48 protein-coding genes, 1 tRNA gene and 1 pseudogene (1 of these 50 running past the window's edge) are annotated in these 57,671 nt (G+C 65.1%); 30 read left to right on the forward strand and 20 right to left on the reverse strand.

Annotation, left to right across the window (positions count from 1 at the left end; all coding sequences use genetic code 11):
- From H2052_RS08020 to H2052_RS08035, 4 genes and pseudogenes are all read left to right on the forward strand, one after another.
- Positions 1-135 (forward strand): annotated as a pseudogene (locus H2052_RS08020) (ABC transporter ATP-binding protein); the annotation flags it as partial.
- Positions 136-137: 2 nt separating this feature from the next.
- Complete coding sequence (locus tag H2052_RS08025) at positions 138-1,091, forward strand: MlaD family protein (protein ID WP_293779944.1); 954 nt, start codon at positions 138-140, stop codon at positions 1,089-1,091.
- A complete protein-coding gene (locus H2052_RS08030; protein ID WP_293779946.1) occupies positions 1,088-1,675 on the forward strand; it encodes an ABC-type transport auxiliary lipoprotein family protein in 588 nt (195 codons plus the stop codon). Before H2052_RS08025 ends, H2052_RS08030 begins: the two co-directional genes overlap by 4 nt.
- Before the next feature lie 71 nt (positions 1,676-1,746).
- Positions 1,747-3,225 (forward strand): M48 family metalloprotease, encoded by a 1,479-nt coding sequence (locus tag H2052_RS08035; protein ID WP_293779948.1) that lies wholly within the window; start codon positions 1,747-1,749, stop codon positions 3,223-3,225.
- A gap of 63 nt (positions 3,226-3,288) precedes the next feature.
- On the opposite strand, the gene H2052_RS08040 is transcribed toward H2052_RS08035, so the two are convergent.
- Together H2052_RS08040 and H2052_RS08045 are read right to left on the reverse strand one after the other, a co-directional pair.
- Positions 3,289-3,456 carry a Flp family type IVb pilin gene (locus H2052_RS08040; protein ID WP_293779950.1) on the reverse strand — a complete coding sequence of 56 codons (168 nt, stop codon included), beginning with the start codon at positions 3,454-3,456 and terminating at the stop codon, positions 3,289-3,291.
- A 201-nt stretch (positions 3,457-3,657) separates the two neighbouring features.
- On the reverse strand, positions 3,658-3,831 hold the full coding sequence (locus tag H2052_RS08045; protein ID WP_121047157.1) for a Flp family type IVb pilin: 174 nt from the start codon (positions 3,829-3,831) through the stop codon (positions 3,658-3,660).
- 128 nt (positions 3,832-3,959) lie between these two features.
- On the opposite strand from H2052_RS08045, the gene mutT reads away from it, so the two are divergent.
- On the forward strand, positions 3,960-4,367 hold the full coding sequence (gene mutT / locus H2052_RS08050; protein WP_293779953.1) for an 8-oxo-dGTP diphosphatase MutT: 408 nt from the start codon (positions 3,960-3,962) through the stop codon (positions 4,365-4,367).
- Here the strand turns inward: mutT and H2052_RS08055 are convergent.
- Positions 4,360-5,151 (reverse strand): class I SAM-dependent methyltransferase, encoded by a 792-nt coding sequence (locus tag H2052_RS08055; RefSeq protein ID WP_293779955.1) that lies wholly within the window; start codon positions 5,149-5,151, stop codon positions 4,360-4,362. The genes mutT and H2052_RS08055 overlap by 8 nt on opposite strands.
- A gap of 36 nt (positions 5,152-5,187) precedes the next feature.
- Here H2052_RS08055 and H2052_RS08060 point away from each other — a divergent pair, with 36 nt between their 5' ends.
- From H2052_RS08060 to H2052_RS08100, 9 genes are all read left to right on the forward strand, one after another.
- Positions 5,188-5,967: a ComF family protein gene (locus H2052_RS08060; RefSeq protein WP_293779957.1), complete on the forward strand. Its 780-nt coding sequence runs from the start codon at positions 5,188-5,190 to the stop codon at positions 5,965-5,967.
- 21 nt (positions 5,968-5,988) lie between these two features.
- Entirely contained in the window at positions 5,989-6,252 is a 264-nt protein-coding gene (grxC, locus tag H2052_RS08065; protein ID WP_293779959.1) for a glutaredoxin 3, read from the forward strand.
- Positions 6,253-6,271: 19 nt separating this feature from the next.
- Positions 6,272-7,096, forward strand: a complete 825-nt coding sequence (locus H2052_RS08070; RefSeq protein ID WP_293779961.1) for a carbon-nitrogen hydrolase family protein — start codon at positions 6,272-6,274, stop codon at positions 7,094-7,096.
- On the forward strand, positions 7,093-7,545 hold the full coding sequence (locus tag H2052_RS08075; RefSeq protein WP_293779963.1) for a DUF1178 family protein: 453 nt from the start codon (positions 7,093-7,095) through the stop codon (positions 7,543-7,545). Before H2052_RS08070 ends, H2052_RS08075 begins: the two co-directional genes overlap by 4 nt.
- 38 nt (positions 7,546-7,583) lie before the next feature.
- Positions 7,584-7,660: transfer RNA gene (locus H2052_RS08080), tRNA-Arg, on the forward strand.
- A 229-nt stretch (positions 7,661-7,889) separates the two neighbouring features.
- Complete coding sequence (locus H2052_RS08085; RefSeq protein ID WP_293779965.1) at positions 7,890-9,035, forward strand: hypothetical protein; 1,146 nt, start codon at positions 7,890-7,892, stop codon at positions 9,033-9,035.
- Between the two features lie 66 nt (positions 9,036-9,101).
- Positions 9,102-9,431, forward strand: a complete 330-nt coding sequence (locus tag H2052_RS08090; protein ID WP_293779967.1) for an SMR family transporter — start codon at positions 9,102-9,104, stop codon at positions 9,429-9,431.
- Between the two features lie 172 nt (positions 9,432-9,603).
- Positions 9,604-10,419, forward strand: coding sequence for a THxN family PEP-CTERM protein (locus H2052_RS08095; protein ID WP_293779969.1), 816 nt, complete (start codon positions 9,604-9,606; stop codon positions 10,417-10,419).
- Positions 10,420-10,663: 244 nt separating this feature from the next.
- Positions 10,664-12,631, forward strand: a complete 1,968-nt coding sequence (locus H2052_RS08100) for a serine hydrolase domain-containing protein (protein ID WP_293779971.1) — start codon at positions 10,664-10,666, stop codon at positions 12,629-12,631.
- Positions 12,632-12,677: 46 nt separating this feature from the next.
- Here the strand turns inward: H2052_RS08100 and H2052_RS08105 are convergent, their stop codons facing one another.
- Together H2052_RS08105 and bla are read right to left on the reverse strand one after the other, a co-directional pair.
- The gene (locus tag H2052_RS08105) at positions 12,678-14,156 is read right to left on the reverse strand and encodes an amidohydrolase family protein (RefSeq protein WP_293779973.1); all 1,479 of its coding nucleotides are present in this window, start codon (positions 14,154-14,156) and stop codon (positions 12,678-12,680) included.
- A gap of 10 nt (positions 14,157-14,166) precedes the next feature.
- A complete protein-coding gene (gene bla / locus H2052_RS08110; RefSeq protein ID WP_293779975.1) occupies positions 14,167-15,162 on the reverse strand; it encodes a class A beta-lactamase in 996 nt (331 codons plus the stop codon).
- A gap of 243 nt (positions 15,163-15,405) precedes the next feature.
- Between bla and H2052_RS08115 the strand changes: the two genes are divergently transcribed.
- Positions 15,406-16,887 (forward strand): serine hydrolase domain-containing protein, encoded by a 1,482-nt coding sequence (locus H2052_RS08115; RefSeq protein ID WP_293779977.1) that lies wholly within the window; start codon positions 15,406-15,408, stop codon positions 16,885-16,887.
- Positions 16,888-17,033: 146 nt separating this feature from the next.
- A complete protein-coding gene (locus H2052_RS08120) occupies positions 17,034-19,778 on the forward strand; it encodes a TonB-dependent receptor (protein ID WP_293779979.1) in 2,745 nt (914 codons plus the stop codon).
- A gap of 71 nt (positions 19,779-19,849) precedes the next feature.
- Here the strand turns inward: H2052_RS08120 and H2052_RS08125 are convergent, their stop codons facing one another.
- The 5 genes from H2052_RS08125 to H2052_RS08145 all read right to left on the reverse strand — a co-directional run bounded on the left by H2052_RS08125 (position 19,850) and on the right by H2052_RS08145 (position 25,280).
- Positions 19,850-20,605, reverse strand: a complete 756-nt coding sequence (locus tag H2052_RS08125) for a GDSL-type esterase/lipase family protein (protein ID WP_293779981.1) — start codon at positions 20,603-20,605, stop codon at positions 19,850-19,852.
- Positions 20,595-21,710 (reverse strand): PepSY-associated TM helix domain-containing protein, encoded by a 1,116-nt coding sequence (locus H2052_RS08130; protein WP_293779983.1) that lies wholly within the window; start codon positions 21,708-21,710, stop codon positions 20,595-20,597. Before H2052_RS08130 ends, H2052_RS08125 begins: the two co-directional genes overlap by 11 nt.
- A 1-nt stretch (position 21,711) precedes the next feature.
- Complete coding sequence (locus tag H2052_RS08135) at positions 21,712-23,136, reverse strand: M20/M25/M40 family metallo-hydrolase (RefSeq protein ID WP_293779985.1); 1,425 nt, start codon at positions 23,134-23,136, stop codon at positions 21,712-21,714.
- Positions 23,137-23,206: 70 nt separating this feature from the next.
- Positions 23,207-24,553 (reverse strand): sensor histidine kinase, encoded by a 1,347-nt coding sequence (locus H2052_RS08140; RefSeq protein WP_293779987.1) that lies wholly within the window; start codon positions 24,551-24,553, stop codon positions 23,207-23,209.
- A gap of 43 nt (positions 24,554-24,596) precedes the next feature.
- Positions 24,597-25,280 carry a response regulator transcription factor gene (locus H2052_RS08145; protein ID WP_293779989.1) on the reverse strand — a complete coding sequence of 228 codons (684 nt, stop codon included), beginning with the start codon at positions 25,278-25,280 and terminating at the stop codon, positions 24,597-24,599.
- Between the two features lie 18 nt (positions 25,281-25,298).
- Here H2052_RS08145 and H2052_RS08150 point away from each other — a divergent pair, with 18 nt between their 5' ends.
- Positions 25,299-26,438: an ABC transporter substrate-binding protein gene (locus H2052_RS08150; RefSeq protein WP_293779991.1), complete on the forward strand. Its 1,140-nt coding sequence runs from the start codon at positions 25,299-25,301 to the stop codon at positions 26,436-26,438.
- A gap of 14 nt (positions 26,439-26,452) precedes the next feature.
- On the opposite strand, the gene H2052_RS08155 is transcribed toward H2052_RS08150, so the two are convergent.
- From H2052_RS08155 to H2052_RS08180, 6 genes are all read right to left on the reverse strand, one after another.
- Complete coding sequence (locus tag H2052_RS08155; protein WP_293779993.1) at positions 26,453-27,766, reverse strand: CitMHS family transporter; 1,314 nt, start codon at positions 27,764-27,766, stop codon at positions 26,453-26,455.
- Positions 27,767-27,843: 77 nt separating this feature from the next.
- Positions 27,844-30,351 carry an aconitate hydratase AcnA gene (acnA, locus tag H2052_RS08160; protein ID WP_293779995.1) on the reverse strand — a complete coding sequence of 836 codons (2,508 nt, stop codon included), beginning with the start codon at positions 30,349-30,351 and terminating at the stop codon, positions 27,844-27,846.
- Between the two features lie 2 nt (positions 30,352-30,353).
- Positions 30,354-31,145: a methyltransferase domain-containing protein gene (locus tag H2052_RS08165; RefSeq protein ID WP_293779997.1), complete on the reverse strand. Its 792-nt coding sequence runs from the start codon at positions 31,143-31,145 to the stop codon at positions 30,354-30,356.
- Positions 31,142-31,540, reverse strand: coding sequence for a cupin domain-containing protein (locus tag H2052_RS08170; protein ID WP_293779999.1), 399 nt, complete (start codon positions 31,538-31,540; stop codon positions 31,142-31,144). The genes H2052_RS08165 and H2052_RS08170 overlap by 4 nt, the downstream gene beginning before the upstream one ends.
- A complete protein-coding gene (locus H2052_RS08175; protein WP_293780001.1) occupies positions 31,537-32,586 on the reverse strand; it encodes an isocitrate/isopropylmalate dehydrogenase family protein in 1,050 nt (349 codons plus the stop codon). Before H2052_RS08175 ends, H2052_RS08170 begins: the two co-directional genes overlap by 4 nt.
- A gap of 73 nt (positions 32,587-32,659) precedes the next feature.
- Positions 32,660-34,849: a TonB-dependent siderophore receptor gene (locus H2052_RS08180; RefSeq protein WP_293780003.1), complete on the reverse strand. Its 2,190-nt coding sequence runs from the start codon at positions 34,847-34,849 to the stop codon at positions 32,660-32,662.
- A gap of 245 nt (positions 34,850-35,094) precedes the next feature.
- On the opposite strand from H2052_RS08180, the gene H2052_RS08185 reads away from it, so the two are divergent.
- From H2052_RS08185 to H2052_RS08205, 5 genes are all read left to right on the forward strand, one after another.
- Complete coding sequence (locus H2052_RS08185) at positions 35,095-36,648, forward strand: serine hydrolase domain-containing protein (protein WP_293780005.1); 1,554 nt, start codon at positions 35,095-35,097, stop codon at positions 36,646-36,648.
- Between the two features lie 11 nt (positions 36,649-36,659).
- Positions 36,660-38,258, forward strand: coding sequence for a hypothetical protein (locus tag H2052_RS08190; RefSeq protein ID WP_293780007.1), 1,599 nt, complete (start codon positions 36,660-36,662; stop codon positions 38,256-38,258).
- 58 nt (positions 38,259-38,316) lie between these two features.
- Positions 38,317-38,772: a (2Fe-2S)-binding protein gene (locus tag H2052_RS08195; RefSeq protein WP_293780009.1), complete on the forward strand. Its 456-nt coding sequence runs from the start codon at positions 38,317-38,319 to the stop codon at positions 38,770-38,772.
- Complete coding sequence (locus tag H2052_RS08200; RefSeq protein ID WP_293780011.1) at positions 38,769-41,042, forward strand: xanthine dehydrogenase family protein molybdopterin-binding subunit; 2,274 nt, start codon at positions 38,769-38,771, stop codon at positions 41,040-41,042. The genes H2052_RS08195 and H2052_RS08200 overlap by 4 nt, the downstream gene beginning before the upstream one ends.
- Positions 41,043-41,304: 262 nt before the next feature.
- Positions 41,305-42,498: a carbohydrate porin gene (locus tag H2052_RS08205; RefSeq protein WP_293780013.1), complete on the forward strand. Its 1,194-nt coding sequence runs from the start codon at positions 41,305-41,307 to the stop codon at positions 42,496-42,498.
- A gap of 45 nt (positions 42,499-42,543) precedes the next feature.
- On the opposite strand, the gene H2052_RS08210 is transcribed toward H2052_RS08205, so the two are convergent.
- Together H2052_RS08210 and H2052_RS08215 are read right to left on the reverse strand one after the other, a co-directional pair.
- Positions 42,544-45,297, reverse strand: a complete 2,754-nt coding sequence (locus H2052_RS08210; protein ID WP_293780015.1) for a TonB-dependent receptor — start codon at positions 45,295-45,297, stop codon at positions 42,544-42,546.
- Between the two features lie 215 nt (positions 45,298-45,512).
- Positions 45,513-46,193, reverse strand: a complete 681-nt coding sequence (locus H2052_RS08215) for a GntR family transcriptional regulator (protein ID WP_293780017.1) — start codon at positions 46,191-46,193, stop codon at positions 45,513-45,515.
- A gap of 183 nt (positions 46,194-46,376) precedes the next feature.
- Here H2052_RS08215 and H2052_RS08220 point away from each other — a divergent pair, with 183 nt between their 5' ends.
- Together H2052_RS08220 and H2052_RS08225 are read left to right on the forward strand one after the other, a co-directional pair.
- On the forward strand, positions 46,377-48,155 hold the full coding sequence (locus H2052_RS08220) for a DEAD/DEAH box helicase (RefSeq protein WP_293780019.1): 1,779 nt from the start codon (positions 46,377-46,379) through the stop codon (positions 48,153-48,155).
- A complete protein-coding gene (locus H2052_RS08225; RefSeq protein WP_293780021.1) occupies positions 48,152-48,604 on the forward strand; it encodes a YaiI/YqxD family protein in 453 nt (150 codons plus the stop codon). The genes H2052_RS08220 and H2052_RS08225 overlap by 4 nt, the downstream gene beginning before the upstream one ends.
- 19 nt (positions 48,605-48,623) lie before the next feature.
- Here the strand turns inward: H2052_RS08225 and H2052_RS08230 are convergent, their stop codons facing one another.
- Complete coding sequence (locus H2052_RS08230; RefSeq protein ID WP_293780023.1) at positions 48,624-49,298, reverse strand: M24 family metallopeptidase; 675 nt, start codon at positions 49,296-49,298, stop codon at positions 48,624-48,626.
- 265 nt (positions 49,299-49,563) lie between these two features.
- Between H2052_RS08230 and H2052_RS08235 the strand changes: the two genes are divergently transcribed.
- From H2052_RS08235 to gabT, 6 genes are all read left to right on the forward strand, one after another.
- Positions 49,564-50,712, forward strand: a complete 1,149-nt coding sequence (locus H2052_RS08235) for a serine hydrolase (RefSeq protein WP_293780025.1) — start codon at positions 49,564-49,566, stop codon at positions 50,710-50,712.
- Positions 50,713-50,740: 28 nt separating this feature from the next.
- Positions 50,741-52,111, forward strand: coding sequence for a peptide MFS transporter (locus H2052_RS08240; protein ID WP_293780027.1), 1,371 nt, complete (start codon positions 50,741-50,743; stop codon positions 52,109-52,111).
- 19 nt (positions 52,112-52,130) lie between these two features.
- Positions 52,131-53,078, forward strand: a complete 948-nt coding sequence (locus H2052_RS08245; protein WP_293780029.1) for a hypothetical protein — start codon at positions 52,131-52,133, stop codon at positions 53,076-53,078.
- Between the two features lie 138 nt (positions 53,079-53,216).
- Positions 53,217-54,590, forward strand: a complete 1,374-nt coding sequence (locus tag H2052_RS08250) for an aspartate aminotransferase family protein (protein WP_293780031.1) — start codon at positions 53,217-53,219, stop codon at positions 54,588-54,590.
- A complete protein-coding gene (locus H2052_RS08255) occupies positions 54,590-56,053 on the forward strand; it encodes an NAD-dependent succinate-semialdehyde dehydrogenase (RefSeq protein ID WP_293780033.1) in 1,464 nt (487 codons plus the stop codon). Before H2052_RS08250 ends, H2052_RS08255 begins: the two co-directional genes overlap by 1 nt.
- Before the next feature lie 13 nt (positions 56,054-56,066).
- Complete coding sequence (gabT, locus tag H2052_RS08260) at positions 56,067-57,380, forward strand: 4-aminobutyrate--2-oxoglutarate transaminase (protein WP_293780035.1); 1,314 nt, start codon at positions 56,067-56,069, stop codon at positions 57,378-57,380.
- A gap of 15 nt (positions 57,381-57,395) precedes the next feature.
- On the opposite strand, the gene H2052_RS08265 is transcribed toward gabT, so the two are convergent.
- Positions 57,396-57,671, reverse strand: partial view of a LysR substrate-binding domain-containing protein gene (locus H2052_RS08265; RefSeq protein ID WP_293780037.1) — the 3' portion only. It continues 693 nt past the right edge of the window; 276 of the gene's 969 nt are visible here — the last part of the coding sequence; its start codon lies off the right edge, out of view; it ends in the stop codon at positions 57,396-57,398.

The raw sequence follows: 57,671 nt of genomic DNA on the forward strand, positions 1-57,671 counted from the left end.
GTGCTGGCGGACAAGCGCGTGCTGAAGGTGGGAACTATCGACGAACTTCTGGCTTTCGATCATCCGTGGGTTCAGGAGTATTTCCGCGGTCCGCGCGGGCGCGCCGCGCTTGCCAGCGCCGCAGCAGGGGGTTGAATTTGGAAACGAGAAGCAACCACGTTCTCGTCGGCGCCGTCGCGATCGCGCTGTTCATCGCCGCATTCCTGTTCATCCTGTGGATCGCGCGCGTCGACACATCGGACCGGCAGAAGTACGACATCTTCTTTGGCTCGGTTTCCGGCCTCGCGCGCGGCAGCGCGGTCAACTATTCGGGCGTTCCCGTCGGCACAGTTCAGGAAATCCGGCTGATGCCGGAAACGCCAAACTTCGTGCGCGTCCGCATCGAAATCGACGAGGGCGTACCGATCCTGCAGGGCACGGTCGCCACGATTTCGAGCGTCGGCTTCACAGGGGTTTCGATCGTCGAGCTGGAAGGCGCCATCAAGGGCGCGCCGGCGATCGACGAACCGGGGCCCTATGGCGCGCCTGTGATCCCGACGAAACCCGGCGCGCTCGGCCAGCTCCTCGATTCCGCGCCGCAGCTTCTTGAGCGGATCAGCACGCTCACCGCGCGGCTGAATGAGGTGCTGAGCCCGCAGAACCAAGATTCGATCGCGGGCATCCTCAAGAACGCGAATACGATCACCGCCGCCATCGCAAGCCGCGACGGCGACATCGCCGATACCGTGACGGAAATCCGCGCGACGATCGCGGAAACCCGGAAAACGGCGGCTGCGCTTGCCGTGCTTGCAGACAGCACCAGCAAGCTCGTCGATGCCGAAGGCAGGCCGCTCGTCGCCGATCTCCGCAAGACACTGCAACGCGCGGATTCGGCGCTCGGCGAGCTGGAGGCGACCTCGCGCGCAGCCCGCGCCGGCGCTGAGACCTTCAATGCGCAGACCCTGCCTGAAGTGAACCTTCTCGTCGGCGACCTGCGCGAAATGTCGCGTTCGCTCGGCGCCATCGCCGCCAAGCTCGACGAAGACCCGGCAGGCGCCCTCGTCGGCGGCCGCACGCTGCCGGAATACAAGCCCGACGGAGATGACCGATGAAACCGATCGCCCTATTCGCGGCGCTGATGATCGCCGGCTGCGGGCCGCTGGTTCAGATCGGCGGCACCGGAGACCCGCCGGACTCGCTGCTGACCATCCGCGCCGAAACCGGCGAACCCGCCGCCCTCACCGGCAAGCCGCTGCTGGTAACGGTGCCGAGCGCGCCCGGCGCACTGCGCACGCTGCGCATCCCGGTGACGACAGAGGCAACCGAGATCGCCTATCTTCAGAAGGCGAACTGGGTGGAGCAGCCCGTGGTGCTGTTCCAGCGCCTGCTCGGCGAGGTGGTGCAGGCGCGCACGGGCCGCCCGGTGATCGACGAGCGCAATGCCGATATCGCGGGCGCACACCGGCTTTCCGGCAGGCTGCTGGAGTTCGGGCTCGACGTGCGCGCCGCGCCGCAGGTCCGCGTGCGCTACGACGCCATATTGTCGGCACCGGGAACCGGCTATGTTGCGAGCCGCAGTTTCACAGCGACGCGGCCCGTCTCCGCCGAGACCGGCCCCGCCGTCTCCCGCGCGCTGAGCGATGCGGCGAACGAAGTCGCCGCGAGCGTGGGAGACTGGGCTGCGTCGCACCCGTAACGATACCCGGGAACCGGCGCGGCATGTCGCCGGTTTAGACGGGTGGCAGGTATTTGAGGGACAGAAGTCATATGAGAAAAGAAGCGCAGCAGGCCCTGGGGATCGCGGTGAGCACGATGGTGCTCGGCGCCTGCGTGACCGGGCCCGGAACGAGCGCGAACGCGCAGAAGCCGCGCCAGATCAGCGCCAGCGAACGCGCGCAGGCGGCGCAGGCGCATCCGGAAATCATGGCCGAGTTCGGTGGCGCCTACGAAGGCCCCGGCACGGCGATGGTGAAGCGCATCGGCAAGGAGGTCGCCGTCCGCTCCAACATCGCGGCGGCCGAAAACGAATGCACGGTGACGCTGCTCAACACCACGGTGGTCAACGCGTTCGCGATTCCAGGCTGCTACGTCTACATGACGCGCGGGCTGCTCTCGATCATGAACAGCGAAGCGGAGCTTGCCTCCGTGCTCGGCCACGAAGTCGGCCATGTCGATGCGCAGCATTCGAAGAAGCGTCAGAACGCCGCGCTCGGCAGCGGCATCGTCTCGATCCTCGCCACGGTGCTCACCGGCAGCAGCCAGATCGGCCAGCTGGCCGGGCAGCTCGGACAAGTCTGGACGATGAAATATTCGCGCGATCAGGAGTATCAGTCAGACGATCTCGGCATCCGCTACATGACCGCGGCGGGCTATGATCCCTTTGCGGCGGCCGAAATCCTGCAGTCGCTCGGCGATCAGCAGGCGCTGGAAACCCGCATCCGCGGCCAGAACGAGGCCGCGCAGATCCCTTCATGGGCGCGGAGCCATCCGCTGACCGCCGCGCGTGTCAAACGCGCCACGCAGAAGGCGGCGGCGACGGGCGTGAAACCCGGCCAGCTGAAGCGCGATGCGGCGGACTATTTCACCGCCGTCAACGGGATGCTCTACGGCGACGATCCGGCGCAGGGCTTCGTGGATGGTCACAAGTTCGCGCACCCGGTGCTGAAGATGGCCTTCGAAGTGCCGCAGGGCTATTACCTGAACAACGGCGCGGCGGCGGTGACGGCGACCGGCGGGCAGGCACAGATCCAGTTCAGCGGCGGCAAGCTTGGGGACGGCGACAGCCTCGATTCGTACATCTCCACGGTGTTCCAGGGCGTGCTCGGCAACAGCAAGGCGCAGTATACCGGCGTGCAGCGCACGACGATCAACGGGCTTGAGTCTGCGACCGCGACCGCGCGCGTCGCGACGCAAAACGGCAACCGCGATGTCAGCGTCGTCGCCTACCGCTTTGGCGGCGGCAGCGGCTATCACTTCATCTTCATCTCGCCCTCGAACGTCAACGTTTCGAACGTGGTGACGACCACGGCGCGCTCGTTCCGCAAGCTGACGGACGCGCAGGCCGCGGCGCTGCGCCAGCGGGTGATCCAGGTGGTGACCGTGAAGCCGGGCGACACGGCGGAGTCGATTTCCCGGCGCATGGCGTTCGATGACTACAAGCTCGAACGCTTCCTCGTGATGAACAACCGCGAGACGAACCCGACACTGCGCGCGGGTGAAAAAGTGAAGATCGTCGTGTTCGGCTGACAAACGAAAAGGGCGCCGGGTTTCCCCGACGCCCTGTTCGTTTCGCTTGCGCGAGATCGATGCTTAGGCGTTGGTCATCGCCGTCGCAGCGTTGTTCATCGTGCTGCTGATGGCATTGCCCAGCGCACCCATGGCGCCGATGGCAGCAACCGCGATGAGAGCAGCGATCAGACCGTATTCAATGGCCGTCGCGCCCTTCTCTTCCTTACGAAGCTTACGGAAAAACGACATTTCTTGTCTCCTATACCAAGTCCGTACGTACCGGTGTTCCTCTGTCCCCGTCCAAGAGGTCAGCAATGCATCACTATCGCATTGCTCTTGCCAATTGCTTAAAGCGGCTGGTGAAAATGCATTAACTTTCGAAGCGCTTGTTTCGGGTAAAAAAAAAACAGGCCCGAAGGCCTGTTCGTTTTGAAGCTATCGTCGCTATGGCTACGAACTGGATTTCACATTGTTCTCGATCTTGCCCCACATGTTGGTGAGGCCGTTACCGAAAGAATTGAATCCCGAGATGGCGCCGACGGCGATCAGCGCCGCGATAAGGCCGTACTCGATCGCTGTCGCACCTTCGGACTGGCGAACCAGTTTGCGGATGAATTCGGGCATTGGCCGCTACCTTCAGTTCAAACACAGATTCAGGGCTTGCACGTCCCTGTCGCTCCGTTCTAGCCCGCAGGCGTTAACAAATTCACACAAGCCGGACTAAGCACGGGGTTAACCAAATGAATCCCCAAATGAATCCACTACCGATCCGCATGGTCGTCGCCGCCGCGCTCATCGACCGCGACGGCCGCGTGCTGCTCGCCGAGCGCCCGGCCGGAAAGCACCTCGCCGGAACATGGGAGTTTCCCGGCGGCAAGGTGGAAGCGGGCGAAACGCCCGAAGCCGCGCTCATCCGCGAACTCCATGAGGAACTGGGCATCGCAACGGAAGCCTCGTGCCTTGCCCCGACCACGTTCGCCAGCCACGCGTATGAGCATTTTCACCTCGTGCTGATGCTCTATGTCTGCCGCAAGTGGCAGGGCACGCCGCACGGGCACGACGGCCAGCGCCTGCGGTGGGAGCGCGTAAACGACCTGTTCTCGATCGATATGCCGCCCGCCGACCGGCCGCTGATCGGCACGCTCGCAGCACTTATTTGAGCGGCGGTGCCCGCCCGGTCATCGTGACAATCTCGAGCTGGAGCGGATGCCGTCCGTCCGCCTCCGCAGCCGCCTCTGCCGCAATGTGAAACGCCGCCGCGTCGGCGCGCGAAAGCGGCTTGCGGCTTCGTGCGAGAAGAACATTGCCCTCCCCCATGCCGCGCGCGTCGACGAGCATCGACGCGGCACTGCGATACCGCACGACTTGCTGGTGCACGTCCACCACCGGCTCGACGAAGCCCGCGCGCTGCAGCAACCCCGGCGCCTCACGCGGATCGACCATCGGCAGAAACCGCGGCGAAACACCATCGTAGCGCGACATCTCGGCCGCGAGCAGACGTGCGCGCAGCGCTGCGAGCGACGCGCCGCCGACGAAGGCCGCAAGGAACACCCCGCCCGGCCTCAGCACCTGCCGGATCTGCACCAGCGCGCCGGGCAGGTCGTTGACGCCGTGCAGGCTGGCCGCCGACAGCACCGCATCGAAACTGTGAGGCGCGAACGGCAGGCGATCCTCGTCGCACATCACGCCGCGCGCGGTTTTTGCAAAACGAAACCCAGCGTCGGCGGCGACCATTTCGCTTTCGGGCAGCAGCGCGGCAAGGCGCCCATCGTGCGACCCGAGATCGAGAACGCGGGGAAACGATGATCCGAGTTCGGCAAGCCGCTCGGCGAGATCGGCGGCAAGCGCGTCTTTCAGGAACGCGAAGCGCGCAAAATCGGCCGCGGCGCGATCACGGGCGCGGCGGCGAGCAGCGCGGTCGAACGGTTCGATGGGGTCTGACATGCAGCGCCCTCTTGTCCGAGGGAGGCTGCAAGCGCAATGCCGGGCTGCTACGACATGTCGATGGAGAGGGCGGTTTTCCAGCTTCTGAAACGCACGAGCGCGGGTTTCGTGGACCTGCTGCTGCCGCCGCGCTGCCCTTCGTGCCGCGTGATCGTGGGCGAGGATGGCAGCTTCTGCGCGCCATGCTGGTCGCGCCTTGATTTCCTCACCGCGCCGATGTGCGCCTGCTGCGGCTTGCCGTTCCCCTATAGCGCAGGAGACGCTGCGCTTTGTGGCGCCTGCATGGAAACGCCGCCGCCGTTCGACCACGCCCGCGCCGCGCTCGCATATAACGGGGCGAGCGCTGGGCTCGTGCTGGCGCTGAAGCACGGCGACCGCACCGGGCTGGCACGCGTCATGGCGGGCATGATGGCCCGCGCCGCCGCGCCGATGCTCGTCGATCGGCCCCTCCTCGTGCCGGTGCCGCTGCACACGCGCCGCCTGCGCCTGCGCCGTTTCAACCAGGCTGCGCTGCTCGCGCACGCGCTCGCACGGCGCACCGGGCTCCGCGTGCTCGCAACCGCGCTCGCCCGCGTACGCGACACACCGATCAGCCGGGGCATGTCGCGGCGCCAGCGCGCAGAAAACGTACGGGGCGCGATCCGCGTCCGCGCAGCGGCGCGCATTCAGGGCGCGCATATCCTTCTGGTGGATGACGTGATGACGACCGGCGCCACGGCAGAGGCCTGTGCCCGCGTGCTTCGCCGCGCCGGGGCTGCGCGCATAGATATTGTAACTTTCGCCCGCGTCACCCATGATACTGTCGAACAGGGCTGAAAAGAGCCAAGGGATCGCAGTTTGTCCAAGATTGAAATCTACACGAAGTTCCTGTGCCCCTACTGCACGCGCGCGAAATCGCTGCTGAAAGCGAAGGGCGCTGCCTTCGAGGAAATCGACATTACCTTGTGCGGAGATCGCCGCGCCGAGATGATCCAGCGCGCGCACGGCCGCACTACCGTGCCGCAGATTTTCATCGGTGGGCGGCATATCGGCGGATCGGACGACCTCGCGCAGCTCGACGCTGACGGCAAGCTCGATCCGCTACTGGCACAAACCGCCTGAACGCCCCATATCCAGCCCCATGACGACACGTATCGCCATCGCCCAGATGACGTCCGGCACGGACTCCGCCGTCAACGCCGCCGCGCTTTCGGGCTATATCGAAGCCGCCGCAGCCGGCGGCGCGGCCATGCTGTTCACCCCTGAGATGTCGGGGATGCTGGACCGGAACACCGCGCGCCTGTTCGCCAATGCGCGCAGCGAGGAAGACGATGTCGCGCTCGCCGCCGTGCGCGCAGCGGCGCGGGAGGCAGGCATCTGGGTTGCGCTCGGCTCGCTCGCGCTGCGCGATGCCCGCTATGCCGACCGGCTCGTCAACCGCAGCCTTGTGATCGACGACAAGGGCGAGATTCGCGCGCGCTACGACAAGATGCACCTGTTCGATGTCGAGGCGGCGCCCGGCGAATATTACCGCGAATCCGCGAGCTTCGTGGCGGGCGCAGGCGTCGCGCTTGCCGAAACGCCGGTCGGCACGCTCGGCCTCGCCATATGCTACGACGTGCGCTTCCCGCGCCTGTTCGATGCGCTGAGCGGCGCCGGCGCCGAGGTCATCGCGCTTCCCGCCGCCTTCACGCGCCCCACAGGCCGCGCGCACTGGCACACGCTGCTGCGGGCGCGCGCCATCGAAACCGCATCGTTCGTGGTCGCCGCCGCGCAGACCGGGGAGCATGAGGACGGGCGATCCACCTACGGCCACGCGCTGGTGATCGACCCCTGGGGCGACATCCTCCTCGACGCGGGCGAAGAGCCTGGGCTCTACTTCGCCGAGATCGGTCTTGAACGCATCGCGGACGTGCGCCGCCGCATCCCCGTGCTCCAGCACCGCAGGGACATCGCCGCGCCGTGATCGTCTTCGACCTGAAATGCGCCGAGGCCCACGTCTTCGAAGCGTGGTTCGGCTCCTCGAGCGACTACGAGACGCAGAGAGAACGCGGCCTGCTTTCCTGCCCGCTGTGCGGCAATGCCGAGATCGCCAAGGCGGTGATGGCGCCCGCCGTGCCCGCCAAGGGCAACACGCGCGATGAAACGCGCCCTGTCCCCGTGGCGGGCGGCGAAGACATGCGGATCAAGCAGATGCTGGGCGCGCTCGCCGAGATGCAGAAGAGCATGATCGAGAGCAGCGAGTATGTCGGCGGCCGTTTCGCCGAGGAAGCGCGCGCGATCCATTACGGCGAAACCGACGCACGCGGCATTTACGGCGAAACGAGCGCGGACGAGGCGGCGCAGCTTCGCGATGAAGGCATAGAGGCGATGCCGCTGCTGTTCCCCATCCGCGCCGGCCGCACCGACGCTTGATATTTTCGCCCGCTACCGCCACTGATGCGCGCGTGAGTGCCCCCGTAGCTCAGCAGGATAGAGCGACGGTTTCCTAAACCGCAGGCCGGAGGTTCGAATCCTCTCGGGGGCACCAATTGTTGCTGTCCCTCTGACGCCCGCCATCCGGGTTTGACGCTTCCGATCCGGGGCGCGAAATTCCGCAGAATCGCGCGGCGGGGCAAGGAATACGACCAGTCGTTTTTTCAGAAGGACCGACCGAGTCTCGGAGCCGGAACCACATATGGGAATCGTCAGAAAACAAAGTTAGAGTTTGTTAACAAACGCCGGTCAATACTCTGGGTCAAAATACCAGATTTTCAGAGTTGAAGCAGGCAGGATTCGGGCCAGATAAAGGGCCGGATTCGATAATAATGATTTCGCGATCGGGTCAAAAAATGAACAGTCTGGGGCTAACGGAAAGCATCAATCCAAGTGAGGCCTTTGACGTTCATCAAAATCATGTAAACAATGAAAGTTACTCCGGAATTAACGTAAATTCCGATTTTCAGGATCGCTCCGAAAAATTTCAACCAGACAAAACAGAGCGACGCAAAAAAGCCCGGAGTTTCACAAAGTATTCGATTAGGCCGCTGAAAATCGGTGATATCGCCCGCGCCATGAAAATCGCGGCGGACAATTTCAGCGGTGAGGTCGGCCTCGTCGCACGCAGCTATCTTTGGCATTTCGCGCGCAAGGCCGGCTTCCCGCACCTCACATCTATGTGGGCGAAGTCGGAAGTCCACATCGAGGATGCAGGCGAAAGCGTGAAGCTGGATCTGCTGTCGTCATTCGTGCATGGGCGCGACGTCGCATGGATCGACCTTGCCTCTCAGCCTGAAGCCACTGTGGACCTCGCCATGGCGGCGATGCGCCGCTGGCCGCGTTGCCACCGCCTGCTGGTGGTTCGCATCGAGCGCGTTCACGCACCGCAATTCCTGGCCGCGGGCTTCCGCATCGCCGGCCATATTCCGGACGGGCATGGCGAGCATATCTATCTGTATGCCGAGCGGAAAAGGCTCATCGACCCGCTTCAGCCGGCCGTGCGGGTACGCTTCAGTGGTCGCCGCAGCGTCTCGTCGGACTGCGAGTTCAGCGTCGTGGAATGCAACGGCTCGATCATCGGCCTCACCGGCATCTACGAAACCGAATTCTGGCGCGACGTCACGTGGGGCGCCTGGGGCGCGATCGATCCGGCGCGCGCACGGCGGGACGCGGTGTTCGAAACGCTGCGCCTGACGGAAAACCGCGCCAAACAGAACGGCGCACGCTGGTTCTGCCTCGAAACATCCGATTGCGAAAAATACCGCCATGCCCGGCGCATCTACGAAATCTATGGCTTGCGCCCGCTGCTGACGATCCCGAACTTCTATCTGAACGACGATGGCAAGGCCGAGAAGTTCATCGTGTACGGCAAGCCGACCAGCGACGACATCGTGCGCGCGCCGACCATCGTGTCCGAAAGGGCTTGACGAGCGGCCCCGGCCTGCCTCCCTCTTCCGGCCCGGTTCGAGGATGAACGGCGGAGGACGGTTTTCATGCACTATTTTTATCTCGCAGGTGCCATTGTCGCCGAGACAATCGGCACCTCCGCGCTCAGCCAGACCGCCGGTTTCACCCGGCTGACGCCCACGCTTATCGTCCTCGTCAGCTTCGCGACGTCGTTTTATCTGATGTCGCTGGCCCTCCAGAGCATTCCCGTGGGCATCGCCTACGCGATCTGGGCGGGGGTCGGCATCGTGCTCATCACCTTCATCGGCTGGGCATTTCTGAAACAGACGCTCGACGCACCGGCCTTTGTGGGCATTGCCCTGATCCTTGCCGGGGTTGTCGTCTTGCGGCTCTTTTCCCGCGCCGCGGTACACTGAGTGCCGCCCGCGCGCGTCGTCGGAATTCTTTACAATTTTCGGAGCACCTTTTCTGAGGGCTGACGGCGAGAGCGCCTTAGCCTCGGGAAATTAACCCTTTCTTCACACGCCGCGTAAATGGCACGCGACTTGCTTCCCTGATTATCGGCTATCAGTTTTCAGGAGGCGTACAATGCGCAACAAGGTTCTCAACAAGGTTCTGCCCGCGATGGCACTCGTCGGCGCGGCCGGAATGTCGACGGCTGCGCAGGCAGCGCTCGTCAACACGTGGTCCTACGAAGTGACCTCGACTTTCTCCAACGCGGTTTTCGAAGCTTCGGGCACCGGCTCGCAGTCGGTCACCGACACGCGCGTCGAATGGGGTCCTTCGAGCGTGAAGAGCGCCATCGGCGTCACCGACACGCCAACCTCGGGTTTGATCGACACCAACGGCACGTGGAACCTCGCTGATCAGTATTATCACGAGAACAACACGCTGCCGGGCGGCACCAAGTCGCTGCTCAGCACCGACCTCTCGATCACGATCGCGCTGACCCCGTTCGATCCGGCCGGCGACCCGCTCGCCTCGCCCCTCGAGCGCACGTTCAACATTTCGTTCATCGAGACGCCGAACGCGGGTTCGGGCGGCATCTGCGCCGACGGCAATGCGGTTGGCGTGGGCCTCAACGGTGCCGGCTGCGCCGACATCTTCGTGCTCGAATTCGACTTCGGTCAGTTCGACTTCAGCTATGACGGCGCCGACTACTCGCTGTTCATCTTCGAAGATCCGGACTCGGCACCGACGCTCGGCTTCCTCTCCGACGAAGCTTGCGCTTCGGCCGGTGTGGCAGCGGGCTGCTTCGGCTTCCTGACGGCGGAAGCCGAAACGACCTTCGCGCAGTTCGTGCTGTCGATCGAAGGCCGCGAAGTTCCGGAGCCGGCCGCGCTTGCGCTCTTCGGTCTCGGCCTCGTCGGTCTCGGCGCCATGCGCCGCCGCAAGGCTGCCTAAGCCTCACAGCGTTTGAGTAACGAAAGAGACCCGGTTCAGGAGACTGAGCCGGGTCTTTTCGTATGTGCGGACGCTGTCGTTACCCATCGTCAGAATTGCCCGCTTCTCAATTCCTTGCCGTCACGTCCCAGTCGGGATTGACAATTTTCTATTTGGGATGATTTTATCCCTAATGGGAAAACGCCTGAGGATTGTTCGATCCATCCGATGGCATAGCATTTCGGCTTGAGGGGGGCGTGTGGTGATGATCGGGAAACATCTGAAGCTCGTATTGGGGCTCGTCGTGCTTGCCGCGCAAACGGCCGCGGCACCGGCTCCGGAAAATGGACCGTCACTGGTCACGCCGCCGGCACCTTCGGCCGGGGCGAATACGCAGGCGCTCACCAAGGCTGATGTCGATGCGTGGCTCGATGGCCTCATGCCCTATGCGCTCGCACGGGGTGCGGTGGCAGGTGCCGTCGTCGTCGTCGTGAAGGACGGCCAGGTGCTGACGCAGCGCGGCTACGGCTATTCAGATGTCGAGAAGCGCACTCCGGTCGATCCTGAAAAGACGCTGTTCCGTCCGGGCTCGGTATCGAAGCTGTTCACGTGGACGGCGGTGATGCAGCTTGTTCAGGAGGGCAAGCTCGACCTCGACACCGATGTGAACACCTACCTCGACTTCAAGATCCCGCCGCGCGACGGCAAGCCCATCACGCTGCGCAACATCATGACGCACACCTCGGGCTTCGAGGAGTCGATACGCAAGCTGATCTCCGACGAGACGGAAACACCCGCACCGCTCGGCGCGGTGTTAAAGCGCTGGGTGCCGAACCGCATCTTCGCGCCCGGCACGACGCCAGCCTATTCGAACTACGCGACCGGACTTGCCGGCTACATCGTCGAGCGCGTGTCGGGAATGCCGTTCGACGACTACATCGACCAGCGCATCCTCATGCCGCTCGGCATGACCCATTCGACATTCCGTCAGCCGCTGCCGGCATCCCTGAAACCGCTGATGTCCCAAAGCTATCGGACGGCTTCGGGCAAGGCGATGCCCTTCGAGGTGGTCGAACCCGCCCCCGCGGGCAGCCTTTCGGCGAGCGGCGCGGACATGGGCAAGTTCATGATCGCGCATCTCGCGAACGGCAGGCCGCTGCTCTCGCCCGAAACCGCGAAGACGATGCACACCACCTTCCTCGACATGATCCCGCCGCTCAACCGCATGGCGCTCGGCTTTTACGAGCAGAACCAGAACGGCTATCGCATCATCGGCCACAACGGCGGAACGCAGCGCTTCTTCACCTACCTCTGGCTGCTGATCGACCAAAACGTGGGCGTTTATATCTCGCTCAACAGTGTCGGTAAGGACGGCGCACCGAGCGCCATTCACAACGCGCTCATCACCGGCTTCATGGACCGCTATTTCCCCGGCACGCCCAAAGACGGCACGGTGGATGCGAAGACGGCTGCCGCGCATGCCCGAATGATGGCGGGGCACTACATCGCGAGCCGCCGCTCCGACTCCAGCTTCATGCGGACCGGCGCGCTCGCCTCTCAGATGGCCGTGACCGTGGGTCCGGACGGTGGATTGCTGGTCCCCAACTTCAAGACACCGGGCGGCGAACCCCGCGAATGGAAGGAGATCGCGCCCTTCGTGTGGCGCGAGGTCGGCGGCAAGCAGCGGCTCGCGGCCAAGGTCGTGGACGGCAAGGTCCAGCGTTTCAGCATCGATGCCGGTTCGGCAGCGGTCGTGTTCGAGCCCACGCCCTGGCACGCGAACGCGGCATGGCTGAACCCCGCCATGATATTCGCCGTGATCGTGCTGCTGCTGACGGCGCTGTCATGGCCCGCCGGTGCGATCGCCCGGCGCATCTACGGCGCTTCCCTTGCGCTGACCGGCCGGGCACGGCTGCGCTATCACCTGGTGCGCGGCGGCGCGGTGCTCGTCCTCTCCGTCTGCGCCGGCTGGCTCTTCATCTTCAGCGCGATGATGCAGCAGGGCTTTACCGCCATCAACGGCAGGTACGATTGGCTGGTCATGCTGCTGCAGACCGCCGGCCTGATCGGCTTCATCGGTTTTCTGGGGCTCGCGCTCTGGAATGCATGGAATGCCTGGACCGAGGGGCGCTGGGCGTCTCGCCTGTGGAGCGTTGCACTCCTCGCCGCCGCAGGCATCATGCTCTGGGCAGCGGCGACGTTCGGACTGCTGGACTACGGCCTCAACTACTGATCGAGAAGAAACGGGGGACACTGCATAGCGCCCCCCCCCATTTTGTTCAGCGCCCCTTGCCCGTTCCGAGGATCGCCTCGCCTGGGAAGACCTTCGCTGCCAATTTGCCGCCATCGACCACGGGGGTGCCGTTCACCAGAACGTAGCGAATGCCGCGCGAGGCCTGCATGGGCTTTTCGAACGTGGCAAGATCGGCCACGGTCGCCGGATCGAACAGCGTGAGGTCCGCGTCGGCGCCTACCGACACACGGCCCTTCTTCGCCATCTGCGGGGAAATCCCCTCAAGCCGCTGCGCCGGCATGATCGTCATCTTGCGGAGCGCCGCCATCAGATCGAGCGTACCGCGTTCACGCACATAGCGGCCGAGCACGCGCGCATATGTGCCCGCACCGCGCGGATGCTCGCCGGACGTGACCCACGGCATACCGTCGGACGCGATCGAGATCGCGGGTTCGGCAATGATCTGATCGACGACGTCCTCCGGGATCATATGCACGACCACCGCCGCGCCCGGCTGTTCGCGCCGATAGCGTTCGAACGTCTCCTGCGTCAGCCGCTCGCCGGTCGCAGGCCATTGGAGGTCGCCATAGCTGATGCCCGAGCGCTCCTGCCATCCATCACGGAAGAACTCCGATCCGATCGCCGTGCTGCCCGCCGTATACGGGTAGGCTTCCGACGTGATGTCGAGACCACGTGCCTGCGCCCGCTTCACCATGTCGATCAGGATCGGCGTGTCCTTGAGGCCTGTGGAATGCAGATGCACGATCTGCAGCGGCGCGCCGGTGACGGCGGCATTCGCAATCACCTCCTGCGCCACCGCGATCGGCACACCCGGCGCCGGATCGAGCGGGCGGCTGCGCACGTGGACGAAAACCGGCGCACGCTTTGCCGCGGCCGCCTTGAAGATGTCGTAGATTTCGCTGCGCCCCGCGCCCGGCGTGTATTCGATGCCGAGCCCATAGCCGAGCGCACCATCGGCAACCTCGCGATCGAGCGCCGCGACAATCGCCTTTTGCTGTTCGGGTGTCGCGGAGGCCGTATAAGCCTTGCGATCGGCAACCGTCGCTCCGTTGGCTGCGCCGTGGCCTTTGCACGGCGCCGACGCGATCACTTCCATGCGTGCACACTGATGCGATGCGGTCGCGCCGTAATTGATGAGCGCCCGACCTTTCAGTGCACCGACGAACGCCTGCACCGGCATCGCGCCGCCTTCGGCATCGATCGCGGTCGTCACGCCGTCCAGCACCTGAAACTGCTGGCCCTTGTCGTGCTGGCCGTGTGCATGGAGATCGACGAAGCCCGGCGCAACAACAAGCCCGCGCGCGTCGATCTTGCGCTTGCCCTTGAGCGGCGCCGCCGAGATTTCGGCGATACGGTTGCCGGTGATGCCGACATTGGCGATCTCGTCGCGTCCGCTCGCGGGGTCCATCACCCGCCCGCCGGAAATCACGACGTCATACGTCTCCGCAAGCGCCGGCGCGGCGAGCGCGGCAAGCGCAGTCGCCAGGAACAGTGCAGTTTTCATTTAGCCCTCCTCAATTCGTGAATAAGAAATAGTCGCGCACCGTGCGCGCGATCTCGGCGATGGCGCGTTCCCGGTCGGCAACCGGCGCCGCGCTCGCCTTAACATAAGCGGCGATCACGACCCCCGTGCCGTCGGGAAGGCTCACCGTGCCGACGTCGTTCACCGTTCCGCCGATGGTGCCCGTCTTGTGGGCAACCGTGGTGCCGGGGGGCATCTGGCCCGGCAGACGCGCCGTGCCGGTGCGGCAACGCTCCATGATCGCGATGAACGCTTTGGTGCTTTCAGGCGAGAGCGCCTTTCCGGCGAACATGCGCGTGAGCAGCGTGGCCATTGCCGCCGGGCTCGCCGTGTCCTTGGGATCGGCATCGAACGCAGCATCGGGCATCTCGCCCTTGGTCAGAATAGACGGATCGGCCTTCGCCGCCGTGTCGAACGCCTCTGTCAGCGGACCTTCGCCAAGCCGGAAAAAATCGCGCAGCAGCCGGTTCGTATCCCGATCGACGCGCATCGCGTCCACACCCTGCGCACGCACCCACGCCGTCACCGCCGCCGGCCCGCCCGCGGCCTTCATCAGCACATCGGTCGCCGTGTTGTCGCTCTGCGTCAGCATCACTTCGAGCAGGTTGTGGACCGACAGGCTGACGCCCGGATGGATGAAGCGATCGGCGATCACTTCTGACGGCGACATCATGTCCTGCGGTACATCGAGCATCTGGTCGAGGCGGAGCTCGCCCTTATCGACCATGTCGAGGATCTTGCCCGCAAGCGGCACCTTGTACGTGCTCGCCATCGGGAATGCCGCGTCCGCGTTCAGCAGCACGCGCGGTCCCTTGCCGTCGAGCCGCCACGCCGCGATGCCTACGACACCGCCTGCGCCCGCGGCGAGCCGGGTCACTTCCGAATCCAAAATCTTCGTCGTTGCTGGCGCCGCCGCAGCGGGCTCGCCCACGCTCAATGCAGCAAAAACCAGCGGCAAACAGAGCCAGCGCATGGCGTTCCGTTTCATCATTCCCTCCCTCGTTGGAATTTGAAGGCCGCAGTCTTGGCGCGGCTAATTCTCCATACAGGACAATGAGAGCAAATTTCCTCAATTGCAACACGAGATGCGTATCTCATTATGTAGTTGAAAAACTGTAATTAAATTTATTTCCGAAAAAGCACGTATGCTTTTTGACAATCCCAATTTGAAAATATCATCCTGATATGTCAAAATTCTGGAACATAACGTTGGGAAGGGAGAGTCGGGGTGATGCGCGAACGCAATCGGTCCGCGGCAATGCGGCGTGTTTTCGGCGGGGCGGCACTTGCGCTGGCGCTCCTGGCAACCACGCCCTCCGCAGCAGCACCGGCTACATCCGTCGCGAGCGTCGATCCGGCGCGCCTTGCCGGGCTTCCAGAATTCATCGACGGCGTGATGGCGCAGCAGATCGCCACGCGGGAGGTGGCGGGCGCCGTCGTCACCGTGGTCTCTGGTGGAAAGATCGTTTTCAGCAAAGGCTACGGCTACGCCGACATCGACCGGAAGATACCGGTGGATGGCGACAAGACGCTGTTTCGCCCCGGGTCTGTCTCCAAGCTGTTCACGTGGACCGCGCTTATGCAGCAGGTCGAAAAGGGGCGTGTGAAGTTGGGCGACGACGTCAACAAATACCTCGACTTCAAGATTCCCGCCACATACGCCAAGCCGATCCTCGTTCGGGACCTTCTCACCCACGCGCCCGGTCTTGAAGACAGGGGCGGCATCACGGTGGAGAGCCCGGCCGGTTTCATTCCGCTCGGCACGTTCCTGAAGGACAACATCCCCGCCCGCGTCCGCGACTCGGGCGTCGAAAGCTCCTACTCCAACTACGGCTCGGCGATTGCAGGCTACATCGTAGAGCGCGTTTCGGGCGAAGCCTTCCCGGACTATATCGACCGCCACATCTTCGGCCCGCTCGGCATGACAAGCGCGACCTTCCGCGAGCCGCTGACGGGCACGCGTGCCAAGAATATGGCGCTCGGCTACGAGCTCAAGGACGGCCGCTTCGTCGCCAAGCCCTTCGAGCTTTATGGGAACATCATGCCCGCTGGCTCCGCCTCTGCGACGGGGCCCGACATGGCGCGCTTCATGCTCGCGCACCTCGGCGACGGCGCGCTTGGCGAGGCGCGTATCCTGAAGCCGGAAACCATGAAGCTGATGCGCGAAACGCTGCACAAGAATGCGCCGTCCCTGCCGGGCATGGCGCATGGCTACATGGTCGTGCGCGAGACGGGACCGCGCCTTGTCGGCCATGGCGGCAACACCGCCGATTTCCACTCGTTCATGGTCCTCGCCCCCGAGGCAGACTTTGGCTTCTTCGTGTCCACGACAGGCGGCCAGGGAAGCTACGGTGCCCGCACGGAACTGCAGAACGCCATTATCGGCCGCGTTTTCCCGGAAAGCCCGGCCCCGCGCTGGACCGGCACATCCACCCCCGTTGTCGGCGCCTATCGCACCAACCGCCGCACCTACAGCGATCCGCCGCAGCCCGCGTTCGACATCAAGGTCAGCGCCTCGGGGCCGCACGGACTCGTCGTGGAGAATCGCGGCAACAAGACCTATTGGGAACAGATCGGACCGCAGCTCTACGAGCAGGTCACGGCAGCGCGCGACGGCGGCCCGTACGAAAAGCTGGAATTCTACGGCCCGGAAAGCGACCGCAAGATGTCGTTCTCCTCACAACCGCACGTTCTCTATCGTGTTGTTAAATAGCAACCCACATAGAAAAATATTGTCCCATTTGGGATATCAATGTGGACAATTGAAATTTTTTGGTTGATTTTCCAGTTCTGAAACAGACGCTCGCGCCGACGCGACGAGTGCGATTTTCTTCACAAGCACGTCAAGAGGGGACTGTCATGACCATGCCTGTTATCCGTTCATCTGCCCGCATCGCGTCGGCAAGCGCACTCGCCCTCGGCGTCGCGCTCGCCTTTTCCAGCCCGGCCTTTGCGCAGGAAGCCGCGGAAACCACTGCGGCAGAAAATTCCGATGTCATCGTGATCACCGGTTCGCGCATCAGCACCGTCGGCTTCGACGCCCCGACGCCGACCACGGTCGTGAGCGCGGCCGACCTGAAGGTCGCCGGCCGCACGGACATTCAGGCGACACTCGCCGACCTGCCCCAGTTCCGCATGACACAGAGCGCGACCTCGACGAATACCGTCACCTCGTCGGGCCAGTCCCCTGCCGACCTCCGCGGTCTCGGCGCGGCACGCACGCTGGTACTGATCAATGGCCGTCGCCATGTCAGCTCGAACGACCTGCAGACGATTCCATATTCGCTCGTGAAGAGCATCGACATCGTCACCGGCGGCGCCTCGGCGGCTTACGGCTCGGATGCCGTCGCGGGTGTCGTGAACATCATGCTCGACAACAAGCGTGAGGGCTTTGAGCTCGGTGCGCAGACCGGCATCTCTTCGCGCGGCGACGGTGCGAAATATCTGCTCGAAGGATCGGCGGGCTTCAGCTTCGCCGATGGGCGCGGCCACTTCATCGTCGGCGGCGACTATCTGAACGACAAAGGCGTCATACCCGGCACCTCGCGGCCGCTCATCGGCGCGGCGGCCTTCTTCCCGGGTGCCGACGGCAAGCTCTACCCGACCAACAAGCTGCGTGAATCGAACCGCCACGAAAACGGCCTCATCACGTCCGGCGTTCTGGCCGGTCAGGTTTTCAATAACGACGGCACGCTTCGTCCCTTTGAATACGGCACCCGCCGTGCCGGCGCTCCGACGCTCATGATCGGCGGCGAAGGCTACCACATCGATAACTACCGGTCGCTCTCGGCACCGATCCAGCGCGCCAACGTACTCGCCCGCGCGAGCTACGACCTTACCGATACTCTCAATGTCTGGGTTGAGGGCAACTACAACCGCGTGTGGGACGAACGTCCGTTCTTCCCTGATCTCTGGATCAACCAGCTCACGATCTCGGCTGAGAACCCCTATCTCAGCCCCGCGATCCGCAACCAACTCGCAACCGCAGGCGAGACCTCCTTCACCATGGGCCGCGCCGTCACGGACGTTGCCATGGCACACTATGACTATACGCGCGAAACCTATCAGGTCTCGATCGGCGTCGACGGCAGCTTTGGCGGCGGCAAGTGGCGTTACAACGCCTTTTATAGCCACGGTGAACAAACACAGGATCAGAAGCTGAAGGATATCACGCTGCGTCAGAACTTTCTGAACGCGCTTGATGCGGTCACAGGTCCGGGTGGCACACCAGTTTGCCGTGTCGCCCTCACCGACCCGACAACCGCTTGCCGTCCCCTCAATCTGTTCGGTTCCGGCAATTCTGATCAGGCGGCGGTCGACTATGTAACAGCCGATTGGAACGCTTACACCACCACTTGGCTTGACAATATGGGCGTCAGCATCAGTGGCGAGCCATTCGAACTCTGGAATGAGCCCGTCTCGGTCGCGGCAGGCATCGAGTATCGCGAGCAGGCCTTCAGCACGAAATACGATGATAACTCGCTGGCCGGCCGTTTCGGCACCATCAACGGCCAGAACATCCCGAAAACCGGCAATAACGTGAAGGAAGCTTTTGCCGAGGTCGCGATCCCGCTGCTCGCCGATCTACCGTTCGTACAGAAGCTGATGTTCAACGGTGCGGCCCGCGTTTCCGACTATAGCACCAAAGGCTCGATCTGGTCGTGGAAGGTCGGCGCAGTCTGGGACATCAACGACAGCATCAAGCTGCGCGTCACGCGTTCACGTGACATTCGTGCCGCAAATCTCACCGAAATGTTCAGCCTGCGCTCAACGCTGTTCACGACGGTTGTGGACGAGGGCATTCCTACGACCCGTCCAACCACGAGCATCATCCTCTACACGGGTGGTAATCCTGACGTTGCGCCTGAAATTGCAGACACGCTCACGTTCGGCGTAGCACTCTCGCCGAGCTTCTTGCCCGGTTTCCGCTTCTCAGCGGACTACTACGACATCAAGATCAACGACGTTATTACCACGCTGACAGCCCAGCAGATCGTTAACAGTTGCTATCTGCAGGGGAATACTGGCGCCTGTGCTCAGATCGTCCGCAACGGATCGGGCGCAATCTCGGAGATCAATGCTGCGTACATCAACGTCGCCAAGTTCACGAACAAGGGCATCGATTTCGAGGCGAGCTATCAGACCAGCCTCGACAGCATCGGCCTGCCCGGCCAGCTGAACATTCGCGGCCTTGCAAACTATGTCGACAGCCTTGCCGTCGACAACGGCATCCTCACGATCGAGGGCGCGGGATATCTTGGCTCGCAGGCGACGTACCTGATCCCGAAGTGGCGTGGCACGCTCAGCGCCACGTATGAAAGCGACCGCTTCGGTGCCGATGTCCGCACGCGTTATGTCGATGGCGGAGGCTATGCGCCGGCCAACGTCCTCGCCGGCCAAGGCGACAGCGTCGGCATCTCCAGCCGCTGGTATTTCGACCTCGGCGCTCGCCTTTACATCCCGTACGGCGATGGCAAGAAGTTCACGGTTTACGGCAACGTCCAGAACCTCTTCGACCGCGCTCCGGCGGTGGCTGCGGTCAGCTCACCGTATCACGATCTGATCGGGCGCTACTTCACGGTCGGAGCCCGCATCAACTTCTAGTTTCCCCCGGGGTCAGCACCGGAAAGCCCGCGGATCGTTCCCCCGATCCGCGGGCTTCTTTTTTTGTCGCGCTATCGAACGCCGGCGGCCCTCACCGCATCGGCGAGAATCGGGTGCATCAGGCCGTAGCCGTCGGCGTTGGGGTGTAGTCCGTCGTCGCTGAGATCGCGGCGCAGTTGGCCATCGACATCGCCAAGCGCATCATAGTCAGCGAACGCGTAGCCGCGCGCCTTCGCGAACGTCCGCAGCCATGCATTCGCCGCACGCCGCGTTTCCGGATCGCGACGGCCGCCATCGCGCACGGCGTCGAATGGCGGAATGCTGCCGAGCACGACGCGGATGCCGCGCGCATCTGCAATGTCCGCCATCGCAGTCACGTTGCTGGCGAGCCGCGCAAGGATGGCCGCCCTCGCGTCGCCATGGCTTCCGGCATGGACCCGAAGATCGTTCGTGCCCGCGAGGATCACGACGACGGCGGGCGAGAGTGCCACCACATCATCCTCGAAGCGGAGCAGCATCTGGCTGCTGTTCTGCCCCGGGATGCCGCGATTGACCCAGGTCGCGGCGCCGAGCCGGGGCAGCATCGCGGGCGTCCAATGATAGGTGATCGAATCGCCCATCAGCACGACGCGCGGCTCCGCAACGGGCGATGCCCGAAGCGCCGCGTTGGCGGAGGCATAGACGCCGGTGCCCGCGATATCGCCCTGCTGCATCATCCACTTCGCAGCGAAATCCTGCACGGTCATCGATGCGACCGGGTTGGGCTCCGCATGGGCGGATACGGCGAGGATCGCCGAGATGGCGATGATACAGCCGCTAGGCCGCATTTCGAACGACGCGGCTTTCCGCTTTCGCGCGCCGCGCACGTTTCTGGCGGCGCGCCGAGAACCAGAGCCACACACCGCTGCCCGCGAAGAACACGAGCGAGAGACCCGCCGCAAGCACGACGAGGCGGCCGACAAACCCACCCGCCTTGCCGGTGTGGATCGTGAACAGCCAGTCGTAGGCGGTATTCATCGGCGGCAGCGCGGCGGGCTCGTAGCGGCCGAGTTCGACGCCTTCGTAGGCGTTGTAGAAATATTGGCGTGTCGCGTTCGGACGGCGGGAGGCTTCATCCTGAAAATAAAGCGCGACGACCTGCCCCGAAGCGCCCGAGAAGCGCACTTCGCGCAGCGGCAGCGGCCCATGCCGGCCACGCGCGTCGGCGATCAGCGTATCGACCGGCAGCAGCGGGGCTTGCGACAGCGCGACCTCGAACTTGGGGCGCGGCACGACGGGCAGATAGGCCTGCAACGCCGCGCGATGGATGAGGAGCGCGCCCGTGGTGCCGGACATCACCAGCACGATGCCAATCGCCGCACCGATCGCGCGGTGCGCGGTGCGGACCGTGCGGTCCGCGCCCTGCCCTGTAAGGATACGGAAGCCGGATTTCAGCCGGCGGCGCCCCGGCCACCAGATGATGATACCGAACACGGCAAGGAAGATGAGCGCGACGCCTTCGATGGTGACGATGATTTCGCCCGTCTTCCCTGCAAGCAGCGTATCGTGGAGGTGAAACAGCCATTCGGCGGGCCACGCGCCATAGCTGCCCGCGCGCACGATCTCGCCGCTGTAGGGATCGACGGCGACGATCCACGGCGCATCGTTTTCAAGCCTCAGGAAAGCCGTTGCCGCGCGCGTGGGATCGTTGGAAACCTTGATGCGCTGTAGCTTGGCTTGCGGCGCGGACTCGCGAACCGTATCGGCAATCCCCTGCATGGAGGCCCGCGTTTCCGCCGGTGCCACCACGAGCGCTGGGTGAAGGATACCCTCGATCTCCTCCCGGAAGACCAGAAGCGTGCCCGTCAGACCCTGCACGAGCAGCAGCGCCGCGAAGGCGAGGCCGACCCAGCGGTGAAGTTTCAGCAGCGTGGTGCGCGCTCCGGGCGTCATGTCACTTGGCTGAATAGGCTTTGACGAGGCGGTACAGGAACGCACGCGCATCCATCAGCCCGGTGACGCGGATACGCTCGTTGAGGCCGTGGACGCCGTTGCCGTCCGGATCACGGAACACGCCAGAGATGCCGTAGGTGGGAATGCCCGCCGCATTCAGGAAGCGACCATCGGTTGCGCCGCTGCTGAGGCTTGGGATCACCGGCACGCCGGGCCACATCTCTCCTACGATTCTCTCCACGGGTTTCATGATGCGCGCATCGAGCGGCGGCGCGGGCGGTTGCGGGCCGGGCTGCGCGGCAAGGCCGATCTCGACCTTCGGGTCGGCCGCGACCTCTGCAAGGCGCGCGCGCACCGAATCCACGCTTTCGCCCGGCATGATCCGGCAATTGACGTTTGCCTTGGCGTGCTGCGGCTGCGCATTTGGCGCATGGCCACCCGCGAGCTGCGTGGGGATGCAGGTGGTGCGCAGGAATGCATTCCAAAGCGGGTTTGCAGCGGCGATGCGGGCGAAGGCAGCCTCGTCGGCCGTGTCGTTCCCGGCGGCGGCCAGATCCTTTGCAGTCTGACCCGTGTAAAGCGCCGACATACGACGGAAGAAACCTTTGGTGGCGTCCGTCATGTTGACCGGGAACCGATAGCGATCGATGCGCGCCACGGCAGCGGCGAGGCGGCCGATCGCATTGTCATCGGTCGGGCGCGCGCTGTGGCCGCCGGGCGCCGTGACCGTGAAGGTGAAATCCTGATAGATTTTCTCGCCGATCTGCACGCCGAATGAGATCGGCTTGCCGTTTTCATCGAGATTGCCCGAACCGCCTTCGTTCACCGCGAATTCCGCCGCGAGCGCATCGGGCGCCTTCGCCAGAAGATACTGGACGCCGTTGAACACCGAATCGGTTTCCTCGCCGCAGGTCAGCGCCAGCTTGATCGTGCGCTTCGGCCGGTAACCTTCTTTCTTGTAGCGCACGAAAGCATCCACGAACGACGACGCCATCGCCTTGTCGTCAACCGCGCCGCGTGCGTAGAAATAGCCGTTCTCCTCAACGAGCGTGAACGGGTCTCGCTTCCAGTCCGTCCGCTTCGCCTCGACGACATCGATGTGCGCGAGGAGCAGCATCGGCGCGAGCGTCGCATCGCTGCCGGTGATCCGCGCGACGAGATTCCCCTGCCGAGGAAAATCCGACGGGACGACGACCTGCACATCGCTCTTCGCATAGCCTGCCGCCAACAGCCGCGCTGCCATGCGCTCCGCCGCCAGCGTGCAGCTGCCGCTGGACAGCGACGTGTCCGTCTCGACAAGTTCGCGGTACACGGCCCGGAAATCAGCCTCGCCGGCGCGCGCCGGATCGGATTTCGGCGTAGCGAGGGCTGCGGGACCGAACACGGCGCAAGCGGCAACAATGGCAACCGAGGTCAAACGGAACACGTGCATTTCCCTCCACATCTCTCCGGCGGATGCCAAGCTAGGGCCGCGCAGCTTTCAACGGCCTGTCGCATTACCCGTCGCCTGCCTCCAGGTCGCGCGGGAAGTCGATCACCACGCGCAGGCCGCCGCCCGGCCGATCGGTAACGGCGATGCCGCCGCCGAGCGCGGTTGCAAGCTCGCTGACGATGGCAAGGCCGAGCCCGCTGCCTTCGCTGTGGTCGCGGTCCAGCCGCCGGAAGCGCTGAAACATCTGCGCGCGCATCCCGGGCGGAATGCCCGGGCCGTCGTCTTCAACCGCAACACGCACCCCTGCCTCTTCGGCCGTGACCCAGAGCCAGACCGTGCCGCCGCGCCGGTTGTAGCGGATGGCGTTGTCGACAAGGTTCGAGATAAGCTCGCGCGCGAATTCGCCGACGGTGCGCACCACCGCGCTCCCCTCCGCATCGAATTCGATCTCGACACCCGCTTCGAGCGCGGCGGGCACATGATCCTCCGCGACCGACCGGGCAAGTGCCGCGAGATCGACATTGCGGGCAAGCCGCATGACGTTCTCGCGATTCCCCTCGGCCCGGGCGAGCGCGAGCAGCTGCGTGAGCAGCCGCTGCAGGCGCGCGGTGGCGCTGTCGATGTCGGCAAGCGACGCGCGCCCGCCATCGGTGCCGGTGCCCTCGCGTTTCAGCACCTGCAGATGCGCGCGCAGGATCGAGAGCGGCGTTCGCATCTGGTGCGAGGCGTCTGCCGTGAAGCGGCGCAGGCCCTCCACCGCATTTTCCAGCCGCAGCAGCAGCCCGTTGAAGGCATCGACGAAACTGCGCAGTTCAGCCGGCACCTGCTGCAGCGTGAGCGGCGTGAAATCGGTCGGGGAACGGCTGGCGATGCCCCGGCGCACCTCGGCGAGCGGCACGAGCCCCCAGCGCACGGCGACGGGCACGAGCAGCACGAGCAGGCCGACAATCAGCGCTTCGAGCACGAACAGGCCGGCCAGCATCCGCCATCTGAGGCTATTTCTTGCATCCAGCGTTTCGGCGACCTGCACGACCACCGGCGCCTCGACGCGCGGCACCCGCCGCACGATCGCCGCCACGCGAATGGGTGCGTGGCGGTACGCCGAGTAGGCGAAGGCGACGTCGTCCGTCCGCGCCGCATCGGCCTTGATCTGGGGAAGGTCGGGATAGCCCGTGAGCAGCTCCCCGCCTACGCGCACGCTGTAATAGACATTGTCGCGCTCGTCGTTTTCCAGCATCCCGAACGCGGACGGCGGCAGGTCGAGCGTGACCTCGCCGTCCTCCAGTGCCAGCGTGTCCGCGATCGAACGCGCCGAGGCATCGAGCAGACGATCGTTCACGCTTTCGACGATCCGCCCGATGATGAGCGCGCCGCCGACGCCGAGCACCAGCGCCAGCGCCGCCGTCGGCACGATCAGCGCGACGAGCAGTCGCGCGGTCAGCGAAACGCGAAGATTACGTCTCAGCGGCAGGCGTATTCTCCATTACATAGCCGAGGCCGCGCATCGTGCGGATCGCCGGCCCCTGCGGGCCGAGCTTGCGGCGCAGGCGCGCGATATAGACCTCGATGGCGTTCGGCGCGACCGCCTCGTCGAAGCCGAACACCTCGGCAGCGAGCCTGTCCTTCGACACCACCTTGCCGACACGGACGACAAGCCTTTCCAGCAACACCCATTCGCGGCGGCGCAGATCGATCTGCTCGCCCGACACCCAGATCACGCAGCGCGACCGGTCGATTTCCAGATTGCCGACGCGGATGATCGGCGAGGGGTCGGCCGCGGGGCGCCGCAGCAGCGCGCGCAGCCGCGCGGCAAGCTCGGCGGGTTCGAACGGCTTCAGCAGATAATCGTCAGCGCCGAGATCGAGCCCCCGCACCCGGTCCTCCACCGAATCGCGCGCCGTCAGCATCAGGATCGGCGCGCGGCAGCCGTTCGACCGCAGCGATTTCAGCACGTCGAAACCGCTCATGTCAGGCAGGTTCACGTCGAGCGTGATGACGGCATAGGGCTCGTCGCGCGCCATTTCGAGCGCGGTCTCGCCGTCGGGCGCGGGATCGACCGAATAGCCCTCGCCGCGCAGGGCCGCCGTCAGCCCGCGCGCGAGCGCGTCGTCGTCCTCCACCAGCAAGATCCTCGCCATGCTTCCCTCTTTGACAGAATGGCGATCGGTCCGCACATTGCGCGCACTATGCGCGTGATCGGGCCGCTTCGCAAAATTCTGAGCTTCGTTTCCCGGCGGCGCGCGCTCCTGCTGCTGCCTGCCGCATTCGCGCTGATAGCAGCGGGGCAACCGCGAGGCTATCCCCGCTCCTATGCGGATACGATCGCGGCGGCGCGGCGCGAAGGCACGGTCGTCGTCTATTCGACCACTGACCGGCACGAGGTCGTCGGCGCGCTGAACGCATTCCGCAAGCGCTATCCGTTCCTGCGCGTCGATTACCGCGAGCTTGAATCGCCGACGCTCTACAACCGCGTCATCGCCGAATCGCGGGCGCGAAAGCCCACCGGCGACCTGATCTGGAGTTCCGCGATGGACCTTCAGATCAAGCTGGTGAACGACGGCTACGCACAGGCCTATGCCTCCCCTGAAAAGCCCTATCTGCCCGACTGGGCGATCTGGAAAAACGAGGCCTGGGGCGTCACCGCCGAACCCGTGGTGATCGCTTACAACAAACGTCTCGTTCCGGCGAAGGACGTGCCGCGCTCCCACGCCGCGCTCGAGCGCCTGCTGCGGACAAAGGCGGCGTTCTACAGTGGCCGCGTTTCCACATACGATCCGCGCCTGTCCGGCTTCGGCTATCTGCAGCTGACGCAGGATTATCATGCCAGCCGGGACGTGATGGCCCTCGTCCGCGCGCTCGGCAACGCCCGCGTCCGGCTGCACACGTCGAGCGGGCCGCTGCTCGCGGACATCGAAAGCGGCCGCAGCCTGTTCGCCTACAATGCGCTCGGGTCCTATGCGCTCGAACTCGCCGCGCGCAATCCCGACATCGGCGTCGTCATGCCGAGCGATTATACGCTCGTCGTCTCGCGCATCGCGCTCATCGCGCGCGAGGCGCGGCAGCCGAACGCGGCGAAGCTGCTGCTCGATTTCCTGCTCTCCGCCGAAGGCCAGCGCCATCTGGCGCGGGCGTACATGGCACCCTCACGCGAAGACGTCGTGGCCCGCGCGGGCAGCAAACCGCCCGCCGCCGCTGCGCGCCCGGTGAAGCTCGGCCCCGCGCTGCTCGCGAACCTCGACCGCATCCGGCGCCAGCGCTTCCTCGCCAATTGGCAGGCTGCGCTCGACGAAAAATAGAGACCGACCGCCGTTTACGCGTACCAGGGAAACAGGCCGAGAAACAGGCACGTGAGCATGAACACCGCGCAGGCACCAAGCGCCCATTTCATCGTGAAGCGCTGGTGGTCGCCAAGCTCGACGCCGGCGGTCGCAACCAGAAGATAGGTCGAGGCGACGAGCGGGCTCAGCAGGTGTATCTGCTGCCCCACGAGCGAGGCGCGCGCGATCTCCATCGCCGTGATGCCGTAATGCTCCGCCGATTGCGCGAGCACGGGCAGCATCCCGAAATAGAAGGCGTCGTTGGAGATGAGAACCGTGAAGGGAATGCTGACGAGCGCGGTGATCGGCGCCATATAGGGCCCGAGCGCATCGGGGATGAAGCCCGTCACCGTATTCGCCATCGCATCGACCATCTTCGTGCCGGAAAGCACACCCGTGAAGATTCCGGCGGCGAAAACGAGCCCCGCTGTCGCCAGCGCATTCGAGGCATGAGCGGCGACGCGCTCGCGCTGCATCTCCACCTGCGGATAATTGACCATCGCGGCAATCGCGAAGGCGACCATGAACAGCACCTGCAGCGGCACGTCGCCGAACAGCAGGATGCCCATCAGCGCGGCTGTGAGCGCAGCATTGAACCAGTAAAGGCGGGGGCGGCGCGTGGAGGGCGTGCCGTCGCTGTCGGGCGTCGACAGATCGAGTTGACCGGGCGGCGGCATCGCGACGCGCTCGGTAACGCCGAGCCGTTTGCGCTCGGCGCGCCCGAGCATCCATGCGGCGAACAGCACCCAGCAGACCGTCGTCAGCACCGGCGGGATGAGCGACAGGAACAGCGCGCGCGGATCGACCCCGAGCGCAATCGCCGCGCGCGAGGTCGGCCCGCCCCACGGCACCAGGTTCATCGCGGCGACCGCCATGATGAGGATGCAGGTGAGCACGCGCACATCCATCTTCATGTGCCTGTAGAGCGGCAGCAGCGCCGACAGCGTGATCATGTAGGTCGTGGTGCCGTCGCCATCGAGCGCCACGATGAGCCCGAGAATCGCCGAGCCCATCGTGATCCGCAAGGGATCACCGTGCGCGAGTTCCACGACCTTGCGCGTCAGCGGATCGAAGAGGCCGGCGTCGATCATGATGCCGAAATAGAGGATCGCGAACAGCAGCATCACGCCGGTGGGCGCGATGTCCCTGATCCCTGCGAGCATCATCTCGCCGAGACCCGCGGAGAATCCTGCGATCAGCGCGAACACGGTGGGCACGATGATGAGCGCGATCATCGCCGACATCCGCTTCGTCATGATCAGAGTCATGAACGTCGCGACCATGCCGAAGGCGAGAATGGAAAGCATCAGCCGGCGGTTCCCCTCAGTGCCCGCCGACGTGGGGGCAGTCCCAGTGTTTGCACCATCCTAGGCGCCTTTGTCTTTCACGAAGCTGTCAGTGACGCGCGCAGCATCAGCGGCAGCAGACCGCCCGCTTTCAGCACCCGAACCTCGGCGAGCGTCTCCACCGCGGCGCGCGCCGTGAAGGCGTGAACGCGACCGTCGGCATGGTGCACGCGCCCGGCGCATGGGGCGGAGGGCGCCAGCGCATCCTCGGGCATGTCGATCTCGATGCGGTCGCCGGTGCCGAGCGAAAGCGCGGCGGGAAGTTCGAGCGGCAGGATACCCATGTTGCAGAGGTTGGAGCGGTGGATGCGCTCGAAGCCCACGGCGAGCACGGCGCGCACGCCGAGCAGGTACTGGCCCTTCGCGGCCCAGTCGCGCGACGATCCCATGCCGTAGCGATCCCCCGCGACAACGACCACGGACTCTCCTTCAGCGGCGTATCGCGCCGCCGCTTGCCACAGCGGCAGCACCTCGCCGCTTGGCGCATGGATCGTCGATCCGGGCGGAATGTCCGCGCCGAGGAGGTTGCGCACGGAGGGGTTGGTGAAGAGGCCGCGCAGCATCACTTCCCAGTTGCCGCGCCGCGCGGAGAAGACGTTGAGATCATCCGGCCGCTCGCCGCGCTCGATGAGCCAGCGGCCCGCTTCGCCATGCGGGGGGATCGCGCCGGCGGGGGAAATGTGATCGGTGGTGATGTCGTCGCCGAGCACGATGAGCGGGCGGGCAGTGAACCGACCCAGACGCTGCGTGGCATCGGTGGTGACGAAGGGGGGCGGGCGCAGGTAAGTGGATGCGTTGTCCCACGGATAGAGCGGGGCTGAGGACGCGGGCAGCGCGGCCCACGCGGGGCTGGCTTCGGCAGCGGCATAAGCGGTTTCGAAATCGGCGGGATCCGCGGCGGCGGCGAGCGCCGCATCAATCTCGTGTTCGGCGGGCCAGATGTCGCGAAGCAAGACGGGTGCGCCATCGGTGGCGATGCCCAGCGGATCGGTTTCGATCGCGAGGTTGAAATCGCCCGCGAGCGCATAGGCGATGACGAGCGGCGGCGACGCGAGATAGGAATCGCGGATCGCCTGATGGACGCGGCCGGGGAAGTTGCGGTTGCCCGAAAGCACCGCGACGGGATGCGCGCCCTCAGCGATCAGCGCGTCCATGGCGGGCGCGAGCGGCCCGCTGTTGCCGATGCACGTGGTGCAGCCGTAGGCGACGATCGCGAAACCGAGCGCTTCGAGCGGCGCGCGCAGCCCGGCGCGTTCGAGCAGCGCGCCGGCTGTCGGTGAGCCGGGTGCAAGACTGGTCTTCACCCATGAGGGGACGGAAAGGCCGCGCGCCAGCGCCGCACGCGCGACAAGACCTGCGGTCACGAGGAGGCGCGGATCGGACGTGTTCGTGCAGCTGGTGATCGCCGCGAGCGCGATGGGAGTTCTTTCTGCGGATGCAGACGTTTCCGCGCGCGCAATCCGGTCCTGCGGACGATGCGGCCCGGCGAGACTCGGCACGACGGCATCCAGACCGAGATGCAGAACGCGATCATAATCGGGCGCGGCTTCGGAATCGAACCAGAGTTGCTGGCAGCGCAGATAATCCTCCGCCTGCCGTATATCGCCCTCCGCGCGGCCCGTGGCGCGCAGATAGGCGGTCACGGCGTCGTCGGGCGGGAAATAGCCCGTCGCGCCGCCGAACTCCGGCGCCATGTTCGCGACGACCGCGCGCGTTCCCGCTGAGAGCGCCGAAACACCGGGGCCGAAGAATTCGACGAAGCGCCCATCGAGACGCACGCCGCGCAGCATTTCGGTGATGGTGAGCGCGAGGTCCGTCGCCGTCACGCCGGGGCCGAGTTGCCCCGTCAGCCGCACGCCGACGACCTCCGGCACGCGCAGCGTCACGGGCATTCCGAGCATGACGCTTTCCGCCTCGAGCCCGCCGACACCCCAGGCGAGGACACCGATGCCGTTTATCATCGGCGTGTGGCTGTCGGTTCCGATCAGCGTGTCCGGGAACAGCCATTCGGGCCCCTGCGCGCGCCCACGGCTGACGACAGTGGCGAGGCGTTCGAGATTGATCGTGTGCATGATGCCGGTGCCGGGCGGATGCACATGCAGCGTTTCGAAGGCCGCGCCCGCCCATTTCATCAGCCCGAAGCGTTCGGCGTTGCGCGCCATTTCGGCGGCGAGATTGGCGGCAAGCGCGCCGCGCGTCCCGTAACTGTCGACGGCAATGCTGTGATCGGTGGAAACGTCGACGCGAAGCCCCGGCACGATCCGGCGCGGATCTCCGCCCTGCGCGGCGATCACCGAACGCATCGCGGCAAGATCGACGAGCGCGGGGCCGCAGGTGGTATCGTGCATGAGGAGCCGCGCGGGCACGAAGGGCAATTCGATCGTCCGGTCGCCGCATTCCAGCCACGCGACCGCCGCGTGATCGGCATCCGCATCCTCCGCGCGGCGGCGCAGCAGGTTTTCGGCGAGGATGCGGTGCACCCACGGCATACGCGCCAGCCGCGCACCGAGCGCGCCAGGCAGGTCCACGCGTCTCGGCGCTGACACGCCTAACGCGCCTTCCGCGCGATAAACAACGGAACGCGGAAGCGCCGCGCGATGACCCCGCCGAAGCCCTGTTCGCCGACCGCCTCGATTCCGGCAAGAACACGCGCGCGCATCTGCGGCTCCATGCGGCGCACCATCGAAAAGGTCGCATAAAGCGCGCGCATCTCCGCCGCCGTCATCCGCACCGTCATTTCATGCATCTGATGCTCCGCGTGCGCGAAGCCCGCCGCGCGGAGTTCGGCAAGGCGATCATCGGTCCACAGCGAATAATGCCGCTGCTCCGGCCCGCGCAGCGACGGCGGCAATTCAGCATCTTTCAGCAGCGGCAAGACGGCCCGGCTGAACAGATCGTCTTCGGGATCGTGAAGCACGTTCCACCACATCGCCCAGACGCCGCCGGGGCGCAGAAGATCATGCACCATCGGAAGCCCGCGCGCAGGATCGACCCAGTGAAACGACGTGGCCGCAACGCCGAGATCGAAGGCGGATGCACCAAACCCGGCATCCTCAAGCGGCGCATTCACGACGCGCACGTTAGCGGCCAAACCGACAAGCGCATCCGCAAGCACGGGATCGGGTTCGACGAGCGTGAGCGAGCCCACATCCGCCGCAAGCAATCGCCGGCTCGCCTGCCCGGTTCCCGGTCCGATTTCGAAAACATCGGCGCCCGGCACGAGCGCGCCTGCCAGAGCGGCGTAGAGCGATTCAGGGTAATGCGGCCGCGCGCTCGCATAGCCCGCCGCATCCGCCCCGAAAATGTGCCGCCCGACATGCTGGCTTTCGGCGGCCGTCATTCGCCGTGTTCTTCGTCGATGCGCGTGGTGATGCCCGTAGCCACAATCGTCCGCGTCGCGTCGATCGATGCATAGGTCCAGAAGATTTCCAGCGGATCATGATCCGACACGTTGCGGAAGAAATGCGGCACGCCTGCGGGAATCCACGTCAGGTCGCGCGGCCGCACGTCGTGCTCCGTGCCGTCGATGTGCGCGCGGCCTTCCCCTGAGAGCACGAGCACGCTTTCCTCGCAATTGTGGATGTGGAGCGGCACCGCGCAGCCCGGATCGATGGTGGTGATACCGTTCAGCATCTGCCCCGAGCCCAGCCTCGCCGTCACCATCGGCTGCGTGCGGATGCCGCCGCCGCGATTCCGAACGGCGAGCGTTTCCGGCCGCAGCAGCGCCGCGTTCATCGCCGTCCCCGCGCGCGGATCGCGTGGCACACGGCATCGCCGAATTCGGCAGTGCCGAGCGTGCCGCCGATGTCGCGTGTGCGCGTGGCGGGATTGTCCAGCACATCCTCGACCGCCGCCTCCAGCAGCGCGGCAGCCGGGCTCGACAGCCAATCGAGCAGCATCGCCGCCGATAGGATCAGCGAGGTGGGGTTGGCGATGCCCTTCCCTGCGATATCGGGCGCGGAGCCGTGCTGCGCCTGCGCGACGCAAATCGCATCGCCCGCGTTGATCGATCCGCCGAGGCCGAGGCTGCCGCAAAGCTCAGAGGCTTCGTCGGAAAGAATATCCCCGAACATGTTCGTGGTGACGATCACGTCGAACCGGTCCGGGCTGCGGATGAGCAGCGCGGCGGCAGCATCGACGATGATCTCCTCCAGCTCCACGTCGGGGAATTCGGCGGCGACCTTGCGCACCTCGCGCAGGAAGAGCCCGTCCGAAAGCTTCAAGACGTTCGCCTTGTGCACGGCCGTCACCTTCTTCCGGCGCGTGCGCGCCAGAGCGAATGCGGCGCGTGCGACCCGGGAAGCGCCTTTCGCGGTGATCTTGCGGATGGAGAGCGCCATGTCCTCGTCGGGCATGAATTCGCCGCTTCCCGCGTGCATGTTGCGATCGGAATAGAAGCCTTCGGTGTTCTCGCGCACGATCACGAGATCCATCGGTTTCCGAAGGATGCTGAGACCCGCGCGCGAACGGCACGGTCGGATGTTGGCATAGAGTGCGAACTGCGTGCGCAGCGCCGCCGAAGGGTTGATGCCGCCCGCTTCGCGCGGGGGATAATCGAAATGCGAAACCGGCCCGAGGATGACGCCGTCCACCTGCGGAATCCGCTCCAGCACCGCATCGGGGAGTGTCGTGCCGGATGCGGCGAGACTGGCGAAGCCGATGGCGCGTTCCTCGATCGCGATCGGCGCGCCGCATGTCTCCGCGAGCACCTCCAGCACCCGGCGCGTGGCAGCGGAGATTTCGGGGCCGATGCCGTCGCCAGGAAGCAGAAGGAGATTCATGTAACCGTCCGTTGCAATAGGCACCGACCGGCGTCACACATTTTTACGCCGGTCGGCAACGGTCAATACCTGCTTAGAAGATATTCGCGGTAAGCGAGAATTTGATCACCGACGGCGCGCCGAAGGCGATGTAGTTGCTGCTCGTGGACGCGAAATACTTCTTGCCCGTGAGGTTCTGTGCGTTGACGCGCGCGGTCATGTCGACCTCGCCGAGCTGGAAGCTGTACGATCCGCCGAGATCGAAGAGCGTGTAGCCGGGGAGGAAGAGCGAGTTCTGCGGGTTGATCGCGCGCGCACCCGTGTAATAGGCACCCGCACTGATTGCGAGGCCTTCGACAAGCTGGGTCAGGCGATATTCACCCGAGACCGACCACTGCGTTTTCGCCGTGTTTTCGATACGGTTGCCGATGAGCGCCGTATTTGCGGTTTCACCCTGCTTCGCACGGAGGAACAGCGCCGATCCATAGATCGAAAGATCGGGTGTCACTTCGCCGGTCAGGCTGAATTCGAAGCCACGGTACGTGGCCTTGCCGTCCTTCACGAAGAAATTGGCGGCGTTCGTGTAGGTCAGCTGACGCGAGATGTCGAAATACGCAGCCGTGAAGAGCAGCCCCTTCTGTGGCTCGATCTTGATGCCGCCCTCGTATTGCTTCGAGTTGCTGGCCGGAAGGATTTCACCCTGATTTTCCGTGCCGATCGGCGCGCCGGGGGTCGATTCGAGGCCCTCGATATAAGTCGCGTAGGTGCTGATCCATTCTTTCGGCTTGAACACGACACCGCCGGAAAGTGAGATCGGCTTATCGGAGAAGGTCTCCTCGCTTGGCCCTGCAACGGTTTCCTCGGTTTCCTTGTAAATGGATTTGCGGATACCGAAGAGCACGCTGAACATGTCGTCGTTCGGCCCGCCGAAGCGCATCCGATCGAAGGCGTAGAAGCCCGTGTCCTTGATCGACGTGTCGCGCGTCGGATCATAGGCAGACCCGCCGCTGTAACGGATGTCGTTGAGATCAACCGGGTTGTAGAGATTCTGCACGCAGCCGGCAGCAAGGCCGATCGCGATGCAGTTCGCGTTCGAGCCGGCGCCGCCGGCAAGGTACGACACGGTGAGCGGCGAATACTGACGGCGGATATTCTTCGATGCGCCGATCATCAGCTCGTGAATCACCGGGCCGGTCGCGAACGTGCCCGCCAGCTCGATACGGCCGTTCTTGTTGCGGTAGAGCTGGCCATCGGCGGCACCCATCGTCAACACGCCATTGCCGGTAACGGGATCGAAGTTGGCGAGGCGGCTGAAGCGGCGATCACGCTCAACGTAGGAGATGCCGCCTTCGGCCACGAGGTTCCAAGCGGGCGTGATCTTCCACGAAACCCGGCCGAGAACGTTGGTCGCATCGGCGCGGTTCATGAAGCCCTTGCTGCCGGGATTGCTCGATGCGCGCGGCAGATCCGGAATCACGGTCATCAGCGATGCGGCCGCGGTGCGTCCCTGAATGACGGTCGGCTCCGTCACCTGCTTCGAGATATGCTCAACGTCGAGGTTGATCTGAAGGCTGTCCGACGGATCGAGCTGGAACGCGCCCGACTGGAAGCTGCGGCGGCCCCACGTGTTGTCGATGCCAGAATCGACCGTGCCGTAGACAAGGTTGCCGCGCACGCCGAGGATGCCCCACGTGCCGCCCGCGTCGATATGGCCCTGCACCTGGCCGTGATCGTTGCCGTTCACCGCGACCGAGAGCACCGGATCGAGCGTCGGGCGCTTGGTGGTGAGGTTGATGATGCCCGACGGCGTCGTGAAGCCGTAATAGAGCGCGGACGCGCCCTTCAGCGCTTCGACGCGCACCTTGTTTTCAAGCGGCAGGTCGATGAGGTTCACGATCGGCAGCGAGCCGTTCAAACGGTAGTTGCCGCGGTTTTCGACCGGGATGCCGCGGATCGAGAGGTTATTGTACACCGTGGGGCTCGTCTGCGAGCTGGTGACGCCCGGCGAGTTGCGAAGCGCATCGAGGATGCTCTGCGCCTGCTGCGATTTCAGCACCTGCTCGGAAATCACGCTGACGGTGAGCGGCGTATCGATCTGGCGCGCGCCGCGGAAGCTGCCCGCCTGCACGAAATCCGCGCCGTAGCTGTCCTGACGGTCGGCGGTGACGACGATCTCCTCGAGCACCGGGCCGGTATCGTCCTGCTGTGCCATCGCCTGGCCGGCTGCTGTCATCGCGATTCCGCTAACGCCGATGCGCGCGATCCGTTTCCACGTTGTGGTCATTCTCTGCACCCCTTTTTTTGCCCGCCCGATGGAGCGGGAGTTTCCCCTTTCGGGCGCGCATGGTCTGCGCGCCGCGACTCGCAACCGGCACGCGCGATGCGCGGACGCCGATGTCGCGCTGACGATATTCGGCCTTAGCTGTCACAAACCTGTCCCGCCTGTGTCCGATGGGTGACAGCTTGGCGACAGACTGGTTTCCTAGGTTCGTGTAGAGGAACGGCATCGCGCGCCGTGGGGAGACGACATTGAACACAGCGGACACCTTCAGCCTTTCGCGGCGGCGCTTCGCCGGATTGACGCTTGGCGGCGCCGGCCTGATCGCGTTGCCGGGCATTGCCGCGTGCGCGCGGGTGGCAACACCGGGCGTATCGCCGATCGACGGCCTGCCCCGCGCCCGCCCCGAAGCGCACGGCGTCGATCCTCAGGCGATCCTTGCCTTCCTCGACGAGGTGCGCGGCGCGGGGCTGGAGCTGCACAGCTTCATGCTGTCGCGCGGCGGCGACGTGATCAGCGAAGGCTGGTGGGCGCCCTACCGCGCGGACCGGCCGCACATGATGCATTCGCTCACGAAGAGCGTCGCCGTCTCGGGGGTAGCCATCGCGATGCAGGAAGGCCTGTTCGGTATCGACGACAAGGTGATTTCCTTCTTCCCCGACGAGCTGCCGCCCACAGTGAGCGAAAACCTCGCCGCGATGACCGTGCGCGATCTCCTCACGATGCGCGCCGGCCACGCCGAGGAAATCTCCGGCTCGGTATGGCGGCAGATCAAGACGAGCTGGGTCGCTGAATTCTTCAAGGTGCCCGTCGTCCACAAGCCGGGCACGCGCTTCGTCTATTCGAGCGCGGCGAGCTTCATGCTGTCGGCCATCGTCACCAAAGTGACCGGGCAGACGCTGCGCGATTACATGGAACCGCGCTTCTTCAAACCGCTCGGCATCACCGGGCTCAGCTGGGACGTGGGGCCGGGCGGGATCAACCCGGGCGGCAACGGCCTCACTTTCAAGACTGCCGACGCGCTCAAGCTCGGGATGCTTTACGCGCAGAAGGGCCGCTGGAACGGGCAGCAAATCCTCTCCCCCGCATGGGTGGAGGCGGTGAGCAAGCCGCAGGTGGCGGAAGGCGAATACAGCTATCAGTGGTGGATCGGCGCGAACAACACGTACTATGCGGTCGGTCTGTTCACGCAGATGTCGATCGTCTTTCCCGATCACGACGCCGTGCTCGCCGTCACGGGCGCGATCCGCAAGAGCGAGATGCTCTCCCCCATCGTCGACAAGCACTTCCCTGCCGCATTTGGCGCCGCGAGCCTGCAGCCGAAGGACGCCGCCTATGCCGAGCTTGTGGAGCGCACACGCACGTTGTCGCTGCTCCCGGCGCTTCCCGCCACGACCTCGCCGGTCGCGGCGCGGATTTCGGGCAAGCACTTCAAGGCCGCCGAAAACGCCGATGGCATCGAGAGTTTCGGCTTCGCCTTCGAAGGCGATCGCTGCCGCTTCACGATGCGCGATGCGCGGGGCGAGCACAGCATCGATGTCGGCCTCGGCCGCTGGATCGAAGGCCGCACGAGCGTGACCGGCAACAAGCTGCACCACCAGTATCAGCCCGCCTCGATGGTCGTCGTCGCGGGAGGCCGCTGGACCGCGCCGGACACGTTCGAGATGGTCTGGCAGTTCGCCGAAACCGCCTTCCGCGACACCGTCGTGTGCCGCTTCGACGGCGACACGATGACGTTCGACCGCAGCGTCAACGTGAATTCGGCGGCAATGTCGCTTCCCACCGTTCGCTCGACGCTCGGCTGAGGACGATTGCCATGCTGCACGCGGCCTTGCTGTTCGCGATGATGGGCGGGGCGGCCGATGCCGGGCGCTTTCCGCCGCCCGATTGCGAAGCCTACGTCGCTTATGACCGAGACATGGTTCTGCCCGGCTACCTGATCGCTTCAAAGACGGGCGCGAAGATCTGCGTTCCGTTCACGACCGTGGGTGCGAGGCCCCCGGCGGATTATAAGGGCGATTTCTACGTCGATGAATTCGCGGAGCCCGTGCTCCGCGCGCGCTGGCTTCAGTGCAAGGCCGATCCCGTGTGCGCCGCGCGCGTGTCGCCGGTCGTGAACGGCCGCAAGCCTCCGAACCGCGAAAAGCGGATCACCGATCCGCACCACCGCCACCTGCTCGGCAAGACCGACGAAAAAGCCGATCTCGCGGCGATGCGGCGCCCGGCGTTCTTCGGACAGGCGCCCTATCGCGAACCCATCGCCGCCGTCGAAGCAAGCACCTACACGGTCGAATTCACCGCCCCCGCCGAAGCACACGAGCGTATCCACAAGGGGATCGAAGCGCCGGTCAAACTGCGCGGCTGGTATATGCAGGGGCGCGGCGTGCCGGATGCGAAGGGCCGCACGGTCCGCGCGCTTATCGTGATGAGCGGCGGCGGCGGCACCCGCCTCGCCGCGATCGACCATCCCGAGGACCGGCTTTACAGCATTCATCCCGAAACCCGGAAAACCGCGATCAATGCATTCCCGAACACGCGTACCGGATCGCCCGGCCAGGCCGGGTGGCGATCGCTGATGGCGATGTTCCACGCGGCGGGCTTCGACGTACTCGCCTACGACCGGCGCGGGGTCGGCGTTTCGAGCGGCTACAGCGACACCAACACGCTGCAGCAAGGCCGCGATCTGCTCGCGGCGCTCGCCAGCCTCCGCTCGGGCGAAGGGATGCGCGCACTATCGCCAAAGGGCAGGCTCTATGCGGGCGCCGATGCGGCCCGTGCGCTGCGCGGCAAGGCCGGTGAACTGCCCACGCTATTGCTCGGCAACTCGCGCGGCACGATGGCGACCGGCTGGGCGATGACGATGAACTTCGACAAGGACTGCAGCTACGACCTTCCCGAGATCGTCTGCACGCCCCCCCGCCGCGACCCGTCCATCAAGGGCGCGATGCTTATGGCGGAATTTACGAGCGGCCCCGGTTTCGTTTCCGCGACGCCCACGCCCGAGGATGAAGCGCGCGGCCTCGGCAAGGATCGCGGTCTGTTCATCGGCGCGAGCCAGATCGAGCACAACATCGTCTTCTTCCCCGGATCGGCGATCCTTGCGGGCATGAAGACATGGCCTGCCGCGTTCTTCGCGCGCGGCCTCTGGGATTATGCCGCCAGCCTTGAAGGCACGATCGCCTCCTACGACCGCGTGCCGGGGCTTAAGGAGCTCGTCGTGGTGCGCGGGCCGCACCCGTTCGAGACGTGGCCCGAGGTGGAGAAAACGCGCGTTCGCGCGCGCCTGCGCGCCTTCGCTTTGGCCGCGATCCGCGGCGCCCGCGACGTGCCCGGCGCTCGCCGTTGGACGACGATGAAAGCGCTTGTCGCGACGACCGAAGATGCGTGGGAGGCGTCGTCGGCGCCGCGACAGTGATTTCCCGGTAGGCACCGGGGGGCAAACACCGATAGACTGAAGATGCGGAGGTCGGTCTATGCAATTGATTATCAACGGCAAAAAGCACGCGTATGACGGCGATCCCGACATGCCGCTGCTCTGGTACGTGCGCGATCTCGCGGGATTGACCGGCACCAAGTTCGGCTGCGGCGCGGGTCTGTGCGGCGCGTGCACCGTGCATGTGGACGGCGCGGCGATGCGGTCGTGCCAGCTTCCGATGTCGGCGGTGGAAGGCCAGTCGGTGACGACGATCGAGGGTCTGTCGGAAAGCGGCGACCATGCCGTGCAGCGCGCTTGGCGCGAGCACGCCGTCGCGCAGTGCGGCTACTGCCAGTCCGGCCAGATCATGCAGGCGGCGGCGCTGCTCGCCGAAACCCCGAAGCCCACGGACGCGGACATCGACGCGGCCATGGCGGGCAACATCTGCCGCTGCGGCACCTACGCGCGCATCCGCGCCGCGATCAAGGCGGCGACTTCAGCGGTGACCGCATGAGCGCCGCGGACGACATCGTCAACATCAGCCGCCGCAGCCTCCTCGGCGCGGGCGGCGCGCTGGTCCTCGCGGTCACCCTCCCCCGCTCCGCCTCCGCCGAAACCCAGAAGTACGGCGCCGACGCACAGTCCGGCGGCTGGCGCGACGACCCCACCCTGTTCGTGGCAATCGCCGAGGACGGCACGATCACCATCACCTGCCACCGCGCCGAGATGGGCCAGGGCATCCGCACCAGCCTCGCCATGGTGATCGCCGACGAGCTGGAGGCGGACTGGAGCCGCGTGCGCGTCGAGCAGGCCGTGGGCGACGAGGCGCGCTACGGCAACCAGAACACCGACGGCTCGCGCAGTATGCGCCACCTGTTCCTCCCGCTCCGTCGCTGCGGCGCGGCCGCGCGCACGATGCTCGAAGCCGCCGCCGCGAAGCGCTGGAGCGTGCCCGTCGCCGAGGTCGCGGCACAGCTGCACGAGGTCATCCACCGCCCGAGCGGCCGCAAACTCGGCTACGGCGCGCTCGCGAAGGACGCTGCGGCGCTCGCGGTGCCAGACCGGGGCACGGTGACGCTGAAGACGCCGTCGGCGTTCCGCTACATCGGCCGCAATATGGCTTCGGTGGACGGTCTCGCCATGACGACGGGCCGCGCGGACTACGGCATCGACGCGCGCCTACCGGACATGCTTTACGCCGTCATTGCCCGCCCGCCGGTCTACGGCGGCAAGGTGAAGAGCGCGGACAAGACCGCAGCGCTGAAGGTGCCCGGCGTCGTCCAGATCGTCGACCTGCCCGCACCGACGCTCCCGTCCGCGTTCCAGCCACTCGGCGGCGTCGCCGTGCTGGCGACGAATACCTGGGCCGCGATCAAGGGCCGCGACGCGCTCACCATCGCATGGGACGACGGACCGAACGCGGCATACGACTCGGACGTTTATCGCGCAGAGCTCGAACGCGCGGCGCGCGCGCCGGGGCAGGTTTCCCGCAGCGACGGCGACGCCGAAGCCGCGCTCGGCAAGGCGGCCAAGCGCATCGCGGCGGAGTATTATCTCCCGCACCTCGCGCAGGCGCCGATGGAGCCGCCGATGGCGCTCGCACGCACCGGCGCGGACCGCTGCGAGGCTTGGGCCTGCACGCAGGACCCGCAGGCCGCGCGCGACCTCATCGCCGAGGCGCTCAAGATCCCGGTCGCCGATGTGACGATCCATCAGACGCTGCTCGGTGGCGGGTTCGGGCGCAAATCCAAGCCCGACTACGTGCTCGAAGCGGCGCTGCTCAGCCGGGCGGCGGGCGGCAAGCCCGTGAAGGTGGTGTGGACGCGCGAGGACGACCTGCACCACAGCTACTTTCACACCGTTTCGGTCGAGCGGCTGGAGGGCGGGCTCGATACGAGTGGCCGCACGGTGGCGTGGCGCCACCGCAGCGCGGCGCCATCGATCGGCTCGATCTTCGGGCCGGACCCGAAGCACCAGCTACCGTTCGAGCAGGGCATGGGGCTGCGCAACGTGCCGTTCGCGGTTCCGAACTTCCGCGCGGAGACCTGCGCAGCGACCGCGCACACGCGCATCGGCTGGTTCCGCTCGGTCTCCAACATCCCGCACTGCTTTGCAGTGCAGTCGTTCGTCGCCGAGCTCGCCGCCGCCGCGGGGCGCGACCCGAAGGACTACCTCCTCGCGCTCATCGGCCCGGACCGCACGATCGACCCGCGCGCGATGGCCGACACCACCAACCAGGGCGAAGATCCGGCGCGCTACCCGCTTGACACCGCGCGGCTGAAGGCGGTGATCAATGCCGCTGCCAAGGGCATCGGCTGGGGCCGATCGCTGCCTGCAGGCCGCGGTCTCGGCATTGCCGCGCACTACAGCTTCGTCAGCTACACGGCCTGCGCGATCGAGGTCTCGGTGAAGGACGGCGAACTCATCGTCGAGCGCGCCGACATCGCAGTCGACTGCGGCCCCCAGGTGAACCCGGAGCGCATCCGTTCGCAGATGGAAGGCTCCGTGGTGATGGGCCTCAGCCTCGCCACGCTCGGTGAGATCAGCTTCAAGGGGGGCCGCGTCCAGCAGGACAACTTCGACAGCTACGCCCTCACCCGCATCGATGCCGCGCCGAAGCTCACGGAGGTCCACCTCGTCGGCGGCGGCGACTGGAACGCCCCGCCCGGCGGGATCGGCGAACCCGGCGTGCCTCCGGTGGCTCCCGCCCTCTGCAATGCAATCCACGCCGCAACCGGCAAACGCATCCGAGCACTGCCGATCGGAGAGCAATTAAGAATTTAGCGCGCGATCAAGATGGAAGTTTGGACGGGAACCAGGGTGATCGAATTTTCTTCGGCTGTGGCCTTTAAATTGAGAGCATTATTCGCATACTTCTAAATAGAAATCGAAATCGAAAATCATTCTCATAATCAAGACAAGATTTTTCTGGGAAATGGAAAATCAAAAGGATATCGAGCGGGCCGCGTTATGCGCGACTTTAGATAAATGATGCCGTTATCTCATAATTAATATTGAAAATGGTTCGCAAAGTCGGGAGGGTTTTATGCGTTTTCGTGCGCTCGCGAGTGTTGCAGTCTTTGTTTCATTCCCCGCATTGGCCTCGGAAGGTCATCTTCCACACGGTCACACGCATAGCCGGGGGGAAATCGACGAGAGCCATGCGCCGCTGCTGCTCCAGGCGACCTACACGGGCGAGGTGATGTCGAATGTGTCCGGCGGCATCAAGCGCGGCAGTCGCTATCTCGATAATCTCGACATCGTCGCCGAAGCCGATCTCGAAGCGATCGCCGGGTGGAAGGGCGCGAGCGCCCACGTCTATGGCCTCTACAACAACGGCAAGTCGTTCAGCGAGCTTGCCGGCGATGCGCAAACGGCGAGCAACATCGAAACCGGCGTGCAGGCGTTCCGGCTCTACGAAGCGTGGATCGAGCAGAAATTCGTGGGCGGATCGCTGAAGGTCGGCCTCTACGATCTCAATTCGGAGTTCGACGCGCTTGATGCCTCCGGCCTCTTCGTCAGCAGCCCGCACGGCATTGGTACGGATTTCGCCCAGACGGGTGAAAACGGTCCGTCGATCTTCCCCTCGACGTCGCTGGCCGCGCGGGTTTCCATTGAACCTGCCGAAGGCTGGGTGGTGCGCGCAGCCGTGCTCGACGGGGTTCCGGGCGATCCCGATCGGCCGAAGCGCACGGCGGTGAAACTGGGCGACGGCGACGGCGCGCTTCTCGTCGCCGAGATCGAGGCGCCGCTGCCGCACGGCCGGCTTCTGCTTGGCGGCTGGAGCTACACGGCGCGGTTCGACGACCACACGGGAAACAGCGAGCGCGGCAATGACGGTCTCTATGTACGCGGCGAGACCGCATTGTTCGAGGAATCAGGCGATCCGGCGCAGGGCCTTGCCGCCTTCGCCCGCCTCGGCATCGCCGACGGACGCTTCAACACTTTCGGCAAATTCGCCAGTGCCGGCCTCAACTACACGGGGCCGTTCAAGGGCCGCGACGAGGATCAGCTCGGGTTCGCGGTTGCCGCAGCTTTCACCGGGGGCGCGTATAAACGTGTGGTTCCGGCGGATAACGCCGAGGTCGCTTTCGAGCTGACCTATCGCGCGCCTGTCGCATCGTGGCTGTCTCTCCAGCCGAGCGCGCACTACATCATCAATCCCGGCGCCGACCCGACCGTGCGCAATGCGCTCGCCTTCGGCCTGCGGGCAGAAATTTCGTTCAATATTCTGGGCTGAAGCTGAAGCCCGGCCCGCGCAGAACGCGGGCCGGGCCAGCCATGATTAGAACCGCGCGCGAACGCCGACGTAAACTTTACGCCCGATGACATCGTAGATCGACGCGTTGGTCGCCGAGTTCGAGATGAAGTCGATTGGCGCAACCGGCGGCGTCCGATCGAACAGATTGTCGACACCGGCGTAGATCTCGCTGCTCGAACCGAACAGGTTTTCGAGTTTGTACTTCACCGACATGTCGACGTAGACCACGGCACCGATGTTGTTGTCTTTCTTCGAAAGGTCCTCGGGGCCGAAGGTGACGTCGTAGACACCGCCGTCGATATAGCGTGCCTGCACGAAGGCGCCCCAGCGTTCGGCGTCATAGTTGGCCGAAAGCGTCGCCTTGAAATCGGGCATTCCGCCGCCATTGCGTCCGCCGAGTTCGCCGGCAACATCGAGCGGCGTGCCGCCCGAAGGCGCGATCTTCTTGTGAATAAGATAGCTCGCCACCGCGCCGAGACCCAGCGTTCCATTGCCAAGGTCGGTCGCGTACCGCGCCTCGAAATCGAGACCACGCAGCTTGTATGTACCGAGGTTCAGGTTCTGCTGGCGGACCTCTTCGAGTTCATCGTCGGGCCCGAAGGTGATGAACTCGCACATTTCCGCCTCGCCGGCATAGCAGCGGTTCACAATATCCTGAGCGTTGAGCGAACCGATCGCACCCTTGAGATTGATATCCCAGAAATCAAGCGAGGCGCGGAAGCTGCCGAGCGTCAGGACCGCACCGATCGTCTTCGTGGTCGCCCGCTCCTCAGTGAGGTCGGGGTTGCCCGAAAGCGGAACGCGAACCAGCGACGTCCCCGTGCTGTCCGGATCGAACGGATTGGCGAGATTCGCGAACAGGAGCACGGTTTCGACGAAGGTCTCGCCAATGCTCGGCGCGCGGATGTCGCGAGAGATCGTGCCGCGGAAACGCAGGAAGTCCGTCGGCTCGAAGGTGAGACCGGCCTTCCACGTGACGACATCGCCAACCGTGGAATAATGCGTATAGCGCGCCGCACCGTTGAAATCGAGGCGCTGGTCGCCGCCGATCAGCGGAATGGCAACCTCGGCGAAGCCTTCGGTCACGTCATACTTGCCCTTGAGCGGCTGCGCGTTGACGATGAGGAATTCCTCGTTGTCATTGGGCGCGTTCACCGTGCGGTTCAGCTTCTGCGTACGATGCTCTGCGCCGACCGTGGCGAGAATCGGACCGGCCCAGCCTTCGAACACTTCGCCGCCGATTTCGGCCGCAAAGACCGACTGCTTGATGCGCGTCTTCGAGATACCGGTTTCGGTAATGTAATCGATCGCGCCCTGGCTCGGCGAACCCTTGCCGAACAGGTTGATCGGTACGCAGGCTGAATCGTTGTTGAGCGGGTCCGCATCCGCGTTGACGCGGCAAACGATATCGTCACCGACCGCGACCGCATCGGCCGCCTTGACAAGGTTGCCGACGAGCAGGTTGTTGTACTGCTTGTTGCTGAAATCGGTCTGACCGTACTGGGCAGAAACTTCCCAGTTCCAGTTCGATCCGAACTCACCCTTGAAGCCGCCGACAAAACGCATGCTTTCGGTGAGCGACGCCGACGTGATCGGATCGAATTCCTCGAACGTGCGGAACAGCACGACCGGATCGCCGAGCGCGGCGACATCTGCAGGCAGATAGGGATTGTCGGGCGTGATCACCACATCGCCGAAGGTGAAGGCATTCACCAGCGCGCCGCGCGACTTCGAACGTGCGAAGCTCGCCTCGCCGAAGACCTGCACGCCGTCCGAAACTTCATAGTTCACGGCCGCGAGCACGTTGAAACGCTCGGTAGGAACGACCAGTGCCGTCTGATCCGCGAGACGCGAGCCGCTTCCCCCGATCATCAGATTGCCGCCGATGTCGCCGAGGATGCGCGTGCGCGCAATGCCATCCGGGAAGAACTCGAGGTTGTCGGTCGCGAAGCCCAACGGAAGCGTTACGCCGTTCGGGCTGCCGAGGAACAGAACGGCGTTATCGCGGAACACGTACTCCGGAATACCGTCGTTCGAACCCGTGTCGTCCGGATTGGAGACGATCGCCGGGCTGCGGCGCTGCCACTTGCGCGCGGACGCCTTCGGGATGCCCTTGTTGTCGTCGTAATCGGCGGCCAGCAGAATGTGGCCCCGACCTTCGTCGAAGGCATTGCCCCAAGCGGCCGACAGGCGCAGGTTTTCGGCATCGCCGCGATCGGCAAGCCCGTACTGCGCGTTCAGCTTCAGCTCGTCGAGCCGCTCGTTATAAACGAGGTTGATGACGCCCGAGATCGCATCCGAACCGTATGCCGCAGAAGCACCACCAGTAACGACGTCGACGCGCTCGATCGCGAGCGACGGCACGACGTTGAGGTCGACGTTCTCGAATTCATCGAACGGCGTCGAGCGACGGCCATTGACGAGCACGAGGTTGCGATTGGGGCCGAGCCCGCGCAGGTCGACCACGTTCACGCCGTTCTGACGGCTGTTGAGGTTCGTGGACGCGGGCGTCAGCGTGCCCGTGAAGGCAGGAATTTCGTTGAGGACGTTGGCGACGTTCGTCGTGCCGCGCTGGTCGATGAGTTCGGTGCCGATGGCCTGGACCGGGGTCGGCGCCTCGAAGTTGCCCTTGATGCGCGTGCCGGTGACCGTAATGATCTCGGACTCGGCGGCTTCATCCGCCTGCGCGGCATCGCCGGCCGTCTGCGCCAGTGCCGGAGCCGCCACGGCCCACAGCGCCACACCAGCCAAGCTCTTGAATTTGGACCTGAATATCATCTGGATTTCCCCTTTGACCGCTCTCGGTTCCACCGAGTTTTTCAGCGCAAGGAAATTGATAACGTATTCCTGATTGGAAATAAAGCAGCCTTATTGGAGATTTTTCTAAAATTAAGGCTGCCATATTCCGCTGAAGGACACTTGGCGGCGATCGTTTCGCGTCCGCGAAGGCGCGCAGCTTGAAACCTGCGCCCCGTGCAGGCGGGAAATCGCCCTCAGAGGCTCAGGCTGTGCGCGTTCAGCTTGCCGTGCGTGAAGATCGCGTGGAGGACCCGGTCCTCGCAGGACGAGATCATCATCAGCGTATGCCTGCGGATTTCGTCGGTCTGGTTGTTCTTCACCAGCTCCAGCAGGCTTTTGTGCTGCTCCCACGGGTAAGGCATGGACTTGGTGAGCTTGATGTAGATCCAGTAGATCCGCATCGTCGTTTCCTCGAGCTGCCGGACCCAGCTGATCAGCAGCTGAAACTGCGTCTGCTGCGCGATATAGAGGTTGAAGTTCCGGTTCGCCTTCAGAATCCGCAGCGCGTCCTCATCGGTCTCGATCGGGCCTTCGTGGAAGATCGCGTCGTTGCGCCGCTTGAACTCCGCCTCCTCGATCTGGGGCGAGATCATCGAGAGGATGCTCGGCTCCATCATTTTGCGGATCGTGAAGTTCTCCTTCACGTCGCGCAGCGTGAGCGGCGCGATCCGCGTGATCCGCGGCGAGTTCGAGACCATGAACTGCTGCGCGGTCATCTGCTCCATGGCGTTGCGCGCCGCCGTGCGGCTGATGCCGAACATGCGCGTGAGGATATTCTCGGAAACCTTCTGGCCTGGCGCGAGGCGCTGCGTGACGATCGCATCCATGATCCGGTCGAACACGAGCGAGTCGGTCTCCGTCTGCTGATCTGCCATTTTCGTCCTGAATCGGGTCTCCACGGTTGCCCGAGTGGTACAGCCGGAAGGGATCAAGTCAAACAGGCGCCCTGCCGGTTCGTCTCTTGCGTCATCGCCGCGACACGCCTATCGCGTGACGAAAGCGGGCGATTGCGCCTTGCCGCCGCCGACATGTGTCGCGGAACGCACAAGCAAGAGAACATGACTTTCAAGAACATTCCCGCGTTTCTATCCGAAGCGCTCCAGACGCGCGGCTACGCCGAGCCCACCCCCGTGCAGGCCGCCGTGCTGGAAACCGAGGCGCAGGGGCGCGATCTGATCGTTTCCGCCCAAACGGGCTCCGGCAAGACGGTGGCTTTCGGCCTCGCCATCGCAGCCGAATTGCTCGATGAAAAGAGCGTGGCACGGCCCGCCGAGGCCCCACTCGCGCTCGTTATCGCGCCCACGCGCGAGCTGGCGCTCCAGGTCAGCCGCGAATTGTCCTGGCTCTACGACGGCACCGGCGCGCGGGTCGCGACGTGCGTGGGCGGCATGAACCCCTCGCTCGAGCGGCGGGCGCTTGCGCGCGGCGCGCAGATCGTCGTGGGCACGCCCGGCCGCCTGCGCGACCATCTGGAGCGCGGTGCGCTGGACCTCCGCGCGCTCGCCGCAGTCATCCTGGACGAAGCCGACGAGATGCTCGACATGGGCTTCCGCGAGGATCTGGAAGAGCTTCTCGACGCCACGCCGCAGGAACGGCGCACATTGTTGTTTTCGGCAACCATGCCAAAGCCGATCGTCGCACTGGCGCGCCGCTATCAGCGCGATGCGCTGCGCATTTCGACGGTTGAGGAAAATCGCGGGCATGGCGACATCAGCTATCAGGCCGTCGCCATCGCGCCGTCCGACATCGAACACGCCGTCGTCAATCTGCTGCGCTTTCACGAGGCGGAGACGGCCATATTGTTCTGCGCGACGCGCGACAATGTGCGGCATCTGCACGCAAGCCTGACCGAGCGCGGCTTCACGGCGGTGGCGCTTTCCGGCGAGCATAGCCAGAATGAGCGAAATCAGGCGCTTCAGGCACTCCGCGACCGGCGCGCGCGTGTCTGTGTCGCAACCGATGTCGCCGCGCGCGGTATCGACCTGCCCGGCCTGTCGCTCGTCATCCATGTCGAGATACCGCGCGATGCCGAAGCTTTGCAGCATCGATCGGGGCGCACGGGCCGCGCCGGCAAGAAAGGCACTGCGATCCTGGTGGTGCCGTATCCGCGGCGCCGGCGCGTGGAATCCATGCTGCGCGGCGCGCGCATCGCGGCGGACTGGATCGCGCCCCCCACGGCCGACGAAATTCGCAGCGCCGATAGCGAAAGGCTGCTTGCCCGGCTGCTCGCACCGACCGAGGTCGCTGAGGAAGACCGCGCACTCGCCAGCCGGCTACTGGCGGAACGCAGCCCGGAAGAGATCGCCGCCGCGCTGGTGCATATCCATCGCGCCGCGCTGCCCGAGCCGGAGGAACTGATCGCGGAGAACGGCACGCCCGGCCCGCGTGCGCCGCGCGACGGCTTCGAAGGTAGCGCGTGGTTCCGGCTGAACGTGGGCCGCAGGCAGAACGCCGATCCGCGCTGGATTCTGCCCCTGCTCTGCCGCCGAGGCCATGTCAGCCGCAGCGATATCGGCGCGATCCGCATTACGGCGAACGAAACCTTGTTCGAAGTTCAGCAAGCCGCCGCCGCCCGCTTCCTCAATATGGTCCGGTCCACGGCAAGCGAGAGCGACGACGATGTCGAAATCGTGCCCATCGAAGGGCAGCCGCGCGAAGCAGCGCGGGACAACCGCCGCAATGCGGACAATGCCGGGGCGGGGCCATCGCGTCCGCATCGCCCGAAGCCTTCGTATGGTGCCGGTGCGCGGGGCGCCGATCGGGGCGCCGATGCGCGCGGTGCCCGGCATCCCGGTCGCAAGCCGGGCGGCAACAAGAAGCCGGGCCGCCCGCGGTGACGCAGATTCTCGTCGATGCCGATGCCTGCCCGGTGAAGGACGAGATATACAAGGTCGCCTTCCGCCACGCAGTGCCGGTGACGATCGTGAGCAACAGCCCGATCCGCACCCCCGCGCATGGACTGATCAGCCGGGTCGTCGTTAGCGACGGCTTCGACGCGGCCGACGACTGGATCGCCGAACGCGCGGGCCGGGCCACGGTCTGCATCACGGCCGATATCCTGCTCGCCGACCGCTGCGTAAAGGCGGGCGCGATCGTCATCGGGCCAAATGGCAAGCCCTTCACCGCCAATTCCATCGGGAGTGCGGTTGCCACGCGGGCGATCATGGCCGACCTGCGCGCCAACGGCGACGCGATCGGCGGCCCGCCCCCGTTCACCAAGGCCGACCGCTCACGCTTCCTCTCGGCGCTGGACGAAGCGATCGTCCGCCTCCTGCGACAGGCCTGAAGACGGGGCCTTACGCCGCTCAATCCGTCAGCAACAGATCTTCATAGAAGGCGCTGAACGGCCGATCCGGATGACGGATCTGGATTTCGAGAACCCAGAGCCCGGGCGAGGGCGCGAACGGCGCTTCGGCAAGTGATCCCTTGTGCAGCACGGCGTGCGGAAAGTCCGCGAGCCGGTGCCCCGACATGTCGAGATTGAGTTCCCAGCCCATCGCCCGCGCCTCGGCGGCGGCGAAATCGTAAAGGTCCATGCCCGAAAGCCCGTCGGTGAGCCACTTCGCACGGGCCCGGCCGAAGAGGTCACGCACGTCGCGCTGCGCGCCCAGCATTTCCGGATCATTGCCGACAACGAACGTATCACCGCCATCGCCTTCCCACTTCTGCCAGACGGGGCCGATGTCGATGAAGAAGATGTCATTATCCCGCAGCGCCACGCCAGGCTCGGACGGCTGGCCGAAATTCTTGAGCGTGTTGGCCCCGAAGCGGACGTGGAGCCCATGCCATCCGCGCAGCATTTCCGCCGCGCGGAGCTGATCCTTCGCCATCGCGACGGCGTCTTCCTCGAGCATTCCGGGATGGATGGCTGCCGCGATATCATTGATGACCTTCCGGGTGCGTTCGCGCACATGCAGGAACATGGCCCTGTCGAAGTTGGCACCGACCGCTTCTGCCTTCATCTTTTCATCTACACGCACGTCGCACCCTTTCCTGTTGATGCGCCCAAGCGCGTTTTAATGACGTTGCCTCCCTGTACCACGCCGCGACAAGCCCATTTTTGAGCAAGGCGCGGTGCCGTTGACGCACCGGCGCGTGGAGCGCGCTGGTGATTGGCGCACACCGGCCATTGCTCCCTTCGCACCTCAGTGATGCGCCCGCATCCTGCATAACCGCTCGAACGACGCGGGAGGAACGATGCCGCCGACAAGGGAGCCGGAATTGCAGCACGCCGAAAACAGGGACATGCCCCACGCTGTTAATGCTCCGCCCGCTGCACTGATGGTTGATGTCTACGCGGGGCAGTTGATGCCCGACGAGCAGGTGCGGATTTTCGGGCAGACCGAGCGTGCCTTCGCCACGCGTACGGTCCGCAGCGGTGCGCCTGTGCGTGCCCTCGGCGCCGCTGCGGCGGCAGGACTTCCCGATTTTCCCATTCGCGCCAATGGCACGACCTACGACCTCTACGACTACATGTCGCGCAACCGTGTCGCGGGGCTGCTCGTCATGCAGGACGATGCGCTCGTCCACGAGCAATATGAGCTCGGCATCACCGCCGCGACGCGCTGGCTTTCGATGTCGATGGCGAAATCGGTCAGCACCACGCTTGTCGGCGCGGCGATCCGGGACGGTCACATCGCTTCGGTCGAGGATCCGCTGACCCGCTACCTGCCAGAGCTTTCCGGCAGCGGCTACGACGGCGTTTCCATCCGCGAACTGATGCTGATGACCTCGGGCGTCCGCTGGGACGACACGCATACAGACCCGGCTTCGGAGCGGCGGCACATGCTGGACCTGCAGATCGGGCAGCAGCCGGGCGCGATCATGCGCTACATGGCGAGCCTGCCGCGCGCGCACGCGCCGGGCTCGCTCTGGAACTACAGCACCGGCGAAACGCACGTCGTCGGCGCGCTGGTGCGCGCTGCGACGGGCAAGTGGCTTGCAGACTATCTTTCGGAACGAATCTGGTCGCGCATCGGCACCGAAGCCGATGCCGAATGGTGGCTGGAAGCGCCGGGCGGCCTCGAGGTCGCGGGCAGCGGTCTTTGCGCGACGCTTCGCGACTATGCGCGTTTCGGCCGGTTCATCCTTGAAGGCGGAGTCATAGATGGCGATCCGGTCCTCCCCGAAGGCTGGACGGTGGAAGCCACCCGCCCGCGCGAGGTCGGCGGCCAGCGGCTCGACTACGGATACATGTGGTGGCCGGTTCCGGCACGCGACGGCACGTTTGCCGATGGTGCCTTTTCAGCACGCGGCATCTTTGGCCAATATATCTATCTGAACCCGGCGCGCCGCATCCAGATCGTGGTCCTGAGCGCGCGGTCGAAACCGAAAGGGGCCGAAGCCATCCTCGACAATGATTTCTTCAATTCGGTTGTCGAGGCTATTGGTTGATGATGATCGGCGGAGGCAAGACCACACGATGACCACCGCCGTCGACGCACCCTGCCTGGCTTCCGAGCAACCCCGCGAAATCTGGGGCCAGCCGCGCGGACTTGCCTACATCGCCTTCACCGAAGCGTGGGAGCGCTTCTCCTTCTACGGAATGCAGGCGCTGCTCGTGCTCTACATGGCAGGCCACTTGCTGCACCCCGGCAATATCGAGGCCGTGTGGGGCTTCGCCGGCTTCCGCAACGCGATCGAAGCCATCACCGGACCGCTCTCGGTACAGGCGCTCGCCTCGCAGATCTTTGGCCTGTACGTCGGCCTCATCTATTTCACGCCGGTGCTCGGTGGCCTCCTCGGAGACCGCGTGACGGGCCGCAAGCGCGCTGTGCTCGCGGGCGCGGGTCTTATGGCGATCGGCCACTTCCTCATGGCCTTCGAGGCTGCATTCCTTCCCGCACTCGGTTCGCTGATCCTCGGCGCAGGCCTGCTCAAGGGCAACCTCGCCGCGCAGGTCGGCGATCTCTACGCAAAGAACGACAGCCGCCGCGACGGCGCCTTCACGATCTATTGCACCGCGATCAACGTCGGCGCGACGATCGCGCCGCTCATCTGCGGCACGCTCGGCGAGCTTTTCGGCTGGCATTACGGCTTTGGCGCGGCCGGTATCGGAATGCTGGTCGGCATCGTCATCTACCTCGCGGGCTCTCGCTATCTCCCGCCCGAGAACGCCGCCATCGAACGCGGTGACAAGCCGAAGCTCGAACCCGGCGACGGCCGCGTCATCATCGCGCTCCTCGTCGTGCTTTCGATCACCGCGCTTTACTGGACCGCGCAGGCGCAGGTGTGGAACACCTATCCGCTGTGGCTGCGCGATCACGTCGGCCGCGACATCCTGGGCTGGACCGTGCCCGTCACCTGGTTCCAGTCGCTCGATTCGCTTGCCGTTCTGCTGCTCGCGCCGGTGATGGTCGTCGCGTGGCGGAGACAGGCGAAGCGCGGCACGGAGCCTGCCGAGCTATCGAAAATCGCCATCGGCTGCTGCGCGTTCGGCATCGCCTGCCTGCTGCTCAGCCTCGGCGAATTCGCCGCCGGCAGCGGCAAGGTCTCCCTGTTCTGGCCGGTGATCTTCCACTTCCTGTGCGCCGTCGGCTACCTCTACATCGCCCCCATCGCGCTTGCGCTCGTGTCGCGCGATGCGCCCGCCGCGGTGAACGCGATGATGGTCGGCGCCTATTATCTCGGCATTTTTATCGGGGGCATCGTCAGCGGCTGGCTCGGCCGTTTCTACGAGCCGGTCGGCCCGCTGGGCTTCTGGATGATCCATGCCGCCGTCGTGGCAAGCGGCGCGCTGTTCGTTCTGCTGCTGCGGACATGGCTGGTCCGCGCGCTCCGTTCGCGAGCGTAAGGACCGGGAGGGATTGCGAATGAAAATCATGCTGGCCGCCATCGGCCTGTTTGCCGGCACGGCCTGCCCCGCGCTCGGCGCAACGCTCGTCGCCTGTCCGGCAGCTGCGAAGGGCTGCACCTTCGCGGGCGACGGCGCGATACAGGCCGCGATCGACAGGGCCGTCGACGGCGACACCGTCCTCGTGCGCGCGGGCGTCTACACGCCGCGCGCCTATCGGGATCTGCCGTACAAGGAAATCATCGTTCGCGCGTTCATCGCCGTCGATGGCAAACGCCTCACAATCGCAGGCGAGAAAGGCGCGATCCTCGACGGCAGCGCGGGCCTGCCGACGACGGCCATCGGCCTCAGAAACGCCGACGTGACGATCAGCGGCCTCGATATCACCGGCTTCCGCTTCGATATCGAGGAAGATGACATCTATGAAGGCCACGGCATCTTCGCGGTGGACAGCCGCGCGCGCATCTCGGGCGTCACCATCCGCCGCTACCAGAAAATGGGCCTCACCGGGCGCGGCGCCACGATCCTCGACGTGCGGGATCTTCAGGTGCTCGACGGCCATATCGCGACATGGCTCTACGAGGGCGCATACTTGCGGCTCGACGGAGCCGTGTTCCGCAACAACGATTCCTCGGCGGTCGCCGCCTACAACGACAGCACCGCCCATCTCACGCGCATCGCGGTCGACCAAAGCGCCGACGACGGCCTCTACGCCGAAGACGACGCTGCGATCTCTGTTTCGGACTCGCTCATCCTGGGGAGCAAGCCCATCGCGCTCAACGCAACGGGAAAAAGCCGCATCGTCGGCCGCAACCTCGCGCTCCACGGCAACGCCGCCGACACGAGCGCGACAGGTGTGATGCTCGAAGGCGTCATCGCGGGCGATCCGCGCGTTGATGCCAACTACCGCCCGCTTCCAGGCTCGCCCATCGCGGGCAAGGGCATCGGCCCGGCCGCATTCCGCTGAACCTCGCGCCGCGTTGGTGCAGCACATGCACCACCCCTCGCCCGTTTGTCGCCTTGGCCCTTCCGGCGGCCGACTGAATGATCGCGCGCATGGGTTCCCGCCGCAAACGCGGGCCGAAACCGTGAGGAATTTGAGTTCATGCTTCGCAACTTCGCCGATACCGCCGCGCTCCAGTCCGTCGATGCCGCGCACCACGTCCATTCGTTCGCGGATCCGAAGGCGCTCGCGGCAAAGGGCACGCGCATCATCACGCAGGGCAAGGGCTGCTACGTGTGGGACAATGAAGGCAACCGCCTGCTCGACGGCATGGCGGGCCTCTGGTGCGTCGCAGTCGGCTACGGGCGCCCCGAGCTTTCGGACATCGCCGCGCGGCAGATGAACGAGCTCGCCTACTACAACAACCACTTCGGCACCGCGACGCCGCAGATGATCGAACTCGCCGAAAAGATCGCGAAGCTGACGCCAGAGGGGCTCGATCACATCCTGTTCGCGAATTCCGGCTCGGAAGCGAACGACACCATCGTCCGCCTCGTCCGCCGCTACTGGATGCTGCAGGGCAAGCCGACGAAGCAGACCTTCATCGGCCGCGACCTCGGCTATCACGGCAGCACGCTTTGCGCCGTCGGCCTCGGCGGCATGTCGCACATGCACGGTATGGCGCCCCAGATGCTGCCCGGCTTCGCGCACATCATGCACCCGCACCACTATCTGCTCGGCGACGGCCTGACGCGCGACGAGTTCGGCCTGAAGGCCGCGCGAGCGCTGGAGGAAAAGATCCTCGAACTCGGGCCGGAGAACGTCGCCGCGTTCATCGGTGAGCCGCTGCAGGGCGCGGGCGGCGTTATCGATCCGCCCTCCACTTACTGGCCGGAAATCCAGCGCATCTGCCGCCAATACGACATCCTGCTCGTCGCCGACGAAGTGATCTGCGGGTTCGGCCGCACCGGCGAATGGTTCGGATCGCAATATTACGACATCAAGCCCGACCTGATGCCGATGGCGAAGGGCCTGTCTTCCGGCTACCTGCCGATCGCCGCCGTCGCCGTGGGCACCAGGGTGTTCGAGGTGTTGAACGAGGGCGGCCTCCTCGCGCACGGTTTCACCTATTCGGGCCATCCGGTCGCCTGCGCGGTCGCGAGCGCCAATATCGACATCATCGCGAACGAAGGCCTCGTCGATCGCGTCCGCGAGGATGTCGGCCCCTATTTCCATCAGTCGCTGCGCCAGCTCGCCGATGCGCACCCGCTTGTCGGCGAAGTGCGCGGCGTCGGCCTTGTCGCCGCGCTGCAACTCGTGCGTGCCAAGGCGCCAAAGACGGTCTTCACCGCCGAGGAGCAGGCCTCCATCCATTGCCGCGAGATACTGTGGGAGAACGGCCTCATCGCCCGCGCGGTCGGGCAGGCGATGGTGCTGAGCCCGCCGCTCGTCATCACACGCGCGGAGATCGACGAGATGGTCGGGAAGCTGAAAACCGGTCTCGATGGCACCGCTCAAGCCTTCGGTGTGCTGTGATGGCGCTGCCCATCTCGACCGCAGCGGCGGAACTCATCGCTCGTGGATTGAAGCTGGGTGAGCCGGCAGCGCGAACCTTCGCGGTCTTCAATCCGGCAAATGGCGCGCACATTGCCGATGTCGCGGACGGCACCGCCGACGACATGCGCGCTGCAATCGCGAAAGCGAAATCGGCCTTCCCGGCGTGGAGCGCACTCACCGCCAAGGAACGCGGCGCCATCCTCCGCCGCTGGCACGGGCTCGTCGTTGAGAATGCCGACGTGCTCGCCGAAATCCTGACGCTGGAACAAGGCAAGCCGCTTGCCGAGGCGCGCGGCGAAATCCTGTTCGGCGCGAATTTCATCGAATGGTTCGCCGAGGAGGCGAAGCGCGTTTACGGCGACATCGTTCCCGCCCACGCACCCGACAAGCGCTGCCTCGTTCTGAAGCAGCCCGTCGGCGTCGTCGGCGCGATCACGCCGTGGAATTTCCCGAGCGGCATGATCACGCGCAAGGTCGCCCCTGCGCTCGCGGCGGGCTGCACGATTGTCGTGAAGCCGGCTGAAGATACGCCGCTCTCGGCGCTCGCCCTCGCCGTGCTGGCAGCGGACGCCGGCCTTCCCGAAGACGTGATGACGGTGGTGACGGCGGCGCAGGCCGCCGAAGTGGCCGGCGTGCTGACGGCAAGCCCAGACGTCCGCAAACTCTCCTTCACCGGCTCCACGCGCGTCGGCAAGCTGCTGATGCGCCAATGCGCGGATACGGTGAAGAAGCTCAGCCTCGAACTCGGCGGCAACGCGCCGTTCATCGTCTTCGAAGACGCCGATCTCGATGCCGCGGTTGCGGGCGCAATGGCCACGAAATTCCGCAATGCCGGGCAGACCTGCGTGTCGGCAAACCGCATCTATGTGCAGTCCGGCGTCATGACGGCCTTCGCGCACAAATACGCGGAGGCGGTGCGTATGCTCAATGTCGGCGATGGCTTCGAAAGCGGTACGCAGATCGGCCCACTCATCAATGTCGCGGCAGTGGAGAAGGTCGACAGCCTCGTGCAGGATGCACTCGGCAAGGGCGCTGTCGCCGTGCTCGGCGGCGGGCGGCACGAACGCGGCGGCAACTTCTACGCGCCGACAGTCCTCACCGGCGTCCTCCCCGAAATGGACATCGCGCACGCCGAGATTTTCGGCCCCGTCGCGCCGCTCACACCCTTTGAAACCGAAGCCGAAGTCATCGCCCGCGCAAACGACACGCCCTATGGCCTTGCCGCCTATTTCTGGTCGCGCGACATCGGGCGCGTGTTCCGTGTGGCCGAAGCGCTGGAATATGGCATGGTCGGCGCCAACGAGGTGCTGACGTCGAACGAGGGCGCGCCGTTCGGCGGGATCAAGGAGTCGGGCATGGGGCGCGAAGGGTCGCGCTACGGCATCGAGGATTTCGTTGAAATCAAGTATCTCGCGCTCGGCGGAATCGCCGCGGCGGCATGAACAGGAGAGCGATATGAAGACCAGCAATGAAGTGCTCGAAGCGCGCGTTGAAGCCGTGGCGCGCGGCGTCTCCCACGTCACCAGCATCGTTTGCGACCGCGCGCGGAATGCAGAGATCTGGGATCTTGAAGGACGCCGCTATATCGATTTCGCCGCCGGCATCGCCGTCTGCAACACAGGCCACAATCACCCGGATGTGAAGGCCGCCGTGATCGCCCAGCTCGACCGCTTCACGCACACGAGCTTCAACGTCGCCATGTACCCGCAATATGTCGAACTCGCGCAGCGCCTGAACGCGCTCGTACCCGGCAGCAGTCCGCGCAAGACGATCCTCGTTTCGACGGGCGCGGAGGCGGTGGAGAACGCCGTGAAGGTCGCGCGCGTCGCAACGGGCCGCAGCGCGGTGATCGCCTTTGCGGCAGGCTTCCACGGCCGGACGATGATGACGATGGCGCTCACCGGCAAGGTGACGCCCTACAAGGCCGGTTTCGGCCCCTTCCCCGCCGAGGTTTTCCACGCGCGTTTCCCGGATGAAGCCGCGGGCATCACCGTTGAAGACAGCATCGCCAGCATCCACGACATCTTCCACGAAGACGTCGATCCCGCGCGCGTGGCGGCGATCATCATCGAACCCGTGCAGGGCGAAGGCGGCTTCAACATCGCGTCCGTCGAACTTCTGCAGGCGCTGCGCCAGCTTTGCGACGATCATGGCATCCTGCTCATCATCGATGAAATCCAGACCGGTTTCGGACGGACAGGCGCGTATTTCGCCCACGCCCGCGCGGGCATCGAGGCCGACATCGTCACGATGGCAAAGGGGATCGCAGGCGGCTATCCGCTCGCCGCGGTCACCGGCCGGGCTGATCTGATGGACGCCTCTCCGATAGGCGGTCTCGGCGGCACCTACGCAGGTTCACCGGTCGCCTGCGCGGCGGCACTCGCCGTGCTCGACGTCATCGAACGCGAAGGCCTTTGCGCACGCGCCGAGGCGATGGGCCAAACGATCGAGGCGCGGCTCACCGATCTTCGCGCCCGCGCGCGCAAGGGCGTGATCGGCGACATTCGCCGCCTGGGCGCGATGGTCGCGATGGAGCTTTGTTCCGCCGAAGCCCCGCACGCGGCCGACGCGGCGCTCACCCGCGCGCTGATCGCCGAGGCGCAGAAGCAGGGCCTTATCCTGATTTCCTGCGGCACCAAGGGCAACGTCATCCGCTTCCTGATGCCGCTGACGATTCCCGATGCGCAGCTTGAAGAGGGACTGACGATCCTGGAACGATCGCTCGCAGCGCTCGATGTCTTCGTCCCTCGGCTTGCCGCCGCAAGCTGAGGGCGCTGAGGGCTCTCAGGCCTTGCCGGAGAGAGATTTCGCGATCGCGTCTTTCAACCAGCGGCGATAGCGGCGGATGAGCGGTGCGTCCCAGCGGTCGCCGCGCGCGATAAACAGGTAAATGCCGTCGCTGTAGGGCTGGAAGCTTTCGAGCCCCTTCCCGATTTCGATGAGGCGGCCGCTCGCCAGATCGTCGGAGGCGACGAGATGGTTCGCAAGCGCCACGCCGCGCCCGTGCAGCGCGGCGTCGAGCGTCAGGTGGCCCTGCCACAGCTTGGGCCCCGTCAGGTC

Origin of the sequence: Sphingosinicella sp. (assembly GCF_013911755.1) — a bacterium.
Taxonomy (GTDB): domain Bacteria; phylum Pseudomonadota; class Alphaproteobacteria; order Sphingomonadales; family Sphingomonadaceae; genus Sphingosinicella.

Coding starts and splice junctions, on each gene's coding strand:
- H2052_RS08030 (WP_293779946.1), top strand. CDS start 1,088: ATGAAACCGATCGCCCTATTCGCGGCGCTGATGATCGCCGGCTGCGGG.
- H2052_RS08035 (WP_293779948.1), top strand. CDS start 1,747: ATGAGAAAAGAAGCGCAGCAGGCCCTGGGGATCGCGGTGAGCACGATG.
- H2052_RS08040 (WP_293779950.1), bottom strand. CDS start 3,456: ATGTCGTTTTTCCGTAAGCTTCGTAAGGAAGAGAAGGGCGCGACGGCC.
- H2052_RS08045 (WP_121047157.1), bottom strand. CDS start 3,831: ATGCCCGAATTCATCCGCAAACTGGTTCGCCAGTCCGAAGGTGCGACA.
- mutT (WP_293779953.1), top strand. CDS start 3,960: ATGAATCCACTACCGATCCGCATGGTCGTCGCCGCCGCGCTCATCGAC.
- H2052_RS08055 (WP_293779955.1), bottom strand. CDS start 5,151: ATGTCAGACCCCATCGAACCGTTCGACCGCGCTGCTCGCCGCCGCGCC.
- H2052_RS08060 (WP_293779957.1), top strand. CDS start 5,188: ATGCCGGGCTGCTACGACATGTCGATGGAGAGGGCGGTTTTCCAGCTT.
- H2052_RS08070 (WP_293779961.1), top strand. CDS start 6,272: ATGACGACACGTATCGCCATCGCCCAGATGACGTCCGGCACGGACTCC.
- H2052_RS08090 (WP_293779967.1), top strand. CDS start 9,102: ATGCACTATTTTTATCTCGCAGGTGCCATTGTCGCCGAGACAATCGGC.
- H2052_RS08095 (WP_293779969.1), top strand. CDS start 9,604: ATGCGCAACAAGGTTCTCAACAAGGTTCTGCCCGCGATGGCACTCGTC.
- H2052_RS08100 (WP_293779971.1), top strand. CDS start 10,664: ATGATCGGGAAACATCTGAAGCTCGTATTGGGGCTCGTCGTGCTTGCC.
- H2052_RS08105 (WP_293779973.1), bottom strand. CDS start 14,156: ATGAAAACTGCACTGTTCCTGGCGACTGCGCTTGCCGCGCTCGCCGCG.
- bla (WP_293779975.1), bottom strand. CDS start 15,162: ATGAAACGGAACGCCATGCGCTGGCTCTGTTTGCCGCTGGTTTTTGCT.
- H2052_RS08115 (WP_293779977.1), top strand. CDS start 15,406: ATGCGCGAACGCAATCGGTCCGCGGCAATGCGGCGTGTTTTCGGCGGG.
- H2052_RS08120 (WP_293779979.1), top strand. CDS start 17,034: ATGACCATGCCTGTTATCCGTTCATCTGCCCGCATCGCGTCGGCAAGC.
- H2052_RS08125 (WP_293779981.1), bottom strand. CDS start 20,605: ATGCGGCCTAGCGGCTGTATCATCGCCATCTCGGCGATCCTCGCCGTA.
- H2052_RS08130 (WP_293779983.1), bottom strand. CDS start 21,710: ATGACGCCCGGAGCGCGCACCACGCTGCTGAAACTTCACCGCTGGGTC.
- H2052_RS08145 (WP_293779989.1), bottom strand. CDS start 25,280: ATGGCGAGGATCTTGCTGGTGGAGGACGACGACGCGCTCGCGCGCGGG.
- H2052_RS08150 (WP_293779991.1), top strand. CDS start 25,299: ATGGCGATCGGTCCGCACATTGCGCGCACTATGCGCGTGATCGGGCCG.
- H2052_RS08155 (WP_293779993.1), bottom strand. CDS start 27,766: ATGCTTTCCATTCTCGCCTTCGGCATGGTCGCGACGTTCATGACTCTG.
- H2052_RS08165 (WP_293779997.1), bottom strand. CDS start 31,145: ATGACGGCCGCCGAAAGCCAGCATGTCGGGCGGCACATTTTCGGGGCG.
- H2052_RS08170 (WP_293779999.1), bottom strand. CDS start 31,540: ATGAACGCGGCGCTGCTGCGGCCGGAAACGCTCGCCGTTCGGAATCGC.
- H2052_RS08175 (WP_293780001.1), bottom strand. CDS start 32,586: ATGAATCTCCTTCTGCTTCCTGGCGACGGCATCGGCCCCGAAATCTCC.
- H2052_RS08180 (WP_293780003.1), bottom strand. CDS start 34,849: ATGACCACAACGTGGAAACGGATCGCGCGCATCGGCGTTAGCGGAATC.
- H2052_RS08190 (WP_293780007.1), top strand. CDS start 36,660: ATGCTGCACGCGGCCTTGCTGTTCGCGATGATGGGCGGGGCGGCCGAT.
- H2052_RS08195 (WP_293780009.1), top strand. CDS start 38,317: ATGCAATTGATTATCAACGGCAAAAAGCACGCGTATGACGGCGATCCC.
- H2052_RS08200 (WP_293780011.1), top strand. CDS start 38,769: ATGAGCGCCGCGGACGACATCGTCAACATCAGCCGCCGCAGCCTCCTC.
- H2052_RS08205 (WP_293780013.1), top strand. CDS start 41,305: ATGCGTTTTCGTGCGCTCGCGAGTGTTGCAGTCTTTGTTTCATTCCCC.
- H2052_RS08210 (WP_293780015.1), bottom strand. CDS start 45,297: ATGATATTCAGGTCCAAATTCAAGAGCTTGGCTGGTGTGGCGCTGTGG.
- H2052_RS08215 (WP_293780017.1), bottom strand. CDS start 46,193: ATGGCAGATCAGCAGACGGAGACCGACTCGCTCGTGTTCGACCGGATC.
- H2052_RS08220 (WP_293780019.1), top strand. CDS start 46,377: ATGACTTTCAAGAACATTCCCGCGTTTCTATCCGAAGCGCTCCAGACG.
- H2052_RS08235 (WP_293780025.1), top strand. CDS start 49,564: ATGCCCCACGCTGTTAATGCTCCGCCCGCTGCACTGATGGTTGATGTC.
- H2052_RS08240 (WP_293780027.1), top strand. CDS start 50,741: ATGACCACCGCCGTCGACGCACCCTGCCTGGCTTCCGAGCAACCCCGC.
- H2052_RS08245 (WP_293780029.1), top strand. CDS start 52,131: ATGAAAATCATGCTGGCCGCCATCGGCCTGTTTGCCGGCACGGCCTGC.
- H2052_RS08250 (WP_293780031.1), top strand. CDS start 53,217: ATGCTTCGCAACTTCGCCGATACCGCCGCGCTCCAGTCCGTCGATGCC.
- H2052_RS08255 (WP_293780033.1), top strand. CDS start 54,590: ATGGCGCTGCCCATCTCGACCGCAGCGGCGGAACTCATCGCTCGTGGA.
- gabT (WP_293780035.1), top strand. CDS start 56,067: ATGAAGACCAGCAATGAAGTGCTCGAAGCGCGCGTTGAAGCCGTGGCG.